Raw genomic sequence first — 53,018 nt, 5'->3', positions numbered from 1 at the left:
TCAAGGGGCTTCGCAATTAGATGCACAAGCGCGGCTTCCCAGAGTTCTTCAACCCCCTGAGGTTCGCTCCAGTCATTCGTATAGGCTGGCACCCGCGTTGGCTCAAACCCCAATACTTCCCGCCAAACCCCACGTAAAAGACCTAGGCAGTCAGTGCCCGCGCCTTTTTGCGACGCTTGGTGGCGGTATGGTGTCCGAAGCCACGAACGCGCGGCTTGTACGATCAACTCGCTTTGCATCAGCCCACCTCAACCGTTTGTTGAGAAGAAACAAGTTGGCCCCCTTCGTTAACGTCTCCCGATGACGGATAGCTCATAAGCCAATCTTCCCCAGGAATGTCTGGAAACCCTTGGTAGTTTAGAAAATTCTGGAATTTCAACTGGCACGTTTTTACACGTTTGTCACATCCAGCTTCAAACCGAACAAGATCACCGGAGTCCAACGACAATCGAATGGCTTCCCAAAGTTCAATCGTGCGACCTTTGTCCGTGAGGCGGTCATTCTTGATAAAGCCAATAAGCCCTTTTGCATTCCCACTTAGAACTTTAAAACGACCGCGCTCAAACCACCGATCATCAAACCCTAGAAAGTCATCAAAAAACATCTCGCGCGCGTTTTTTATTGTCTCGACAGGACGCGTCGTAACATAGCCAGCAGTATCAAGATTAAAGCGGCAAGAATGATCTCCCAGTACAGCAGAGCAAGGTTTTTGGTAGGTCCGTCCTTGGGGTTGATTTAGCGCTTCTGTTAGACCGCGCAACTCAGCTTGAAACGCCCCATCTCCACGCGTCAATTCACCGATTGTACCGCGAAACTGGAGCGTTCTTTCGATTGGATTCTGCCAATTGACTAGCCACGCCAAAACCTGTGCCCCGTCATAGCGCCCGGCTGCGATATCTTCTTCGCGAATTGTGTCGCTGTTGAGCGCACCTAGGGCTTCAGTATTATCTACTGCAAGGCCCGTCGTTTGCTGTAGCGCACGCGCCGTAAGCCCCGTATTGGCGAGAAAATCAACGCCATCGAAGGCAATGTTTTCGTCGTGATCCGTAAAACCGAGGGAAATACCATCGGTTCGCGTAACCGCCCAACAGCGGCTAACACTCGTGATACCCGACTTAAGATGCGTTTTCAGTTCTGGAGAAAGTGTCATTATACACGCACCTCAACAATCGGCACATTTGGCACATCACCCGCTTGAAAGCTTGCAACGGACGTGTGGATTCTATCGGCATCGAAACGGACAGGGACGTCAAACTCAAAACCAGCCGTGATCGCGACGCCTACATCTGGTGGGTGCGAGAATGCGACGAGGCCCGTCGAAAAGTCGATGTCAAAATCGATACTTTCCTGTAGAATATCCCCCTGGATCCCAAGACGAACAGTCCCTTCAACGGGTTTTTTAATAGGCCGTGTATAGGTGTAGCTCCCAGACTCGTAAGTCTTATTGAGTTGCCACACGGCCTGCAATCCGTCCCCATGCGCGATGACTTGATCCTCAAACGTTGGCTCCATTGAGGGGCGTCCAGATTTAAAATCCGACCAGTCTTTCCACCGGAAGCCATGAAGTTGCCCGCGCCGCGCCTCAAAAAACGAAATCAACAACTCAATGTCATCAAGGGAGCGCATTCCAACACCCGCGTCATAGCGGCGCCGAGAATGCGCCCACGGCGTGTTGCGCTCTTCAAAACCATTGGCGAGCGTGACAACATCTGTCTTGCGTTCTGGTCCGCCAACAGACCCGAAACTCAAGGATGCTGGAAACCTTACCTCATGAAAACCCATCGTAATTCCTCCCTACGCGTTGCGCTGACCACGTCCCATGGCACGACTTAACTGCGCCGCGATTTGTCCCTGACTGCGCTGGAAACCCTGCGCATCTGGGGTACTAATGTTCATGGTAATATTCACGGGACGGCCTCCCCCTTGGGTTTTCACCCCGAGACTGCCATCTGCCCCTCGCGCCAAAGGCATGATCGCTTCCGGACCTGCCTCCCCCATCAAGCCCATGCCGCCACGCATCGGAAAGTTCATCGGGCCGGAAATCACGCCCCCCTTCGCAAACGGCATGACTTTGCCTTGAGTAAACGCTCCACCCTTTTGAAAGGGGATCGCACCGGAGACCGCATTGCTAACCGAGGTCGCAATGATTCCACCGAGTTGGTTGGTCACTGGCTTGATTGCTGCAGCATAAGCGGTATCGATCATGGACTTCGCTACCGTATTGAGAGCATCCGAAAGCTTCATGCCGTCAAACGCAAGCCCGTCAAATGCTCGCCGCAGCCCGCGTCCAATTCCTTTCGAGAGCGTATCAACTTCGTTGCCCGTTGCACTCAAAGTTTCGCGCATCTTGATCAATTCTGCATCAAATGCGGCCGCCATTGCCACCGCACCACTCATGCTGTTTTCAAGGGAGTCGACCCTCTCATCAAATTGGCCAATACCATCTACATCTTGGATCATGATCGCGCTCCTGATTTTTTATGTGTTCAAAACGTCGGGATACAGGCGCGACAAATCCTCAAGCCGGCTGCGGCTCAAGGGCATTTGTTGTTCCTCGCTGCCCAACATCATCATCAATTCCGCCGGGGTGAGCCGCCAAAACTCTTCTGGTTGAAGGCCCAATCCGCGAAGCCCCGCACGCATAAGCGCAGGCCAGTCCATGCCGTATCCTTCTCCAATCGCCACTAAAGCGCTCCGGCTTCAGAGGTTCCGGGGATGGTGAACGCAAGGGCCAACAATTGTGCCGCAATACGGGCTGCTTCAATCGGTCCGCCCGCAATATCGGCCTGCAATAAGTCCTCACTGCGCCCTTGCCACCCACCGCCGCGAAGCCCAGCTACAATGAGTGCCAGAACATCGCGCGTGGAGTATTTGCCCGATTCAAAACGCTCAACCAAGTCAATGAGCGTTCCCGTTGCCAGCGTACTTTCGAGCTCAGCGAGTGACCCAAGCGTTAGCTTGAGAGCGCGACGTTCCCCATCCAGAGTAAGCTCAACCTCTCCTGCCCACGGATTCGCCATTACAGCGCTGTGAACTGAAGCGCGCCCGCAGACGCCATCGACAAGTCGTAGGTTGCCTCGCCATTGTGGCTTCCCGAGTATTCAATCGAGTTCACTTGAAACGGCCCTTCGACAACGCCGAAATCGGGTATAATCACCTGAAAATTCGGAATTTCTCCGTCGAAGAAAATTTGGCGCGCACGCTCATCGGTTCCCTCATCTTTGAAAATCCCCGAACCACTAATCGAGGCTGTTTTTACCCCCGCACCGCCGAGCAATTCGCGCCAACCGCCTTGGCTCTCAAGGCTCGTGACATCCACGCTCTCTGCATTAAAACTGATCCGCGTGGCCCGAAGCCCAGCGATAGTCTCAAACAACCCGCCACCGGTCATGTCGAGCTTGATAAGTAGGTCTTTGCCGTTTTGGGCTACCATGGTCATTACTCCAAAATTTGGGATTATTAGTCTTCCACGCGAGCGCGAAATCTCAGATCGATCCGGCGCATTTCGCTGTTTCCGACACGCCGAGCTATGGCGCGTTCAAAATTCAAATAAATCAGTTTTCCGCGGCTCAACCGTAGGTCTGCATCAACCAATCGGTCCGATATCACGGCCGCAATTGTCTTGGCTGTTTGAAAGCCAGCAGCATCCGTCACCACACTGATCGTAAAGGTATGCAACGCCCCGTGGCCCTGACCATCCGAGCGGTCACGCACGTCTTCTGGCCCCAAACTCACATAGGTTTCGGGCAGAGTTCCGGAGGGCGGATTGTCATAAACCGCATCCCCTACGAGCGACACCAACGCTGAACTCGATGTCAGGCGTTGGTAAATCGCCGCCTGAAGTGCGGCTGAAACACCATAGCTCATGACACCACCTCTTCTTGACAGATGCAGACCAAATACTGACCACTCTCATAGGCATCGGTCACCGCTTGAATGCGATAAATCCGTGCCCCTTCAATAAAGCGTTGATCGGCTTTGGGTCGACTAGGCGCACCATACGGTGCCGCACGGACTGTGATCTTGAGGCTCGTCGACGAGATCGTCAAAAAGTCGCCCGCTTTCTCGCGGGCAGCGCCGGGATCAATGGCGGCCCAATGGGTACCAAGGGCGGCCCATTTCTCAACGAACCCGCCAGAGTTATCCGCCACCCGTTCAGGTGCCTCAAGCACAAGCTGCCGATTTAATTTCGGAACGCTCATGCCACCCCCCCACCTAGAATTCGAACTGTCCGGAAAGGCTCAATCAGCGATGACACACCAAATGGCATAGACCCGCGATTGCCTTCCCCTTCGGTCCGATGCTCGTAGAAATGCGCCGCAAGCAAGAACATCGCTTGCCCCAAATCCGCCGGCATCCCTTCCCAAGCACCACTAAATCCAGCCGTAAAAATAACCTCGACAAGACCGCCAAGCGGAACGGTGGGTAGACACGCGCCAGTGGCCTGAATTTTTGGCCGCTGATTATCGCGCTGCAACACATAGCGAGTAGGATCAACAAGCGTCGCATCCCCCAAACGATCCTTCACCGTGAGACTGTTGATGGCGGACACGGGTGCCACTGGTAGCGCCTGCTCCGAAAGGCCGCGCCAACCCGTAAGCTCCCACTGAAACGCGCGTTCAATCATCATTTTACCGGTTCGGGCTTCAATCGCGGCCATCGCGGCCCGTAGGCAAGTATTCAAAACATCGTCCTGAAAACCGTCATCGGCAAACCCGGTGCCCAACCGCAGGTGGTCTTTAAATCCCTGAATCGGCAATGCCGAAGTGGGAACTGTGGTCTGCTCGATTAACATCATGGAAACTCTCCGAAATATCGATTTTCATGTACCGTTTGAGGTGCAAAATGGCGCTCCCCTCAGCCCGTTTCAAAGGGCGCGCACCTACCGTGTCGCTCGGACGGAGGGGAGCAGCTAGACAACACGGCCCATAAGATGCGCGCCCCAGCATCCCTCCCTAAAAAAGGGAGGGATCATTCACCACAAGCCTTAGCTCACGGAGAATTTCAGAACCTTGATCGCCGCAAAGTCGCTCACGTCGCCGCCCACACGTTTCGTCGCATAGAACAGAACGTTTGGTTTGGCAGAGAACGGATCGCGCAACACGCGCAAATCGGGGCGTTCGGCGATGGTATAGCCATTGGAGAAGTCGCCAAATGCAATCGCATTCGCTCCCAAAGCAATGTCAGGCATGTCTTCGGCAATCATCACAGGATACCCCATAAGACGCGCAGGTTCGCCGGCTTGAAGGCCATCGCTCCAAAGGAAACGGCCATCGGCGTCCTTCATTTTGCGCACCGCACCTGCCGTCTTGGAATTCATCACGAAGGTCGCATTGGCGCGATATTCGGCCCCAAGCGCATAGACCAAATCAACGATGGAATCCGAAGCATTTACGGAAGCAAAATCACCATCCTGGCCCGTGGCAACATAGCCAAGCTTGCCCCACGTCCATGACGCATTTGCAACGTCGGTTTTGGTCAAGAAACCCGTAGGCTTGTCAACACCATCGCCATTGATAAACGCCGCCGCCTCAGCACGGGCAAACTTGTCCGCAATCCGGCCCGCAAGCCAGCTCTCGATATCAAAGGCCGCGTCATCCAAAAGGCGTTGCGAGGCTTTTGGCAGGGCTGACAACTCATGAAGCGGAATAGCAATCCGGTCAAACGTCGGAGAAGACGTTTCAGACATCGGACCAACTTCATTCGCCCAACCCGTGCCGACTTCTGTGTGGTCCACAATCACGTCATAGGACGTCGCTTCGACCTCAACAACCGATGCAATCGAACGGATCGACGCCGTGGTATACAGCACGCCTTTGATGGTCTCGGAGGTTTTGGGATCCACAAGGTAGCCACCTTCGGCAGACACTGCCGTATTCATGGATTTCCCTTCAAGGACCAACCCGCGAAGCGCATCATCATCCCCAACGCGCAAATAGGCGTCGAAGGCTTTTTGATGGGGCGCAGATGTATCGGCATGAGCCGACAAAGCAGGGCGTTGGGCAGTCATATATTTACGTTCCAGCATGGTAAGTCGCTCTTCCTGTAATTTAACTTGTGATTTGGTTTCGTTATTTAACTCTTTGATATCGCTCACGAAGCCGGTCAGCGCGGTCTTTACCTCCGCGGTCGGCGACAGACCGTCAGACACAGCTGTCCCGGCCCGAGCCCTTGTCTCGTTTTTGCTCATTAAACAATCCTGTTTGAGAGGTTAGATCGCTGGCTCAGCTATCGTTGGCCAGCATGTAGCGAGCGTCATTTAGCACTCCCGCCAAATCCCGCATGAGGTCGCTTTCAAAGGGGGTTGCCCCTTTTGCGCCGACCCGCGCGTCTGGAAGCATGGGGAATGTCACAAGGGACACCTCCCATAATTCCAATTCCGTTAAGAGCCGCTGGCCCTTGTCATCTTTTGCCGCTTTCTTGGTACGGTACCCAATGGAAAGCCCGTCGATCGCGCCCGCTTTAATCAGCGCGGCCGCTTCGCGTCCCTTTTCCACTTCTTCAAGCAACCGGCCCTTCACATAGAGGCCTTTTGCGTCTTCACGCACCTCGTCCCAAAGGCCAATTGGCTGGGCGGGATCGTGTTGCCAGAGCATTTTCACACTCCGCCCTTTTGCCGCAAGATGCGCAAGCGAGCGTTCATAAGCTCCTTTTGCAACCACGTCGCCGCTCTGATCGCTTTTGCCAAAAAGACTCGCATAGCCTTCGATCTTAATGCCATCCGTAATCGTCACCCCGTCCTCGAAACGACATAATTTTCGCTCAAGGCCCGTTTCTAATTCCTGTGAAGTCATGTCATTTTTCCTCATTTCGGTGCCATTTCCATCAGGGAAATAATCCCTTGGGCAAGGATCACCCCGACCACACCGTAAACCGCCAACCAAAGGCGTCGTTCCAACCGTTCAAGCGCCTGTTCAATGCGACTAAGCCGTTGATCTAAAGCTTGAAACTGCAACTTTGTTACCCGCTCATTCGCGTCTATTCGTGCCGCCGCGGCATCAAACCCTTCATAAAGGTACCGCGACCCACCAACATGATGTGGCTGTTCGCTCATTCGTCCTCCGAGAGTTTGGGCAGCCCAAGAATGGCGCGCTTTTCGGTATCCGTCAGGAAGCTTGCATCACTGACCCGCCGCCACTGGTTGTCGCGTTCCGACGACAGCGCCGAGACTTGATCCAGATCCGGTTTCAGCTCGACTTTCTCGCCGCTATAGCGGCTCAACCACTCCGCAATACTTGCCGCAACCCGTGTCGCCAGCGGCACAACCGTCAGCCGGTAAAACGCGCGATTGGCTTCTTGGTAATTCGCATAGGTCGCGTCGCCCGGAATACCCAACAACATCGGCGGCACCCCAAAGGCCACGGAAATCTCGCGCGCAGCGGCCTCTTTGGTCTTTTGGAACTCCATGTCCGACGGTGAGAAGCCCATCGGTTTCCAGTCCAAACCACCCTCAAGCAACATCGGTCGACCCGCGTTCGCGGCCCCCTGATGATAGCTCGACATTTCGTCCTGCAAGCGCTCGTATTGGTCGTTCGACATGCTCGCGCCATCGGGACCCTTGTAGATAATCGCCCCCGACGGACGCGCCGCATTGTCCAGCAAACCCTTGCTCCAACGACTCGCAGCATTGTGCACATCAATCGCGCTTGCGGCCGCTTGCATCGGGCTCAAACCATAGTGATCGTCATGCGGATGAAAGCTTTTTACGTGGCAAATCGGGCTAACATGACCAGAAACATCAAACCGATGCTTGCGCCCCCCCACGGCATATTCATACGCAATCGGCCAGCCATCCGCCCCCGGAACAAGGCTCATCCGGTCGCTGCGCAAAACATGAAGCTCCAAAGGAAGCCCCTCCTCCGCCGCAACAGCCTCAAGATACCCATTCCCCGTCAGCAACAACTGCCCATACAGGTTTTCAAACAATTCCGCCCGTCCCTGCGCCCCGTTTGGCGATGCAATCAACGAAAGAATCGGGTGATCCTCATACCGACGTTCCCGATCCTGAAGCACCAGTGGCAATGCCGCCGCCGCCTCCGCGATCATCTTGACCGACCGAAACCCCACAGGATTATTCGAAAACCCCGTTTTGGTGAGGGAAACAACGTCGCGCGGGCTCCATGCCACACGCCCGGAACCATGATACGCAACCACTGGCCCCGTGGCGGAAGCTTTGGTGGCAGTTGGGCCAGTTGCCGCAACCGTCTCGCCGCGTTTTAGGAAATCAAATACCATCTGAAGAAGCTCCTGTTTCTTCGCCTAAAAGAACACCCACCGGGCGGGCCATCAGAATTCCCAATCGGGCAACCTATTGACACATATGAATAAGAAGGGATGTTTTCGGTTCCATTCTCGTTGAAACCACTCTCTCACAAGTCCCTAAAGAACGCTTAAAGGGTGCGTACGCGGGGGCGTTGCGCCATCTTGTTTGGGGTGATCAAAAGATTGGTAATCGCCCAAACAAGCGCGTCCACACGGTCGGGGCTGCCCTTGCCCTCATACCCTTGCTGCGTCATGCGACACATCTGATCCTCAAGCGCTGTGAACGCCCCCAAATGGTGCACGCGACCTTGGGCATATAACGCAGCCACAGGCTCGGCCCGCGCCGCTTTCCCCTTGCTCGCCCGCACCGCTTTGTAACTCACCATCGGGTCCAACTGTCGGATCACCGATTCCACCAAATCACCGCCCTGATTGACCTCGGCCACCAAACAATCGGCCCCGTGGCGCTCCATCGCATCTAGTGCGGCTTGCGCCCAAACGCTGGGCGCGGCCCCGCTGATCGTCGCGTCTTCCAACACAACGGCGTACCAGTCCTTCGGCTCGCCCACAGTGCGCGCGCCCACCACCAAAATCCCACATTCGTCGGACCCTTTATGGCCCGTCACAGGCGGATCAACCGCTACAACGATGCGTGTTAAATTGTCGGCCTCATTGACCCGCGCCTGATCCAACGTCCCAAGCGTCCACATCGCACCCTGAGTGTCTTCCAGTAAAACACCGTCCAATTCCTGCCGCCCCAAACGGGTGCCCGCATACCGCGTACGCACCTCTTCAAGGAAACTCGCCGCCAAATAGGCGCGATTTGCTTCGGTTGGCGCTTGTGTCACAACCGTCGACTTATTCCCTAAAATGCCTTTTAAAATCGGTATATTACGCGGGGTTGTTGTCACGCATTGCCGTGGCATATCTCCAAGGCGCAGCCCGAATTGCAGCATATCCCACGCCTCTTCGGCGCGCTTCCATTTCGCCAGCTCGTCCACCCAAGCCGCATCAAACTGCGGCCCGCGCAGGCTCTCTGGATCATGGGCAGAGAATATCTGTGCAATCGCCCCATTCGGCCAAACCAAACGCTTCCGGCTGGCTTGCCACTCGGGTCGACGATCTGGCGGAGAACACGCCAAAATGCCGCTCTCGCCAAAAACCATAACTTCGCGCACTTGATCAATCGTTTCCCCAACGAGCGCCACACGACGCGAGCGACCCGGATCGAGGGGGCGCGCCCCCTCTACCTCCGACCGTATCCACTCGGCTCCAGCACGGGTTTTACCCGCACCACGCCCTCCCATAATCACCCAGGTGCGCCAATCGCCTTCTGGCGGGAGTTGGTGCGGTAGGGCCCAAAATTCAAACAACCAAGGCAGAGCCAAAAGCGACTCGTCCCCTAATTCATTCAGAAACGTCTCCTGTATTGTTTGCTCTGCGCAAGCGAGCCAAGCGGCTCCCGATTTCAAGGCGTGCTCGGTCAAAGTCGAGCGCGAAGTCATGGACAATTCCGGACTTTTGTTTGCGAAGTTTTTCAACGCGCGACCTTTCCTCAAATAGAGTTTGCAAGGCTTTGGACAAATCCTTCGAAAGCGCAACGGCCTCCTTCGTGTCCAAATCTTGGCTTGTTTCATTTGTTTGCAAGACGCCTTCGACGGCACCGATCAAACGTTGAACCTGTTTTTCGGCCACCAAAAGCAAGCTTTCGGCACTGCCAATATCCTCAATGGGTGTAATAAGTGTCATATTCTTATTGTCCGCCTCTCATGCTTTGCCCGCACGAGAGAAATGTGGCTCAATCTAGCGCTCTAAAATGGCGCTTTTAACGGGGTCACATCCCTTCTAGCTCGACCTGTAAATTGACACATCAGAGTGAAAAAATCAATGATTTCGAGGCGTTGCGCGGCAACACCCACCGAACGCACCCCCACGTAACTCCCGAAGAACAAAGGGAAACCTGTCGCAAACGCGCACAAAAAAGGCGCCCGAAGCGGACGCCTTTTCCTTCATTTCCTGCCGCTGAAACCCCTAGTTTTCGGGTGTCTCAGCTTCGATTTTGCGCCAAATGGCCACGTTGTCATTGTGCTCCTTAAGCGTCGTGGCAAAGGCATGTCCGCCCGTCCCGTCCGCCACAAAGAATACGTACTTCGTGCTGTCTGGGTTGACCGCAGCTTGGAGTGCCGCCTTCCCTGGATTGGCAATGGGTGTCGGTGGTAGGCCCGCGTGAACATAGGTGTTCCACGGCGTATCTCCGCGCAACTCACTCTGCCGCAACCCGCGTCCCAACGCGCCTTTACCTTCCGTCACGCCATAAACGACTGTCGGGTCCGTTTGCAAAAGCATCCCTTGGTTCAAGCGGTTCACAAAAACGCTGGCAACCTGCCCACGTTCTTCCGCAATCCCCGTTTCTTTCTCAATTATCGACGCGAGAACAAGCGCTTCCTCCATTGTCTCAATCGGAAGATCTGCGGCGCGGTTGGACCACGCTTCCTGCAAATCCGCGGCCTGCCGATCTTTCATCTCCGCCAGTAATTCTGCGCGCGTCTCGCCGGACGCCACTTCGTAACTCCCCGGTGCCAGCCATCCTTCTGCTGGAATTTCATCAACATCACCCGTCAAGAAATCCGCCGCCTTCAGCGCCTCAACAACCTGCCAACTTGTGGCCCCTTCAGCAAGGGCAACTCGGTACCGCAAATCTGCATTCTGCCGCGCCTCCTCAAACCCTTCTGGCACCGCGTCCGCGACCGGATCAAAAGCGAATTTTTCTTCAAATCGATTGGTCGCAGGGTCAAGCTCCCTTAGTTGAACTTCGCTGCGTAACACACCGATTCTATAGACAATTTCCGACCCACAAGTAGAGCGACCATTGCCCGTTACGATATCAACAATGCCTTCCATCGAGGTTCCAGCGGGCACCAAAAAGCTCCCCGCCTTAAGAGCGGCAGCCTTGTCGGAATAATTAACGCCAACACGGAAAATATACCCGTTGGTGATTGCCGCCTCTTTTTCCAAAATATCGGCCACGGTCCCCATTTTAAATCCCGAATCCACCTTCAAGCAGATCGCGGTTTCAAGCGGGCCTTGGGCTTCATATTGCTTGGTCGCCCACATCGCGACGCCGCCGAAGCAAAACAAAATAAGCACCAGGAAAGTCAGGGCGCTTGAGGCCAGATTTTTCCACATTAGTCTTTTACCTTACCAAAGATAACGCTCGCATTTGTGCCACCAAACCCAAAGGAGTTGGACAGCGCGACGTCAATTTTACGTTTCACCGCTTTGAGCGGCGCCAGATCAAGGCGCGGCGTCACATCAGGGTTCTCAAGGTTGAGCGTTGGCGGCGCAACTTGGTCACGGATCGCCAGAATACAGAAGATCGCCTCAATCGCCCCCGCAGCGCCCAAAAGGTGCCCCGTTGCCGATTTTGTCGAGGACATCGTCGCCGTATCCGCCGCATCGCCCATCAGGCGTTCAACCGCACCCAATTCAATCGTATCCGCCATCGTGGAGGTGCCATGCGCGTTGATATAATCAATATCCTCAGGCGTAATCCCCGCCCGCCTAATAGCTGCCGCCATCGAACGATAACCGCCATCCCCGTCACTCGCAGGGGCCGTAATGTGATACGCATCCCCCGACAGGCCATAGCCGAGAACCTCGCCGTAAATCTTCGCACCACGCGCCTTTGCATGTTCATATTCTTCTAGAACCACAACGCCTGCGCCCTCACCCATAACGAAACCATCGCGATCACGGTCATAGGGACGGCTCGCCGTTTTGGGATCGTCCCCACGCGAAGTCGACAACGCCTTACAGGCATTAAAGCCCGCGATGCCAATCTCGGAAATTGGGCTCTCTGCCCCCCCCGCGACCATCACATCCGCATCGTCCAACATGATCAAACGCGCCGCGTCGCCAATGGCATGCGCGCCCGTCGAGCACGCCGTCACAACCGCGTGGTTGGGGCCTTTAAAGCCGTATCTTATACTCACTTGGCCCGACGCAAGATTGATCAATGCACCCGGAATAAAGAACGGCGACACACGGCGCGGGCCTTTTTCCGCCAAAACAAGCGCGGTTTCCGCAATCGACGACAACCCGCCAATGCCCGAGCCAATCATCACACCCGTGCGGCATTTGCTTTCTTCGTCTTCCGGAATCCAGCCTGAATCTTCAACCGCTTGGGTCGCAGCCGCCATCGCATAAAGGATGAAATCATCGACTTTACGGCGGTCTTTGGGCTCCATGTATTTATCGGGGTTAAACGTGCCATTGCTACCGTCCCCTAAGGGGATTTCGCAGGCATATTTGGTGGCAACACGTTCGGGATTAAACCGCGTGATCGTCCCTGCCCCAGATTCTCCGGCGATCAGACGGCTCCATGTTTCTTCAACACCGTCGGCCAATGGTGTGACCATTCCCAAACCTGTGACAACTACTCGACGCATAGCGTTTCTCCCGCCTTAAACTTTTGTTCCTTGCTTGATATCGTGCTCTCCCCCTAAGGAGCAAGGTAAAGAAACAACCCTAGGGGATAAAATCCCCCCGCTTTCGTCCTCCAAACCGGCTTACCCCCTATTTTCGCGTCAATATTTATTCCGGCAAAGCGCCAATCGCGTCCGTCAGGTTTCGCGTAATCTTGACCAAAACCTCGCGCTCCTCTTCGCTCAGCGCCCCAACCAACTTGGCCTGACGCGCCACATGATCCTCCACCACGCGATCAATCAGCGCGTGCCCCGCCGCCGTCAGGCAAATCAAAAACCCACGCTTATCCTTTGGATTGCCCCGTCGCTCCACCAACCCCGCCGTCACCAGCCGATCAATCCGATTGGTCATCGTGCCAGACGTCACCATCGTGCTGCCAATCAAAGCCCCCGGCGAGAGCGAAAACGGCGCACCCGAGCGGCGCAACGTGGCGAGTACATCAAAGCTCGCAGCCGTTAAATCATGACGTTCAAAAATCCGCTCCATCTCTTGGTTCAACACATTGGCCAAACGCACAATGCGGCCAATAACCTCCATCGGTCCGACATCAAGCTCGGGCCGTTCCTGCGTCCACTGCGCAACAATTTTGTCAACATGATCCATACACACAGGATGCTGTTTTTTATCTTCACGTCAAGAATAAAGGAAATACATCTTGCAATACGTGGTCAACCATTTATCTTGACGTCAAGACGAAAGGACAAACCCCATGTCTTCCAAATCGACCCTCTATCTCGCCGCCCTTGCGCCCATCCTTTGGGGCACGACCTATATTGTGCTCAAAGACTTTCTACCGCCCGACCATCCGATGGGTATGGCGGCGTGGCGGGCCCTGCCTGCGGGCCTTGTGCTATGGCTCTTTTCGCGCGAAATCCCCCACGGCATCTGGTGGCTGCGCGCGACCATTCTAGGTGCGCTAAACTTCGCCATTTTCTGGACGTTTTTATTCTATGCCGCCTATGCCCTCCCCGGTGGCGTCGCGGCAACATTAGGTGCGCTTCAGCCTCTTATGGTCGTCTTCCTCGTCAGAATCGTCCTGCATCGCCGCATTCGTCCACGCTCGTTTTTTGCCGCCAGCCTTGGCGCGCTCGGCATTGCGGTCTTGGTTCTCACCCCCTCCGCAACGCTTGATCCCCTCGGCATTCTGGCGGGGATCGTGGCCGCCGCCTCCATGGCTCTGGGTAATGTCCTCACCCGCCGCTGGACGCCGCCAGTCTCACTTGTGGGGTTCGTCAGTTGGCAACTTATTGCCGGAGGCCTCATGATCGCGGGGCTCGCTGCCATTTTCGAGCCGCCAATGCCCAGCTTTACCGCGCAAAACTGGCTCGCCCTCGCCTATCTGGCCGGATTCGGCACGGCTGGCGCGGTCTTCCTTTGGTTTCGCGGGCTTGCAACACAGGACACGGAAATCATCTCGGCCCTCGGCCTGCTCAGTCCAATCACTGCGGTACTTGTTGGCTGGACCTTTGCGGGCGAGACGCTCTCCCCCCTCCAAATCGGCGGCGCGATTATAACCCTCTGGGCCGTCTGGCTGGCCCAAACCAAGGCTAAAAGCCCCCAACCGACCGTTGAGCAAACACAATAACGAAAAACGGCGCCCCAATGAGGAGCGCCGTTAAAGCTTAAAATTCTGTAAGAGGCTTAGGAAGCTTCTGTGATGAACTTCGTCGCGTCGCCGAAAGTTTGAATAGTCTCAGCAGCGTCGTCAGGGATCTCGATGCCGAACTCTTCTTCAAACGCCATAACCAATTCAACTGTATCAAGGCTGTCTGCGCCCAAATCGTCGATGAAGGAAGCGTTTTCAACGACTTTCTCTTCTTCTACACCAAGGTGCTCTACGACGATCTTTTTAACGCGATTTGCGATGTCGCTCATATTATTTCCTCATTCTAGTGTAGGGTGCTACCACCCGTTTCTTTCCTGCCCAGAGTGGGCGACTTAAGCCCTGCTAACGCAGGAAACCCGGCAAACGCTTATTCCGCTGTCGGTTCTTCTGCGCTTCCTTTAGCATATCAATCCGCCAAGGCAAACGCTTTCCAGAAGATAGATATACATTCTTAAGGATCAAGAGCGCAAATTATTTTCTCACTCAGACCCTATTCTAAAAATAGTTGCGGGGCATCCCCTAAATTAAGGCATGCCCCCACTTTTAAGCCCTAGAGCATCGCCATGCCGCCATTCACATGTAACGTTGTTCCCGTCACATATGCGGCCTCTGGACTGGCCAGATATACAACCGCTGCGGCGATTTCGGCGGCTGTTCCCATCCGACCGGCGGGAATCTGCACGTTGATCTTATCTTTCTGATCATCCGTGAGCTTGTCCGTCATCGGCGTCGCAATAAATCCGGGAGCCACAGCATTGGCCGTGATTCCGCGCGACGCAACTTCATAGGCAATCGATTTGGTCATCCCGACCATCCCCGCCTTGGACGCTGCATAATTGGCTTGGCCCGGATTGCCCGTGGCCCCAACGATGCTTGATATATTAATAATCCGCCCCCAACGCGCCTTCATCATCGGGCGCATCACGCCACGACACAGGCGCATTGTGGAGGTCAGGTTCACGTCAATCACCGAGGACCATTCCTCATCCGACATCCGCATGAACAACTGATCGCGGGTGATCCCCGCGTTGTTCACCAAAATATCAACGGTGCCCATAGCGGCAATCGCCTCTTTCGGCAGCGCATCTACGGCGGCGGCGTCGCTTAGGTTACAGGGCAAAACATGCGTCCGCTCGCCCAATTCTGCCGCCAGTGCCTCAAGCGGCTCAACCCGTGTGCCCGAAAGGGCCACCGTGGCGCCCGCGCCATGCAAGGCCCGCGCAATTTCGCCGCCAATACCACCAGACGCACCCGTAATCAGCGCGCATTTTCCTGTTAGATCATACATTTGCATTCCTTATTTCGTGCTTTCAACTGCCGCAAGAACGTCCTCGGGCGTGCCCACAGCGCGACAAACCACGTCTTTGTTAATTCGGCGGATCATCCCCGCGAGGGCTTTTCCTGCGCCAATTTCCCAGACCTCAGTCACGCCTTGGCCTGCCATATACTCCACAGATTCGCGCCACCGCACCGATCCTGTCACCTGTTTAACCAGCAAGTCCCGAATGACATCCGGCGAAGTCGTCGCTTCGGCCTGCACATTGGACACCAGCGCCACCAAAGGCGCGTTAATCGTAACATCCGCCAAAGCCTGCGCCATGATTTGCGCGGCAGGCTCCATCAACGCGCAATGAAACGGCGCACTCACAGGCAGCAAAATCGCACGTTTTGCGCCACGGGCTTTCGCAATCTCAATCGCGCGTTCAACGGCCTCTTTGTTGCCTGAAACCACAACTTGCGAAGGATCATTATCATTGGCCGCCTGACAAATCTGCCCCTGTGCAGCCTCCTCGGCCACCTCTTTGGCGGTGGCAAAATCAAGCCCCAACAAGGCCGCCATCGCGCCAATACCCACCGGAACCGCCTTTTGCATGGCCGCACCACGGATACGCAAAAGGCGCGCAGTGTCCGCGAGTGACAACGCACCCACCGCCGTCAGTGCTGAATATTCGCCAAGGCTGTGCCCCGCCACAAATGCCGCATCCGTCACCGAAACTCCTTCGGCCTCAAGCGCGCGCAACGCGGCAATAGAGGTGGCCATCAACGCGGGTTGTGCGTTTTGCGTCAAGGTCAGATCGGCAATATCGCCGTCCCAAATCATCCCGCTCAAATTCTCGCCAAGCGCCTCGTTGACCTCGTCAAATACTGCTTTGGACGCAGGATAAGCTTCTGCAAGAGCCTTCCCCATGCCAATTGTTTGGGCGCCCTGCCCCGGAAATACAAATGCGCGCATGATACCGCTTCCTTTTTATAGTTTTCTTTTCAAATACAACGATGCGCAGCTTTTCGCAATGTTCGCCTTTGCAACCGCGCGCAATACTTGTGTGTACCTGCACGTATTCACGCCTTTGCTTGCCACCCCCGCGCACCTATAGTTTGCGCAACCAATTTCGGAGCAAAACATGGCCCTCACCAATTCGCCCGCCCTTTATGGCAGCGTTACCAAAACCTTTCACTGGCTCACCGCCCTTCTTATTTTCACCGCGTTCCCCCTTGGCATGATCGCAAACGACTTCCCAATGGCAACGAGCGACGAGGTCGCGCAAAAAGCGTGGCTCTTTAGTCTGCATAAAACCGTCGGCGTCACCCTGTTTTTTGTGGCTGTCCTGCGCATTCTTTGGGCAACGACCCAACCCAAACCCGGCCTACTGAACGCCGACAATCCCGCCGAGGCCACCGCCGCCGAGGCCGTGCATTGGCTGCTTTATTTCTCCCTCGTTCTTGTGCCCCTGTCGGGCTGGCTTCACCACTCAACCGCGGCCTTTAGCGCGCCGATCCTGTGGCCCTTTAGCGCGATCCTCCCCGAACTCCCCAAATCTGAATTGTTCTCGCATATTACGTCTGGCTGGCACGGCGTGTTCACTAAGCTACTTCTCGCCTCCCTTATTTTGCATATCGCAGGGGCCCTGAAACACGCCTTTATTGATCGCGACTCCACGCTCAAACGCATGCTTCCCGGAAAAATGAGCACCCCGACCCTGCCACAGCAACGCCACAGCAAAACCCCGCTGGTGATTGCTGTGGCTCTCTATGGTGTCGCCATGGGGGTGGGCACATTTTTGGGTCTGCAAACCCCTGCCGCCGCGCAAACCAACCTCGCAGACGTGCAAAGCGACTGGACTGTGGAAAGCGGCAACATGGCCGTCACCGTGCAACAATTGGGCAGCGCCGTCACTGGCAGTTTCGCCGATTGGACTGCCGATATTGCCTTCGATCCCACTTTGGAGGGCGACAAGAAGGGCCGCGTCGAAGTAACCGTCGCCATCGCCTCCTTCACCCTTGGCTCCGTCACAGATCAAGCCATGGGGTCAGACTTCTTTGATGCAACGACCTTCCCGACCGCCGTTTACGCCGCCGATATATTCGCAACGGGCGACACGTATGAGGCGCGCGGGACCCTCACTCTTAAAGGCACAACCTTGCCATTAACCCTGCCGTTCACCCTCAGCATCGAGGATGATGTTGCGACAATGGCGGGTGCGGCCTCGCTGGCGCGTCTGGATTATAGCATCGGAGCGGCCATGCCCGACGAAAGCAGCCTCGGCTTTGACGTCGACCTCAAGGTAGATTTGGTCGCCTTCAAGTAGCGACAACAAAAGCAACAACAAAAAAGGGGCCTCGCATCGCTGCGAGGCCCCTTTTTTGTGAGGTGTAGAAAACTTATTCGGCTTGCATCGCCTCAACAGAGATCGCGATTTCAACTTCGTCGCCCACGAAGGGAACAAAGGCGCCAAGTCCGAATTCGCTGCGCAGAACCGTTGCTGTCGCATCAAATCCAGCCCAAGGCGTTTTAGCCATAGGGTGCTCTTCCATTGCCGCGTTCAAAACCGCATCCAAAACGACGGGTTTGGTAATGCCATTGATCGTCAAGTCACCCGAAATTTTCGCGTTGGTGTCGTCTGTAACTTCAATGTTTGTGGACACAAACTTCACATCCGAATTTTCCGACGCGTTGAACATTTCTGGTGACATGAAGTGGTCATAGCGCGCTTCCCAGCCTGTCAACAAAGTCGTTACAGGGAAGGAGACCTCAACCGAACTTGCTGCGGGGTCTTCTTGGTCGAACTGGATGTTTCCGTCAAAACCCGAGAACATGGCCGTGGTGGTAGAAAGGCCGAGATGGTTGATCTTGAAAACGATCTGGCTGTGGCTAGGATCGAATTTATAAGCAACAGGTGCGGCGACTGCAGCGGAGGAAATTCCGGCCAAAGTAAGGGCAACGGCGGCGGACTTCAGGGTAGTGGTAAACATTATTAAAGCTCCAAAAGATTGAATGTCTGATCGAGCTTAGATGTTCATTGATGGCATATTTCTCAACCCACGTTCCCTCCACAGGGTCTGTGCACTTGCGCACAGTTTTGCGGCGGAAAACCGATTGCACAGAGTTTGACGCGCCCCTATTGTGCTGGGATCGGCATTTCGCGTTCATGACGCACTATCGCACCACGTCGCGGCGTAACGACCGATGCTTTCGACATTTCAGCCTCGCCCATGAGGATATCGCGCGCCAAAACCTCGCGCAGCGCTTCAAGGCGGTCGTCCTTATCTGTCACCAGATCAATGCAATGCCCCTGCGTTTTGTGGCGCAACATAAGGCGCGCATAACCGGGCAAATTGCGCTGTGGATCGCGCGACAGGATCACGCTGCGAATATCGTTAAAAGGCATCCGTCGCAAAACGAGGTTTTGCCCCTTTTTGTTGCGCAAAACTTCGCGCAACTCGCGCTTCACACTGTCCACCTGTAACTCATATGTGGTGCCCTGTGCCGCAAACCAAAGCGCCAACAGACCCGTCAGCACAAGTACCCCAGAGAGCGCCGCTTTAAACAACGCGATATCGGCCCCCATTTCGGACCCCGGCATAACCCACATTCCAACAGCGATTCCGATGGAAACAAGGGCGACGCCCCCCGCCAATGCCTGCGCAAATCGCGCCCAAAATCCGGTATTGCCCGGCATCCGCACGGCATATCCCCACGAGGTCGCTTGGATCGCAAATTTCTTGGACCGCGCCGCAGCGGCAATTAACTTGCTCTTGTCTGACATGTGATTGATCATTGTACATTCCTGTCTTGTATTAAGGCTTGCTTAATAATCTTGAATCCAAACACGGCAGAACTGTGTCAGCAGTTGGTTAATACCGCGATAGTTGTATAGCGCTCCTCTTTACCCTGCAGGCTTGCATCCCCTCATTACCCTGCTATAAGGCCACCTTCTTCTGCGGCATTTTTAACAGCGCAACCTCTCGTGATCGGGTGCAGAAGGAATGACCGATCTTTGAAGTGCGCCCCATATGAACGGAGATCGCATGCCACTATACGAGCATGTCTTTATTGCGCGTCAGGACTTGTCCAACACGCAGGCCGAAGGCCTTATCGAACATTTCAGCACCATCCTCTCGGACAACGGCGGCAAAGTCGTTGAGCACGAGTATTGGGGTGTTAAAACCATGGCATACAAAGTGAACAAGAACCGCAAAGGCCACTATGCCTTTTTGCGCTCTGATGCCCCTTCCCCAGCCGTCCAAGAGATGGAACGTCTGATGCGTCTACACGAAGATGTAATGCGCGTTTTGACTATCAAAGTCGACGAGCACGCCGAAGGTCCTTCGGTTCAAATGCAAAAACGTGAAGAGCGCAGCGACCGTCGTCGCGAGCGCACGTAAGGAAGGCTAAACCATGGCTACTAAACCATTTTTCCGCCGCCGCAAAGTTTGCCCATTCTCTGGCGACGATGCTCCGAAGATCGATTACAAAGACACACGTCTTCTGCAGCGCTACATCTCTGAGCGTGGCAAAATCGTTCCTTCCCGTATCACCGCAGTTTCGGCTAAGAAACAGCGTGAGTTGGCCCGTGCAATCAAACGCGCACGCTTTCTCGCTCTGCTTCCTTACGCTGTTAAGTAAGGAGCGCACATCATGAAAGTTATCCTTCTTGAACGCATTACAAAACTCGGCCAAATGGGCGATGTTGTAGATGTAAAATCCGGTTATGCGCGCAACTATTTGTTGCCACAGCACAAAGCACTGTCCGCTTCCAAAGCGAACATCGAGTCCTTTGAAGCGCGCAAAATCCAGCTCGAAGCCACAAACCTTGAGACCAAAACTGAAGCAGAAGCGCTCGGCGCCAAGCTTGACGGTCAACAGTTCGTTGTGATTCGTTCCGCGTCCGACTCCGGTTCGCTCTACGGTTCCGTTACACCACGTGACGCTTCCGAAGTTGCTTCCGCTGGTGGATTCGAAATCGACCGTAAGCAAATTTCTGTGGTCTCCCCGATCAAAGAACTCGGCTTGCACAACATGTCTGTTAAACTTCACCCTGAAGTTATTGTGACGATCGAATTGAACGTTGCACGCTCCAACGAAGAAGCTGAACTACAGGCCTCTGGTAAATCCATCCAAGAGCTCGCAGCGCAAGCTGAAGCTGAAGCAGAATTCGAAATCGCCGAGCTCTTCGACGAAATCGGCGCTGCTGCGGATGAATTTGGCGACGACGACTATACACCCGCTGCTAAAGAAGAAGCAGTTGCGGACGAAGACGAAGCTTAAGCTTCCCTTCCCGAGCAATTTGAAGGCCGCGCAGTTCATTCTGGGCGGCCTTTTTTTCATGCGCCAAGTTTAAATTATTTTTTCCTTGAAAATAAACGCCCCCCCCCCCCAGACTTCCCCTAGATCACATTGAAAACGCGCAATTTTCTAGGAGCCCTTATGAGACATAAATTTACGGCCATCGCCCTTTTCGCCGCCCTCGTATCAAGCCAAACAGCTTGGGCGGGTGAGGCATTTGAAGAAAGAGTAGATTGCCCAATTGGCGGCATTAAGACCGAAATCGTCAGCACATTTTCTTGTTCCTATGAGCAAGAGTTTACGATGAGTTTGTCTCAATTATCGACATGCGATTTCATCACCCATCTGCCTGTTTGCAAAACTGCTGACTTCCCGATCTATAAAGATTTTCTTCTGTCGGAAATACCGAAGCTCAAGGCAATGGTTAAAACCGATTGGTACAAAAAATCGTAAAAGGACTCTCGGTATTTACGGGCCTACCTTGTGGAAAAGGAGCTTGGCACTCTATCCGAAGCAGAAATGTTCGCGCTCCTTCAGCAAGGTCACATGTATGATTCCGCCCGTTCCTACGGCAATGCCAAATATTACGCCGCATATCGCGAAGCCGCCAACGCCTTCCGAAATGTCGCAACGAATGAGGAAAAACGGTACATCTATTTGACCGCTGCTTTCGCACGCATTCGCAGCGGGGAGCCCGAGACAGCACAAGAGTTGCTTGATGCGGCGGCAAAATACAAAACACCCGGTGATCCACGCCTCACCAAATATGCAACTCTGGTAGAGGCCTGTATCAAGAAGCCTAACGCAAAAAAATGCCAACCAAATTATACGTTCGATTTGGACTAAAATAGGAGGGGGACGCGCTTACCTGCTCCGTCAAAAGAGCCAAGCCCGCCCCCTTTTCCATGCCCCAAACATGCAGCGGCTTGAGCCGTAGGTCTCGACATTTTCAACCTCGTTTTTCCACCCGTTTTGCTCTATAATGCTTACACCTAAGCACTGTTCAGAAATTATTGGGAGTTATGACAATGTCTAATACCTCATCCAATTTCGTCGGGGATATTCCAAGCTACTATGACAGCGGTCTTGGCCCCAATATCTTTTTTGACTATGCCGATTTGCTCGCAACGCGTTGCGCCAGCTTACCGGCCACCAATGTCGTCGAACTTGCAGCAGGGACCGGTATTCTAAGTCGCCGCCTACGCGACCGCTTGTCCCCAGAAACGCGCCTTGAGGTTACGGATCTAAACCTTCCCATGCTTCAGGTGGCCAAAAACAAGTTTACAAACAAAGACGTAGTCGATTTTACCGTCGCCAACGCCATGGATTTACCCTTTGAGGATTCCGAGTTCGACATGATGGTTTGTCAATTTGGGGTGATGTTTTTTCCTGACAAGCCCGCGTCCTATCGGGAAGCTGCGCGGGTTCTCAAAAAAAACGGGTACTATCTTTTCAATGTGTGGAGCGCGATGTCCAAGAACCCGTTCGCGCAAATCGCCTATGACGCCGCCGCAAAATTCTTTCCCAACGATCCTCCCGCGTTTTATAGGGTCCCCTTCCACTATGGTGATCCCGTCCAAGTACGCGCCGACCTTGCCCAAGCGGGCTGGCACGATGTTGAGCACGAGACCATTCAACTGCAAAAGACCATTACAAATCTAGAAGCTTTTGCAACGGCGTTGGTTTTCGGCAATCCGATTATCGACGAAATCCGGCAACGCGGCGAGGTGGAACCGACTGTGGTTGCGGAAGCAATCTTGGAGGCCTTCCACAGCGCTTTCGGCCCAAGTCCCATTACGATCCCCCTTGAAACGACCACTTTTGTATGTCGCGCTCCTTAAGAGAATATCTATGGATTGAGGCTTATAGCGCCGACAACCTCAAGGCCTTGCAGGATGGAATCAATCGCGATTGTCGCAAGAATGATGCCCATTACACGGCTGATCACACTCGCCCCTGTCGTGCCAATAACCCGATGAATTTTCTGCGCCATGAGGAGAAAAACAAGCGTCACAGCGAGGACAGCCAGCAAAAGCACTGCGGTAACCGATTGTTCAGCAACGGAAAAGCGATGATTATCCGTCAAGATAACCACCCCTAACATCGCCCCTGGGGAGGCAATCGACGGCATCGCCAGTGGAAAAACCGCGCCCGACAGATAGTCTTTTTCCGCTTCGTGAATTTCTGCTTCGGGTTTAGATTCCCCAAAAATCATCGTCAGGGCAAAGAGGAAAAGGATAATCCCCCCAGCGACCTGAAAGGCACCCAGCCGAACACCAAGGCCTTCCAAAACGAATTGACCTCCGACCAAAAATCCAAACAACACCAACGTTGCAATCAGAACCGCTCGAAGCGCAAATCGTTTGTGCAAATGGGGGGGCACTTTGGCCGTCGCAAAGAGGAAAACGGGAACCGACCCAATCGGATCGATGACAGCAAATATCGTTAAGAAATCTCTAAGGACGACTGACCAATCCATATTTCAAACTCCTCGACGCTGATCTATCAATTTTAATAACAAAAAAAGGGCCGCCGCTGGTTTATCCCCCGCGACGGCCCTCGATCTTTAAAGCGGGTTAGGCCTTACATTTCTTCGAGAGCTTCCACAGCTTTCTCAAGGTCTTCTTTGGTGACTGTTTTTTCGCTGACCGTGGCCAATTCAAAAACATAGTCTACAACTTTATCTTCGAACAATGGAGCGCGAAGTTGCTGTTGCATTTGTTGGTTTTGTTGAACAAATTCAAAGAACTGACGCTCTTGACCTGGATACTGGCGCGCTTGCGTCATGATCGCTTGGGTCATTTCAGCATCGGAAACTTCGAGTTTCGCTTTCTGACCGATATCTGCCAACAACAGACCCAAACGCACGCGGCGTTCCGCAAGCTTCTTGTGCTCGTCTGTTGTTTCGATTTCGGGGTGATCATGGCCTTCAACATCTGGGTTGTCTTCGTGCCATAGTTGATGCGCGATTTGACCAGCTTCGGCTTCAAGCAACGATGGGGGAAGCTCGAAGCTTACCAAACCGTCAAGCGCATCAAGCAATGCGCGTTTTTGAACCGCACGAGCAGCGCCCGCATATTCAGCTTCAAGACGTTCAGCGATTTGACCTTTAAGACCAGCAAGATCCTCGGCGCCAAATTTTTTCGCCAATTCATCGTCAACCACAGCGGCGATTTCCGATTTTACAGCTTTCACTGTGCAATCAAAAATAGCTTCTTTGCCCGCAAGGTTTGCCGCTTGATATTCCGCAGGGAACGTCACTGTAACGGCAACATCGTCGCCAACTTTAGCACCAATCAATTGGTCTTCAAAACCGGGGATGAACGAACCGGAACCGAGAACCAATGGGAAATCTTCGGCTGTGCCGCCATCAAACAATTCGCCATCAACTTTGCCTGCGAAATCGATGGTGATTTGATCGTCTTTTTTGGCTTTGCTGCCAGCTTTACGATCTTCGTAATTTTTGACGGTTCCAGCAAGGTTGGTCAAAGCTTCGTCCACAGAAGCGTCATCCGCTTTTGCGATGAGTTTTTCAAGTGCCAGAGCTTTTAGGTCAACTTCTGGGATCTCGGGAAGAGCTTCATAAGCGACGGTAACTTCAACGTCATCGCCCTCTTTCCAGTCTTGGTTGGTCATTTGAATGTCTGGCTGCAACGCAGGGCGGTCGCCGGAATCTTCAAAATGCTTGCCAAGGCCGCCATCGATGGTCTCTTGAATGGCTTCGCCTATAACTTTCTGGCCGAATTGCTTTTTGAGCAACGCCATAGGCACTTTGCCTTTACGGAAGCCCTTCATTTCAACATCTGGCTGCGCTTCTTTAAGCTTTTCGTTAACTTTTGCGTCCAAATCGGCAGCGGGAATAACAAGCGTGTAACCGCGTTTTAGGCCTTCGTTCAGGGTCTCAGTAACCTGCATGGGGGGTCCTTATAGCAAAATGGCCGCGCGGACGCGGCAATGAGTTAAATCTCGGTTCTTCTATGGGGATGAGCGCCATGATGCAAGGAGAAAGGCCGCAATCGCACCGTCATCGGCACACAAAGGCCACGAGCGGCAATATCCAGCTTCTTTTTGAGGAAAACCGCCCGCGAAGATCGCCCTTCCCCGAGGATTGTTGTGCGACTTGCGCCCCAAATCATGCTATAAAACGAGAGGTTCACAAAAAATCGAGGAAGGCACGATGATGGAAAATGCCCAAGGCGGATGCCTGTGCGGAAACCTTCGCTACGCTGTGGAAAATCAACCCAGCCGCGTGACGATATGCCATTGCAAGTTTTGCCAACGCGCCACGGGCGGCGCCTATATGGTCGAACCGATCTTTGACGCGCAGGATTTTCGCCTCCTCAAAGGAACACCGAAAAAATACGTGCATACGTCGGCGGGCAGCGGAAAAGAGGTTTTCGTTCATTTCTGCGACACATGCGGCACAAAGTTGTTCCTGACCTTTGAGCGTTTCGCCAACATTGTCGGGGTCTATGGCGGAACGTTTGATGATCCGAATTGGTTCGATCTGACACCGGAAAACTCAAAGCAAATTTTCCTAGGTGTGGCACAACGCGGCACGTGCATTCCGCCCCATGTGAACACCTTCATTGAACACGCGACCACGCAGGATGGGGCTCCCATAGAACCAACCGTGTTTGAAACGCACCAAATCATCGGAACCTAAACCGCGTTTGCGACGGACACGGATCAGGGCATCAGGGAAGACGTTTGAAGCGCATAAAGCACCGCTAAATGGCCAATGCCAGCGAGGCTGATGGATAGTCCCATCGGCATCATGCCACGGGCACGCATCGAAACCCAGCCGCGCAATTGCGGGAGGGCCAACGCACGGGTGGCGGTTACGGCGACAATTCCCAAAAGCATCGCCCCCGAGAAAACCAGCGCAAAGAGCGAGAGCGTTCCCGACGGAATAAAAAGCATGAGCACCGCAAGAATTTTCACATCCCCACCCGCAAAAATCCGCAGGAGAAACAGGGCAAACCCGATACAAAACACGATCAAGGCGGGGAGGATGCGCGAAATGGCCTCCTCAAGTCCAATCAATGGAATGGTGACCACAAACAAGCCAATCCCAAGGAGCGAGGCCGTATTTGGAATCCGCATCCACCGCAGATCGCTTTGCGCGACATAAAGCAGAACCGGCGTAAAAAGCAAAAGCGGCAAAAGCATCATTTCAGGGCCGTCAAGCCACAGATTGATGGGATATCGCCCTTCGCTCGATCGCTGTGACCAAGGGGGTTTCCTGCGCGGGGCTTGGCCCAACCAGAAGTAACCGACGTAATAAGTCGCTCAGATTTCGGCATTCGGCCTTGTCATAAATCTGTCTGAGGTGACTGCGCAGGGTGGAGGACGAAATTTTCAACTTCTTGGCCAAAACGTCGCGGTTTAACCCATGGCTCAACAGCAAACACACGCGAAATTCTGCGCGACTTAACCCCGCCGGATTAAGGTCCGACAAAAGCGGTGCTGCGAGGGTTACATTCAAGGTTTCTGGCTGACGATCCAAGAGGGATTCTGAAAACACCCCCGGCGAGCGGCACGACCACGTTTGACACAGCGTGTCGCACAGGGACGTCAGCATCGCGCCGGCCCCTGATGACAGGCGGTTGGCGAAATGCAGTTCCAGAAGGTAAACCCACTTCCCGTCCTGCCCCAAAACGATCACCACAGTTTCGGCCAGAGCGCGTTGATTTCTCAACTCCAACAATTCTGGCGCATCCCCATAGGCGGCCATGCTGGCGTACCAAACCGAGCCAACTTTGGCGTGCGCTATATAGGATCCTAAAATAAGGTCAGCAAACGAGCGATCCAACGCGCCGCACTGCGCCTCTCGCTGTAAGTCCACGGAAATAGATCGAATTTTCCCGTCTTGCGTTTTCGCGGCCTTCACCAGCGTCGCGGCTTTTGCCCCAAATCCCATTGAGATCGCCTTAAGGCCTTGCCGAAAGGACGCGACGCCCTGCACCGCTTGGCACCAGCCAGCAATGCCTTCGACCAGACTTACAACGCTCAAAGTATTCCCTAGGGTATTATCCCCATAATGTCCCTTAGTACCCACTTTATGCACCCCTTTAAATCATACTCGGGTGCCTCAAAAAATCTCAATGCTGGTTCTTCCAGCCTATGTCTTAATTTTAGGCCTGAATTCTTAATTCTGTCAACAAATTGCCACATTTGGCGGCTTTTTCACTGCATTTTCAATCCTAGCATGTATTTTTAGATGAATTGTGTCCAAATTAGGGCAAAAACCCTGCCCTCTTACTCGGCAAAAAACCGTGTATAGCGAATAACAACCGGGCCAATGGAAATTAAAATCAGCGCAGGAAGCATGAGGGACGCGAGCGCGACGGACATTTTCACGGGCAGTTTATTGGCCATTTCTTGGGCCTTAATTTCCCGGAACTCTCGCATCTCTTTGGCGTAGGCCGTCAGAGCCTCTGACATGGATGTCCCGAATTGAACCGATTGGCTGACCACAGCGGAAAACGAGCGGATGACATCCACATTTGTTCGCTGGGCCATGTCTTGCATTGCGGCGTCCCGATCACGACCGGCTTGAATTTGCCGCTGAACCGTGAGGAACTCATAGGCCATCTCGGGGGCAATTTCGGCCAATTCATTTCCAACCCGCGTCATCGCGGCGTCAAACCCAAGCCCCGCTTCAACAGAAATTTGCATGAGGTCCAAGGCGTTGGGAAAAGATTCCTCGATCCGCATCCGCCGTTCTTCAGCGCGATCATTGAGCCATTTGATCGGCACAAAATACCCCAGAAATATCAAGACTGAAAGCGTGCGCACAATGGTGCCATTTGACAACCCTGAGAGACGGCTGGAAATATCAAACGGCAATTGAATATCCGGCACGCGACTAATGAGCAAAACCGCCAACAGAACCCCGGGCAAGCCGAGGCCCAATACAACACGGACCAAGGTGAAATTTCGCAGGTTGTGGGGGCCGTTATATCCAGCTTGTGACAATTTGCGGGCAAGATCGCTGCGCTCTTTCATATCCCCCGGTAGAAACGCTTTCCAAATGCCTTTGGGGTCGTGATTGGGTGCTTGCAAAAGCCCGAAATCCCGCCGCTGTTCACGGCGTTTTGTGGAGCCAGCCGCGATGCGATCTGCGGCGGGGTTGCGCTCCCCGACCAAAACCGCGACGCCCCCAAGGATGGTCAACGCGCCCAATCCCATCCCAATGATAAGGACCATTTGCGGCGTGATATTCCACGCACTCGTCAGTGTTGTGAGTGTTTCAAACATGGTCGCAACCTTTCATATTCTAAATCTAACGAGTTTGGCGAGAATAACGGCGTTCACCACCGTGAACGTCACAACCGCGATGGCCATGGGAATGAAAAGCGGATCGTCATAGACATCCTGATAGTATCGCGGATTGAAAATTGACGTGGTAACGAAAATAAACACGGGGATCGCCGAGAGGAAATACGACGACAAACGGCCCTCCGCTGAAATCGCCTGAATCCGTCGCCGCATGGCGATCCGGTTTTTAACCACTTTGGACAAGACATCGAGCACCCGCGCCAAGTCGCCCCCCGTCCCGTGTTGAATGCCCAAACTGGCCGAGAGATAGTGGACGTCCTCAATGTCGATACGATCTGCAAATTCCGCAAAAGCGTCGACCAAATCGTCGCCAAAACTTACTTGGTCTGCGATCAGACCAAATTCGGAGCCAATCGGATCCGGCATTTGCTCCGCGACCGAGGCAATCGAGGTGTTCAACGGATGCCCCACACGCAAGCCGCGCGACATTAAATCCAGCGCCTCAGGCAAGAGTTTGGTTATCGCCTCAATGCGCGCCGCCCGACGGCGGCGAATAATCCCGATAGGCAGGAGAAAGCCAACCGTAACACCTATCGCAATGGCCATCCAAAGCGTCACCTTCATAGCTGCCATTGCAGAAATAACGGCCGAAATGCTCAGACAAATCAGGATGAGCAGCGTTGGCGAGCTGGTCATCCCAGCTTGCCGCATCGCCTTTGGAAGGTCGCCAACAAACGGCAGGCGCGTTATCCACCCCCCGCGTTCCACCGGTTTGAGGACAGCAAGTATTTCCGCCGCCGTCGCCCCGCCCGCGATCATTTTCATCCGACGATTGCGTGCTTCATGTTTGTTCTCGGAGCGGCGCAGAAGTTGCCAAACGCCAGAGAGAAGGAAAAACACGCCCACCGCCAAAAACGTATAGACAAAATACAAAGCATAGGGGTGGGACATAAGCTGTTTCATTGCGCTTTCTCCCGTATAAACATAGACGCATCGATGCTAATCCCCGCAGCAATCAGCGCCTCGGCGGCCTTGGGGCGGATGCCCGTCGGAATGAATTCCCCTAGAATATCGCCATTTTCGCTGCGACCCGTTTTGCGGAACACAAAGATGTCCTGCATCGTAATCACATCGCCCTCCATACCAGTAATTTCGGAAATCGACATCACGCGGCGGCGACCGTCGCTTAGGCGGGACAGTTGCAGCACGAATTGCAATCCGCTGGCGATTTGGCCACGGATGGCCGCCATCGGAAAATCAACGCCCATCATCGTCACCATTTGCTCCAACCGCGACAGCGCGTCGCGCGCGGTATTGGCGTGCACCGTGGTCATCGATCCGTCGTGGCCCGTGTTCATCGCCTGCAACATATCGAAGGTTTCAGCGCCACGCACCTCGCCCACGATGATCCGATCAGGCCGCATCCGAAGCGCGTTGCGCAACAGGTCCCGCTGCGCCACCGCGCCGCCCCCCGACGGGTTGGAGGGCCGTGTTTCAAGGCGCACAACATGGCCTTGCTGTAGTTGCAATTCGGCGGCATCTTCGATGGTCACAATCCGCTCTTTTTCAGAAATAAATGCCGACATAGCATTGAGCATGGTGGTCTTACCCGAGCCCGTGCCGCCGGAAATCAACACATTCATCCGCGCATCCACCAGCCCTTCCAGAAACTTCGCGGCTGGCCCCGTAAGGGCGCCACTCGCGACCAGTCGCGCCAGACTATAGGGTTGGCGCGAAAACTTACGGATCGAAATCGAAGGGCCATCGATGGCACAGGGCCGGATGATCGCATTCACGCGGCTGCCGTCCTCAAGGCGCGCATCCACCCAAGGCTGGCTTTCGTCCACACGGCGTCCAATCCGTGTGACGATCTTGTCGATCACCCGCAAAAGATGCTTCTCGTCGCGAAAGCGGGCGTTGGTGCGCTCCAGCACACCAAAGCGTTCCACGAACACGCTTTTATGGCCATTCACCAGAATGTCGTTGATGGTGGGATCGGCGAGGAGCGGCTCAAGCGGCCCTAATCCAAGCACCTCATCCATCAACTCGTCCACGATCTTCTTGAATTCTTCGCCGCGTAACGGCGTGCCTTCCTTGCTCAAGACTTCGCTCACCAAGGAGGTTACTTCCTTGCGCAGTGCTTCATCTTCCACCTTGTCGATCACCGAGAAATTCAACCGATCCAGCAAAGCGTCATGCAGGCGGCTTTTGAGTTCCAGCCGCTTAATCAACGTGTGTTCCGTGGCACTTTGTTGAGGATCGACGAGTTGCAACGGGGTCTTCAGCGCTTTAACAACCACCGCTCCGGGGAGGTCGATGCTTTTGGCTGAATTTTCTTTACCGTTTCGTGTAAAATTCTTGAACATTTTGGCTCTCCTTAGCTCGACTGAATTGATTTAAAAATGGCATCGGAACCCTGGGTGGCTTCGCGCTTCATCGGGTCTGTCTTTGCGGTCGTTTTCTCGCCAATGACCTCGACAGCAAGCTTCTTAATCGCTTTGGTCAACGCGGATCGGCTTGCCGCCACGGACAGCGGCACCCCGCGATCAAGGGCCTCGCGTGTGGCTTTTGGATCAAGGGGAAGCCAATGTCGCAACTCCCGCTCCAACAGCTTCGCAGCCTGCACATGGTGACGGCCCTTAAAAATCGGCTTGGCCTCAAAATTCACAATAATATCAATCGGTAGTCTCGGACTTTCTTCGGAATAGGCATCAATCAGACGTTTTGACTGGCGGATCGCAGGTACCGAACTATCGGTAATCAAATACAGCCGATCACTCATGTTCAGCACCGATTGCACCCACTGCACCAAGGTGCGCGGCAGGTCCACCACCACGTAATCAAATTGAAGCGTCAACTGCTCCAAAAGCGCTTCAACCTGCTCGCCAGTGAGCGACTCCATGGGCACAAATTCAGTTGGCGCTGTGATCACCGACAACCCGCCTTTGGTGGTCAACATGGCTTGCGACAAAAACGTAGCGTCGGGGATAATTTCGTCTTTGGCCATCCGACACAGCGAGTCGTTGGCCTCGATATCCAAAAAGCTTGCGATCCCGCCAAACTGCAAATCCAGATCGACCAAAGCAACCTTTTTGACGACATTTCGGCGCAGAAGTCCCGCCTCGCCGCGCAAGGCATCCGCTAGGTTGACGGCGACCGTGGTGCCGCCAATCCCGCCGCGCGCTTGGGCGACGGTGATGATTTTGCCACGCTGTAAAGCAAGCGGCGCAACGGCGGCAATCGGTGCCCTCAAGCGCTCCAAACACTCCGTCAGGTCCTTTTTGGTCACCGGCATCGGCAAGACATCTGCCACGCCAGCTTGCAAAAGTTTACGCGCCGCCGCCAATTGCAAGTCGGGGTCGCTGATGGCAACCACCCGCACATCCGGCCCTGCAGTGCGGCACAATTCCCGCACCGCCACCTCGTCCTGTTCGCTCTCCCCCGAGGTTCGAAACAGGATCATCTCGCCCGAGGCCGCCAGTGCATGCGCGGTGCCGTTGGCTTTTGAAAGGGTCATATCGCGGCGGTTCAACTTGACGTTGTCAAGCGTACAGACAACTGCGGAAATCGCGTCTGAGTCTGGGCCATTTGCGGCAAAAACCGTGATTTTCTGAACTGGCTCTGTCATTGACTTAACCTCCTAATGTTATCCATTCGTCCCACTCGCCAAGTCCTCTCCCGGAAGGGAGACACTCATTGAAGGAAAATTTATTGTTCCACCAAGGCCACTTGGGGCCGATCCCCCAGCAAGGCTGGCAAGCTGTCCGAGCGGGGAAATGAAGGTAAACGTGGCCCCCACAAGTTCCGCCGTGACCAAAGGAACATAGGGGCCCCCCAGAAACCCAAGATTGGGGTCGAACGTGTAGGAAATTTGCAAATCGTCGATCGCCACACCGGGCGGAAGGATCGCGTTGATACGCGCCCATATTTCACTGGCGGTCGCGTTCGTCGCTGACCCTGTGCAGACGAGCGCCGCTTGCGTGGCACAAATATTCGCCCCCGCGCCGCAACTGGTTCCAAACCGCGGCTTGGGCACAACGGATGTTGATCCGCGCGCGTTGATACTGGGCAAACCCGCACAGGCCGCAGGGCGCACCGCCGCCAAGCGGGCTGCAATATGCATCGCCTTTTCGGCGGCAATCCGGTGATAGGCAAGACGGCCAAAATCGATCATCCCAAACAACAACAATAGGAAAAGAGCCAAGGCGATTGCGAATTCCACAAGGGTTGCCCCGCGCTCATTGCGCCAGAATTCAACGATCCGCGCCAAATATGTGCGATGCGCCCTCATGACCCGAAAATCCGGCTTTGATCGGTGACGGTGGTCGTCACATCGTTGAGCGTATAGCCCGCGACGGCAAAGAAGCCCGAGAAAGGCATTGTGATCGTAATCTCTGCGGAAACTTGAGCAATCGGCGCGATGCCTTTGCGATAATCCCCCGCGATACAGCTATAGGTGGGGATCACCGAATTGACGGTAATGCCGTTGGGAAACAGCGTGGTGCCGCTGGAACTGTTGCGCACGATTCCGGTGAGTTGCGTGGTATAGCCCGCGACAGACCCCCCCGAGGTGCAAATATCGCGCGGCACAATCCGCGCCAGATACCGCGTCGCATCCCGCACCCCCGCCGCTGCCGACTGATAGGCCCACAGCATCCGTGATCCCTCAATAATCATGCCAAAAACCAGCAACGCAAACGGCAGCGAAATTGCCAGTTCAACGAGGGCCGTCCCGCGCTCGTCGCGGCGAAAACCACCAAAGGCGCGTTTGATCCAATGTTTCAACATGCCACCCCCCTCACCGGTACAACTGCACGACGTCGCGGAAAATTCCGGTCGCCCCCGCGCCGCTGCCTTGATCCGCAGGGCCAATCACTTCGCCCCAAATATCCACAGTGTTTGAGCTGACGGCCGCCACGGGCTCTGTCAGGAAAATTTCGACGAATTCGGCCACTGGTACGTTAACGGCGGAACCCTGAATATTGTTGGCGGCACAGTCGATCGCAGCCGCCACAATGACGCGGCGTTCAGGTCCAATTGAAGCACCGCCTGCGGTATTACATTGCGGCAATCCGCTTTCCGCCAGCCCATTCGGAAGGATACCCGCATTGCCGCTCGTCCCTTGTGGGTTGGCAATTTCGGCCTTGTAAAGATCATAGCGCGTGTCGAGCGCAGGATTGATGAAAAACGGGTCGGCACCGCCATAATTGGTCGCGATGTAATTGGCATAGCCCGCTGACCAGTCCCCATCGCCAAAGCGCCCCCCAGCACAGCCCCCCGCGTTAAAACAATCGTCGCGCGGCAAGCCCACTGTATCGGGGGATGGGTCGTAGTTGTTTGGACAGGCGTTGCCGTTTGAGGGCACCACCCCCTTTATAACGTTCGGTGCAGGCGCATAGTTCGGGTTATTTTTCTCGCTCTTTAGGATCGTCTGGAAAATGTCAAACCGCACGTTAAAAATTGCGTTTTCGATGCCGTTCTTTTGGCCGGGTTCCGTATCGACCCCATTGAGCGCGTAGCACTGTGTGATCGATCCCACCGCCGCAAGTAAACACGCATCCAGCTTTACGCCGTTTTCCCCCGCGCAAGGGCCTTCGGAATCGACCAGCGCCTTGGACGGGTCCAAAAACCCGAAATTCCCTGGTGCCCAAGCCGCGCCATTGCCACCGGAACGAAGGTTAACCATCGTCCCTTTGTTGGCCGCCGACGTCCACCCACTTGGCTGGCAAAACATCATCGGCGTCACGTCACAGGCGAATTGGGTCATGCCCGCAATCGACTGGGCTTGCACGTTAATATCCTGAAGGGTCTCGCCGCGCAGAACCATTAAGGCCCGATAAAACGCGACGGGCACCTCGGCTTCCGTGGCGGCCACGCGGACAAATCTGGCAAGGGCTGGGTTTGTCGTTATCGCCGTAGGGGCCGCCGTGTCACTGGCAGGCAACGTCGAGAAAAACGTCAGGGTAAAGTCATCCGCCCCCGATAGCGTATGGTCGCCGCTGCCAAACTTGCGACTGTCGACGATCAGATTTGCGGCCGCAGTTGTCGCACGCGTTATGGAATCTGGGCTCCCATCCAACTCTCCTGCTGCCGCGAGGGCCACATTGTCGGTGAAGCTCTGCATATCGGTCTGTGTGATCGAGACCTGCCCCAAATCAAACGACATCGCCACCAGTCCGAGCATCACAGCAAGGGCCATCCCCCAAAAAACAAGGATGGTGCCCTTCTGGTCCTGCCCAAAGGTGGCGATATGTGACCTGCGGTTTGACATGGTTTCTACAGACCTTCGTCGGCGATTACGACTCCACGCCGCACTGTAATTCTCGGGGTGGAAATCATTTCCGGAACGGGCGAAACATCCTGCATCAGGTCGCTAAGCTTAAGGGAATCGAGCGGTTGGTCCTCCGCGCCGACATTGTTGCGCAATGTTAGGCTCAGGATGCCCGCTTGCTGGGCGAGCGCAAGACGCTGCCCTTGATCTGGCGTCACTTCGACGGTCACGGTACGCGCCACTTCTGGCGAGTCATTGCCGATGTCGGAGTCCTGATCGACACCAATAACCTTGATATTTTGCAGGATCGTGACCGTGCGCAATCCGGAACTCCGTCCCTCGGTCAAAAGCACGTCAACGGAATCCCCAGGCGTCACAAAACCGCCCACGGCGGTCTCGGCGTTCACTTTGATGGCCATGGCGCGGTGGTTGGCCGAGAGCGACTGAACGATTGTCACTTTTTCGCCCCATCCCGAGACCCGATTGGCAAAAAACAACTCTCCCTGTGACATGGCTTTTCGCGCCCGACGTGGCTCGACGCCATCACTCGGAAGGAGGAATTCGCGGTCCGTCAAGACGCCCACGGGCAACGCATCGCGCGGCCAATAGATCGTGGTAATAAGTTGCGATTCAATGGCTTGGCCAAAGGCGATATCGCGGCCCGCGACCAATACCCCCACGGTCTCGCTTTCTTCTTGCGAGGCCTGTTTGCTCAGCATCTGTGCCGTCAAAACATCCTGTGCAAGATAGACAGACCCAGCAGCAACGCCAAGGCCCGTGACGACGAGAAGAAGGGATGACAATCGCATGTGATTAGGTCCTTTTACAGGACGACCCTTCCGCGGCCCAAGGGCCCCGATACGGTCGTTCATTGATTTTAGAAATCAGCTATTTGTCTTTGGCCATTTGGCCCATGGGCAAACTAAATAAGGAAGCAGCGCGTTTTGGAAAATTTGTGTCTCAATGCTTCACAAAGCGTATACTTCCGGCGACATTTGGGCCGCCGGAGAGTTCAATTATTAGTTACATCCAGCAGCGCTTAAACAGGTTTCAGCTGCACCCATTTTACCACCAACAGCCGTACCCAGAGTAGCGAGCGCGGCTCCACCAAGGGTCACAGCCAAAATCAGGGCAATGCCATACTCAACCAGCGTGACACCACGCTCGTCGGACTTAAAACGTGACCAAGTTTTTGCAAAAATTCTTTTCATAGTATTCTCTCCATTTTACGCACCCAAGGTGCCCAGATAAATAAACGGCCCGCCCTCTGGTGGCCATGTTCCATTCTAGCTTTTGCATGGGGGCGCGCGCTTCATCTCTGCGGCTGAATTATTCGCGCCGTGGTTGTGTTTTCTGTCGAATTCCGAGGAAACAGACGCATTTACCGGATTGCAACCCTTCGGAATTTCATCATGGAATCACTGTCTCCCGCCCTGAAATGACCCAATAGTCGCGGATAGGACGGTGGAAATTGCGGCCAAAACGAACGGACTGACTTCATTTAGCGTTTAAAAACAAGCAAGGTCCGCAACATCCGTGTGGCCTTGGGCATATATTTGAGCGCGGTTCAGCGTGCCCAAAACCGCCGCCCTCACCCCAGAATCCGAATTAACCCATCCCGCCACTATCATTCCGCTCCGCATAGCATTAGGGAGTTGGTATCTTAAGGAGATTGAATGATGGGAGCTTTACCAAGCGTACCTGAACTGGTTGCGACGGCGCAAACCAATGCCAAAACGTCCGAAAATCGCATTTCGGAGATTTTGAAACTTTTGGACGGCCAGAACGGGTCTGACGCCCAAGTCGAAGAACTGCGCGCGGCGACTGTGGCGCTCGAATTGACCTCGGTTGATATCTTCTCGGTTTTCGAAGCGCGGATGCAGAATACCTTTAAACGGGGTCCCTTTGCACGTAAATTAAAAACAATGCTGGTCGCGGCGGAGCAAGCGGATCTTGCCGAGCGGTTCCACCTGTATTATTTGGCTATCAACGTTCTGAAGCACGGCAAAGGCGCGAGTTATCGCGAGTTGCTCAACGACCCAAGCACGCTTATTGTCGTGCGGCCCGCCGAAGACACCGTCGCCGACGAAACACTCCCCGCTGTAGGCCTTATTGACGTCACTGTTCCGGGCTTTTTTGACGGGCTAAGTACGACTATTCTTGAAGCCTATCATTTCCTAGAAAACAGATAAGTTGCCGCGCCACTAAAGCACTAAGGCAAGGCGTCGATCCATTGAAGCGGCCTTTCGCCTCAAGGCTTCGCAAACTATCGCGGCCCGCATAGGTTCGCTTTTTCGGATCACTCAAAGGACAACCATATGCTGCGCTGGGGATTGCTTGGAACTGGGTTTATCACTCACAAAACTGCAAAGGCGATTGCCGCTTCAAACGGCTCGACCATCCGCACCATTGCAGGACGCAATTCCGACGCCGTGGACGCCTTTCAAAAGGAATACAGCATTCCTACGGTCTCTTACGGGTATGACGAAATTCTGGCGGACCCAGAGATTGACGTCGTTTATATCGGCTTGCCAAACCACGTCCATCACACGCTGACCATTGCCGCCGCCAAGGCTGGCAAGGCGGTTTTGTCCGAGAAATCGCTGACCACAACAATGGAGGAAGCGCAGGCTCTGGCTACTGCCGTCCGTACCCACGACACCTTTTTTGTCGAAGGGTTTATGTATCTTTCCCACCCGCTCTACGCTCGTTTGATGGAAATTCTTTCGGATGGTCGCTTGGGCCGTCTGCGCGCGATCACCGGCTTTTATTCGGCGGATATTTGGAACGTCACCAACCCTCTTGGGCGCGGCACGCTCTATAATCTGGGTTGCTACCCCGTGTCGCTGCTGCATTTGGTCGTCCAGACTCTCTGTGGCCAAGACATGTTTGCCACGGGTCAACTCGCGGGACTGGGGAATGTATCGGCGCATGACGGCACCATCTGCGACGCCGCCGTGACCGCGCAATTCGCCAATGGCGTGCTGGCAACGCTGCAATCAACCGACAGCTACGGCATGGAGCACGGGTTTACGATTGCGGGCGACAAGGGCACGCTAACGTTCGTAACAAACCCATGGCTCCCCGTGGCGGGCCGCAATCACCTTCGTTGGACCCCCTATGAGGGCGAAGTCGAAGATATCTACGTCGATGCAGACCATGATGCATTCTACACCCAAGTCAAAATGGTCGAGGCCTCCCTTGCCGCCGGACAAAAAGAGGCGCAGCGCCCCTCGCCCCGCCTCACGGACTCCCTCGAAATAATGGCATTTCTAACGGAATGGGAGCGGCAATGCCTAGCGGCTCAACAACCATAGACAACGCATTGAATGGCCGTGATAAACTCGTCGTTCCCTAAACCGACGATGCGTCGAGGGCTTTGCAACAAGCGTACATTTCTTAGCCACCCATCGCCCTATTTAATTTCGCGGCCAGCCCACCACAGACGATCTTCAATCATGAAAAAGCCGACAGTTTCATTTTTCGTTTGGCCATTGAAGGCGATTGCAAGGATCGCGGTGTTATTGTCTACCCAGTCTTGCGTGGAATCTCGGCATGCGTCCTTTGAACCATCCGTTTGCGCGCGGCACTCAAGAAATTTCTCTTGATACGTGTTGCGTAATAGTTCCTTATCTTTAGGTACATCGTGGCCGATGTCTGTGCCGCCAAACTCCATTCCTTCAACAATCATTTTCCGAAGAGCAAAGTCAACGCCGCCCGTTCTATCGTACAGAATGATGTAATCCCCATAGGCAAATGGCCCTTCTCCGTCGTCGGCAGGGGTTTCAATCAAAAAGCCACAGGCGCGTTTTTCGTGCCAAAGCACATAGCGATCTATGTTTGCTGAATTGGAGCGGGTTTCCCAAAGAGAAATATTTCCTTGCTGCGGACTGCCTTTAACATCCGCCAACCTAAGGCGCGGGTAGGCATCTCCACAGATCTTTTCGATGCCAAAGGGAAAATAGGGTTCCTCCTTGCTGCGTTCTATTTGTCCATAGGAAATTTGAGCTTCAGCCATGGCGGCCAACTCCTCGTCAGTTGAGGGGCGGTGGCCTGGCACACAGGCGCTCAACGTCACCAACACCACTGAAAACCAAACCCAAAACCCGCGCGCCCTAGACTTTTTCAATATTACGTCCCCCAACGGATTTAATTCCGATATGCGCTCACACCCAATTGCCGTCACGCATGATGTGCCACAATAAGGACCACAGCGCCTCCTTTTGGGCAAGTGTAACTTAGCCGCGCACAGCGTAGTTTTCGGAAGGGAACCGCAATCGCCACCTCCCACCAGCCCTTATGGCAGCAGATTTGGCGCTGTTAAGGACGCATTGGTTGGGGTAACAGGGGCCAGCAACGGGCCGATCCTGCGCCCGTGACTTAGAAAGTCTGCACAGCCTATGTCTGATCCGTGCCTGAAATTGGTATTAGTAACCCCTGAAATCCCCTACAATACCGGCGCGATTGGGCGGACCTGTGTGGCGCTAAATCTAGAGCTGATCCTGATCAAACCCTACGGGTTTTCCCTTGACGAGAAGGCCGTGCGACGCGCGGGAACCGATTACTGGAAACATGTTCATCTAAGCGAATATGACACGTGGCAAAGCTTTTTGGATCAACGAAACCCGCCGCGCGATAGCATGTATTTCTTTGAGGAACATGGCGAACAGAGCATTTATGCGCCTGACTATCAACAGGACGCTTATTTGGTTTTCGGATGTGAATCCAAAGGCTTGCCACCTGAAATCTTGGACGGCATGGGCGATCGCGTGCATAGTTTGCCGATGCTCAATCCGCTTGTTCGATCCCTTAACTTGGCAAATGTCGCAACTGCCGTTGTCTATCAAGCCATGCGCACGCAACTCGGCGGCTAGCGGTCCTTAGGACGGTTGCGCTTTGTCGGGCCATAGCCGACTTGCGCTCAAAGTGCCGCAGATGTTTGTTCCGCGCCCAGATTGATATTTTCAGTTGTTTCTCTAAGGGTGCGCTTTATTTCACAAGGAGCCCCCCCCGAACAAATGTCCGGAGTTGTTCTGAATGGTCATGGCGGCCCCGAAATGCTTGAGTGGCGCGATGATCTCCCCGTTCCCGTGCTGCGGGAAAGCGATGTCCTTGTACGGGTCAGTGCCGCAGGCGTAAACAACACGGATATCAACACGCGGACGGCTTGGTATTCCAAGGGCGAAGCAGAAGCAGACGATGCGTCATGGTCTGCTACACCGCTTACATTTCCACGCATTCAGGGCGCAGATGTTTGCGGCGAAATTGTTGCTGTCGGCGCGGCAATCGACACGGATCGAATTGGCCAACGTGTCCTGATCGAACCGTGTATCCGCGAGGCGAATGGGGACACACTCAAAACGCCATAGTATTTTGGGTCTGAGTGTGACGGTGGATTTGCCCAATACACGCGGGTTGCTGCACGCCACGCTCATGCAATCAATTGCGATTTGACAGATATAGAACTGGCGTCCTTTCCGTGCTCCTACTCTACAGCCGAAAATATGCTGACACGCGCCAATGTGCGCAAGGGCGAGACCATTTTGGTCACGGGTGCATCTGGTGGTGTCGGTTCGGCGACGGTTCAATTGGCGCAAGCGCGTGGGGCAAAGGTCATTGCTGTCACAAGCGCGTCAAAAGCCAAAGCTCTCTTAGAACTTGGTGCGATGAAAACACTTGATCGTGGCGATGATCTTGTTGCCGCGCTTGGTGCAAATAGCGTCGATGTCGTCATTGATTTAGTGGCTGGCTCGAAGTGGCCGTCATTGCTTGACGTGTTGCGCCCCGGGGGACGCTATGCAGTTGCCGGGGCCATCGGGGGACCCCTTGTCGAGCTTGATATCCGTACGCTCTATCTCAAAGACCTCAGCTTCTTTGGCTGCACGGTTCTTGAGCCGCAAGTTTTCAGCAATCTTGTTGGGCGGATCGAACGCAAAGAAATCGCACCTTTGGTGGCTGAAACCTATCCGCTTCGTGATATCGCAGCTCCACAAAGCGCTTTTGGCGAAAAGGGACATATCGGAAAAATCGTACTCGTATTGGACTGACAGAATTCGTTTGAGCATATCCGAGAGCTGATATGCTCACCTAAATCGCAAACATCTGCAAAGTCCGCTCAGCAGATTTTAGTGCCGATTTATACCAACAGCCACTTCCCACCCGTTTTGTTGAGAAACGCCGTGTTGCGAGCGCAGAATATAAACCGCTCTCGTCAGGACCCTCTGATACCGCTCGCCTCAATTAGTTTATCGTTTTTGTCGGGATTGACATTTCCTTGATTTATCCGATATTGGGGCCACGAAAACGAGGCGTAATCCATGATCATCTGTAGTTGCCAATCCATAAATGACAAAAGCATCCACGCCGCGATTGAGTGGATGCGCGCCGCCGACGATAAAGTCATAATAACCCCAGGTAAAATTTATCGCGCCCTCGGCAAAACTCCGCAATGTGGCGGCTGTATGAAACTTTTCATTGCAACCATGCGGACCAACACTAAGTTCGGCGTACCTGTGGAGTTGCAAGGACTGCGCAGCGACAGAAAAAGGAGAACGCGCCATGAAGGGTGATAAAAAAGTCATCGAGATCCTTAACAAGGCTCTGAGGATTGAGCTAACGGCGGTAAGCCAGTTTTGACTTCATTACCGTCTGCAAAAAGATTGGGGTTACGGCAAACTTGCCAAAAAAATGCGCGAGGAAAGCATCGAAGAGATGGAGCATGCGGATAAGCTGATTGACCGCATCCTGTTTCTTGAGGGCCATCCAAACCTCCAAACCCTCGATCCACTGCGCATCGGCGAGAATTTGCGCGAGACGCTGACATGCGATCTTGAAGCGGAGATGGAAGCCGTTAAATTTTACACCGAAGCGCGCAAAGTATGTTCTGACGCGTCGGATTACGCCTCCATGCATTTGTTTGAGCAACTGATCCTTGATGAACAAAACCACGTTGATTTCTTGGAAACGCAGATTGGGTTGCTGGATCAAATTGGGGTCCAAAACTATGGCCAGTTGAATGCAGATTCCGCGGATGTGGCGGAATAGCAGGCACTCCTCCGATGTCTCGGCAAATTAGGTTTACCGTTTTGCCGACGCTCTGATTGTGGGCAGTTCGGCTGATTCAAGCGCGCCCCCGCCGAGAAACAGCCTTAAACGCGCCGCTAAGTGATAAGGCGCGTTTAAGGTGTCCTCGCCAAACCTCGCATCCGTTATCACCGTTTTGGGTGGGACTTTTGGCAAGGACCATACTTTCGAGTTGATGTCCGATGTTGAGGCTTAAAACGGGCTTGTCCAAATACAGCCAAGACGCCCGTAAAGCGGCTCAGTTTATCATGATCAAACGCTAGTTTCTTGCTCTGACGTTGCTCAAGGGCGACAATTGTGGCGTTTGAGTGACTGGGTCCGCATAAACTTGCGCCTCGACCTCATAGGCATCGCGCAGGGTTTGCGGCGTGATGGTTTCTGACGGGGCGCCACTGTTGAGCACTTTTCCTGCCTTCATCACGACCAAATGATGCGCAAATCTCGCCGCTTGGCCGATATCATGCAGCACGACAACCACGGTGCGCCCCCCATTGGCGAGATCGGCAAGGACCTCCAATGTTTCGTATTGATAGCGAATATCAAGAAACGACGTCGGCTCATCAAACAGCATCACGGGGGTGTCCTGTGCCAGACACATCGCTAGAAACGCGCGCTGTCGCTGACCACCCGAAAGGTCGGAAAGCTTGCTTTGTCTGTGGGTATCAATGCCCGCTTTGACCATCGCCGACTCGATCGCTTCTTGATCACCTGCGCGGCGCTGCCCCAATAAATTTTGATAGGGCGCACGCCCATAGGCCACAAGTTGTTCAACGCGAATTGCGGGTGGCACGACGGGGCTTTGAGGGAGCAAGGCCACATGGCGCGAAATTTTGCGCGGCGATGTTTTGGTCACATCCAAACCGTCAATCAGAATCCGTCCCGATTTAACCGGGAGATTACCCGCCATCGCGCCGAACAGCGTGGATTTCCCACAGCCATTGGGCCCGATTAACGCGGTCAAACGCCCCTTGGGGAGGTCCTGATTGATGTCTTTCAACATGAAATCTCGATAGCCTGCACGTAAGTTTTGCAGATTAATGGTCATAGGCCCTCGCGTCGGCTTGTCAGAAGGATGAATACAAAAAACGGGGCACCAAAAAGCGCGGTCAGGATGCCCGCCGAGATTTCAATGGGGGGAGCCAGTGCGCGCCCTGCGGCATCGGACAACACAACAAGGGCCATGCCCACGAGCATCGATGCGGGCAACACCGCCCGATGATTTCCGCCCACCAATTGCCGCGCCATATGGGGGGCCATGAGGCCAACAAATCCCAAAGCGCCGACAGCCGCGACAGACACAGAAGCCAAAGCCGTCGCCAAGGCCAAGAGAAGGAAACGCTCGATCTTGACGTTCATCCCAAGACCCAGCGCATGTGCATCTCCAAGTCGGATCAAGTCGAGCCTAAATGCAAGGAGCAACGCCACGCCGATCAGGGGTAAAATCAGCGGAGCGGTCCGTGCCACATCTTCCCACCCCCTACTCCAGAGCGATCCCGTCAACCAAACGAGGGGCGCGGAAAACTCAAAGGTGGGCGCCGTCACGAGGATATAATCCACCCCCGCGTCGGCCAAGAACCCGACCGCAATGCCGATCAACGCCAGCCGCGCTGGACTTGCGCCGCGCCGGAGCGACCCGATCCAAACCAGAGACGCCGCAGCAAACCCGCCCACCGCAGCCAACACGGGCGACCAAAGGGGGCTCACGCCTGACAGGACACCCAGACAAACCGCGAGGGCCGCGCCCGAGTTGATCCCGATAACTTTTGGACTGGCCAATGGGTTGCGCAGGAGCGCCTGAATGATCGCTCCAGAGATCGCCAAAGCCGCTCCGGCAATTAGCGCCAAAACGGTGCGCGGGAGGCGCGATTGCAGGATGATAAAATCTTGGTGTGGTCCCTCAAGACCGAACAACGTGTTCACGATAACCGAAGCCGAGATTGGCACAGCCCCCGCCGAAATCGACCATATTACCGCCAGCACGACCACGCCCAACAAGCCGACTAGAACCCATACTCTACGACTCATTCTAGCGCCTCTGATGTCAGAGTGAGATAGAGAAACCACGGCGCGCCGATCAATGCCGCGACCAATCCGACAGGGATTTCACTCGGGGCCGCTATAAGTTTGGACAAAGTATCTGCGACAAGCATCAAGGCTGCGCCAAGGGCGGCGGCGGCAGGAACCGATACGCGATGATCGCCCCCGAACATCACACGCGCGAGGTGGGGCACGACCAAGCCCACAAAGGCAATCGGCCCTGCCACAGTCACACTTGCCCCTGCCAAAATGGCCGCGAGAACAGCGCCAAGAAACAACGTCCAGCGCGGATCAGCGCCCAAGCCGCGCGCCGAGGCATCCCCCAACGCCATCATATTCAAACGCTGCGCGAGGGCCACGCCCCCCAGCGTTCCAACAAGGGTAAACACTGCCAGTGGTGCCGCGTCGTGCCAGCGCATGTCGCCAATATCGCCGATGGTCCATCGGATCACCGCATGGGCCAGATCATCTTCAAGCGTATAGGCAAATCGCACCGCCGCGAAGGAAAATGCGCCAACGGCCACGCCCCCAAGAACAAGCCGTAGCGGGTCGATCCGCCCGCCAAATCGCCCCGCAATCGCGAAGGTCGCCGCCCCTGCCGCCAAGGCTCCGGCCACTGCCATGCTATTGAGCGCAAGCCCCGTCGCGCTAGGAAAAACGAGGGCGGCGACAAGGCCAAGGGCGGCCCCTTGATTGATGCCCAGAATTGCAGGAGACGCGAGCGGGTTGCGCGTAAGGGCCTGTAGAACCACACCCGCAAGCGCGAGATTCACCCCCACAAGCGCGGCCACAGCCGTACGCGGCATACGGATATCGCGCATCGTTGTCGCGGCAATATCCTCCGCCCCCGTTAAAAGCGTAAAAATATCGGTTACTCCAACGTCAGAGCGCCCCCCCGTAACCAGCGACCCAACAGTGGCCAGCAGGAGGACAACGGCAATTGCCGCTATCTTCCAAACGTGGCTACTCATTCTTAGGCTTGCCGGAATATCAGCTATCGCTGCCATCTGCGCCCACAATGGTCAAAAGGTCTTGGGCGGTTTGCTCGGCGGCCACCATGCCGCGCAAACGGGACCACGTGTTGGCCTCAACGTTGTAGACGCGCGCATCCTTCACGGCTTTCAGCGCGTTCCACAACGCGTCATTCTCCCAATTATCGGTGACGGAGGGATCGGCATATTCGCCAATGATAAGCACGTCAGGATTGATTTCCGATAGCTGCTCTAGGGTTGTCGTTACATAGTTGGATTCATACCCTTTGCCCTCGTTTGGGGTCATCGCTGGTGAAAATCCAAGGCGCGCCAACAGAGACCCGTTGTAGGAGGACGGCGCATGTAAAAAGAGCGCTTCGCCATTCGCGACGCCAAATTGTGCCCGCACGTTTTGGGCATAGGGCCGAATTTTTTCCGCGTAGTCGGCAATTTTCGCCCTATGGTCGGCCACACGCGCATTCATTGCATCCGCTTTGCCAATCGCCTCGCCAATCAGGAGCATCTGCTCGACAGAAGCTGTGTAATCGCCGCTCAAACTATCCATCACAACCGTCGGCGCGATTTGCGAAAGCGTGGCATAGGCGTCGGTGTGGCGGGTTTTATCTGCGAGGATCAAATCAGGTTGCAGCGACGCAATCACTTCAAGGCTCGGGGTTTTGCGTGTACCTACGGAAGTCCATGTATCGCCAATCACAGCGCCATAAACCGGCATGATGCGCTCGGGTTTATTGTCGTCGGCAATACCCACGGGCACCACACCCACCGAGACCAAGGCGTCAATATAGCTAAACTCCAAAACGACAATCCGCTGTGGGTTTTCAGGCACCATGGTCGTGCCAAGCTCGTGAGAGATTTCGCCCGCAAACACGGGAGTTGCGATGCCGACCGCAAGGACGGAAAGAAGAACGCGACGCGTCATTTTCATAAGAGATCCAAAGAATTTTAAATTTCTGGCTCTTATCAAAATGGCTTGATGATAATGGCTGACTATTTTACTTAGATATAATAAACAAGCTTGTCAAACCCCGCCGCGCAACTTTTCTCGCCGAAAGTCACACCTTTAAAAATGCCCCATTCGCCCCCCTCTCGACCGCCTAAATCCCCGATGACACAGCCGGATAATTTCTGTGCAACCTTCGGGCAGCTATCGGGCGAAGCCCTCGCAGGAACCGGCGCGCACCCCGAACGCATGGTATTGATCCGCTGGCCAAAATCGCGCTGGTCGTATGCGATGCGTGAAGCGGCGGACATGGGCGGCCCCCTGCGCGACGCCATCCAAACCCTTACTAAGGCGGGATGGCGGGTGAACCTCGTTGATCGCAAAAATGACGCAGGCCCAATTGGACGCGTGATTGTTGTGCCCAGACGGCAATCCTTTGACATCCCCCCTGATCATCTGGCGGATTTCCTTTTGGCCTTGGCCGCCGAACATTCCCTCACAGAATATCGATCCACGCATGCAACCGCAGAAGTGGTCTTATGTTGCACGCACGGCCAACATGATCGTTGCTGCGCGAAATTCGGTTTCGCCGCCTATCGCCTCTTGGTGGCTGCCGCGCAGGAATATGGCGACCGTTTTGACGTTTGGGAGAGCACGCATCTGGGCGGCTGCCGCTTCTCTGGCAACGCAGTATTCACGCGGTCGATGCGTAAATATGGCCGCATCGGGGCCACAGACGCCGCCGCAATACTCGCGGCGGAAAGCAATGGTCAGCTATGGCTTCCGAGTCTGCGCGGAACATCGCACCTGTCGCCCGAGGCGCAAGTGGCCGAGATCGCCGCGCTTCAAGCGATTGGCGGGCATACGCAATTCCCCGCGCTTGCGATTGATCTCCTACAGGCGACGGATAGTGCGCGCGATTTTCACGTCAAGACCCATGACGGAGTATATTTTGTGCGTTGTGAAGCGACCATTTCTAGAAGTCACGATTCATGTTCAGATTTAGGCGATGACCTCCCCCTTAAGGAACGGCAGACGTGGACCGCGGTACAGGTTCGTAAGGGAGTTACACCCCGCGCAAACGATCTAGCCGCAGCCGATGGCGCTGGTCGGTGACCCGCCACGCCAAGGCATAAGCGGCGGCCACGGCCCCTAACGCACTGGTTGCCGAAATCAGGAACATAATGACCATCTGGTATTTTGCGGCCGTTAAGGGATCGGCATTTGCGAGGATTTGCCCCGTCATCATCCCCGGTATTGAGACAACCCCGATGGACGCCATATTTGTAACCGTCGGCAATAGACCAGAGCGAATTGCGGTTCGCAGCGTCGGTCCGAGCGCCTGAAACTTGCTTTCTCCCATGGAAAGCCGCGCTTCGATAATCAACGCATCTCGGATCAACGCATGGCTTAAAACATGCAAAGTGAGCGCCACGCTCCCCATGGCGCTTCCGGCGATCATCCCAAACATCGGTAAGGCGACGCGCGGGGAAAACCACGGTTCGGCCTGCACAATCACAGCCAATGTCGGCAACGTAATGAGAAATCCGCAAGACAACATAACCGTCGTCCCCAAACTGGCCGTCCAAAGTCGCCCCGCAGGATGCGCTTGCCGAAGCAAGACCTCATACCCCGCAAAGCCCCCCATTACGATCATGGCCACAAGCGTGATTGCAATGCTATCGACCTCGAAAATCCAGCGCAACACGAAGGCCAGCAGAATGAGTTGCACCACCATTCGCACCCCAGCGATCAGGAGGCTGCGGCCAATCCCAAGCGAAAGAGCCAAGGATATCCCGCCATTAATCAGCAGAAACAAAGCAGCGATGAGGATTTTATCAAAACCGATATCTGGCGTCATGACTTTACTACCAATTCGATCATAGACTCGGACATGCGTTGTGCTTGCGCTTGATCATGTGTCACCAAAACTATCGCGCCACCCTGCGCCATAAATTCTCGCAACACCCCCTCAACACGATCAATGGAGACAGCATCAAGCGCTGATGTTGGCTCGTCTAGCAAGAGCACTTTCGGCTGATTGGACATGGCCCTCATTATGGCCCCCCGTTGCCGTTGCCCCGTCGAAAGCCGCTCGATTGGCGCGGTGAGGTCATGGGTGCTGAGGCCTAGTTTTTCGGCTTCGGAGGTCATGTCCTTGGCAAAGTGCCCCGCGAGTTGCGGCGTCCAAAACTGACTGACTGGCGGTAAGTAGCGCACAAGTTGCCGCCAGACGGTTGGTTGATATACCTCGCGCGCCCGCCCGTTCAAGACAACGCTACCCTCGGCCTGATCGAGGTCGGCAATCGCGCGCAACACAAGCGACTTCCCCGACCCAGAGGGACCAGTCAGCGCCACACATTGGCCCGCCGACACCCTAAATGAAACGCAGCTTCCGTTCAGCGTACGCAAATTCTGCACCTCAAGCGCCATCTGCTGCCCCTTCGCTATGAAACTGATTTGAGATAATTAACTCGCGCAGTCAACCCTTTGCCTGTTCTGAAAAGAACCGCAAGTTGTCGCAGTCCAAAAGCAGTCTCATCGGTAACGGCACCATTTCACCCACCGCGTAGTATAAAATTCTGTGGAGCAAAGCGTTTTGTTCACGCCTTTGAAAAATGGGGCTGTGGTATATCTAGAAAAGCGGTATTGGTTGGGCATTATGGGCATTGGTGCCCATCTGGGAAAGAAAATGAGTAGAGTTTGAAGCGGGTTGCAGCAGAGTTGCGCGTCGATTTTGTCAATGGTTCCGTGGCGCATCGGCTTCGGTTTGGTGGCGGACGTGGTCAAGACTTAGCGAAGGCTATGGGGCTGCGTGCGGGCAAAACGCCAATGATTATTGATGCGACGGCGGGATTGGGACGAGACTCATTTCTTTTAGCGTCTTTAGGTGCGCAAGTGACCATGATCGAGCGTTCAGAGAAAATGCATGCGTTGTTAACGGATGGCATGGAGCGCGCCGCGAGCGAGGGTGGGCAGCTTCGCGAGATTATTGGCCGCATGACCCTCTTGAAAGGGGACGCCAAGGATTTGATCCCTGAACTGTCTGGCGAAGCAATTTTGATCGATCCAATGCATCCCGAACGGAAAAATTCAGCGCTTGTAAAACAAGACCTGCGTCAAGTTCGCGAGATCGTCGGCACAGACGATGATGCTGCTGATCTGGTGCGACTGGCGATAAAACATGCGCGTAAGCGGGTGGTTCTTAAATGGCCAGCCAAGGCCGATCCGATTGAAGGCGTTCAGGCGTGTTCACATCAAATTCGCGGCAAAACAACACGATATGACGTCTTCATGATAGGGTAGCGAAAACCTCGCGCCAATCACGGATATCTCCAACGGGTAATGCCTTAAACGTCGGTAAAAACGGCACAGGTCTCCCCGTGCCGTTCTTGGTTATCTAAACAGTTCGAAAGCTGAATTTATTCTTCAACTTAAGATTTAAGCATCAGCCTCTGGGTCCATCAAAGTGCCGGCCTCGATTGCAGCAGCCATTTCGTCGTCATTGAGGAAGCCATCGCCATCTGTGTCGATTTCGTTGAACACAACATCGGTGAGATCAGGCTGTGACACTTGAAGCTCAACGAGAGATGCCATTCCATCGCCGTCGGTATCAACCTCAGCGTTCATTGCATTAGCAGAGAAAGCAAAAGAAGTCGCGAGAGCAGCTACGAGAATTACGTTTTTCATGTTATTTCCATTCAGAATTAAGCGCTCCATAATGGACCGCGTTTTGGGTGTTTTGGGAGATGATGTTACGCAAGGGCGTGCTTTGCGGCATCAAGTTCTTTGTTCGCTTTTGCGTCGTCCTTTGCTGTGTGCGCGGACTCAGCGGCGTAATAGTGCTTCATTGCGGAAGCCCTTTTTTCGCCAAAAGGTGCCTTGTCACAGCTGGCTTTGACGGATTTCATCTTCTCCGAAGTTTTGTTGGTGTTGAGGTTCATTGGAGTCCATTCCTAGACCTACCGAGAAATTAGAAACGCGAGATTGAGCTGTTTTAGGAGATATGCTTGTCTATCGCGTCTCTCTTTTACTCGTAAATATGGGGGCCGTAGAATTATCAGCAGTTACAATTCGCAAAGCTAAGGGCGCTAGACGCCTTTAGGTGCGGATGGCTTTCCGGTGGGCTTAGGAGATGCTGGTTTTGAAGAAGGTTTTGAAGTCGATTTCATGGGAGAACTCCTCGTAAGGACCGAATGATTCGATCCGTAGCTCTATTTCTCACGTCCGTTGAGATTTGAATAGTGAATTTAAAACAATGATGATATCGGATATTCAAATAGGTGAAACATGGATGTAGAACTCGCACGAACCTTTCTGGCCGTTGTCGAAACTGGCAGCTTTTTCAATGCTGCTGGCAAGGTAAATGTCACACAATCCACCGTCAGCATGCGCATCCGCTCGCTTGAGCAGCAGCTCGGACAACCGGTCTTTGAACGTAGCAAATCCGGTGCGACGATGACGGCTGCGGGACGCAATTTTCAAAGGCATGCCACAACACTTGTGCGGACGTGGACACAGGCCAAGCTCGACGCGGCACTCCCTGCGACACTGGAATCGGTCTTGGAAATTGGCGCGCCACCAAGCCTGTGGGACGGCTTCCTGATTGATGCCATCCCTACCCTTCAAGCCAAAATCCCCAACATGGCAATTAAGGCATCCTTGGCGACCTCAGACATCTTAGGACCGAAACTTAACGATGGCTCGCTCGACCTCGCCGTGATGTACAGGCCGCAAAACACGTCGGGGCTCGCGGTTGAACAGCTTTTCGAGGACGAGTTCGTTTTGGTCAGCAGCGATAGCGACTCGTCAACCGATCCCTTCGGCGAAAACTACGTGTTGATTGATTGGGGATTTGAATTTCGCACACATCACCTGCTGAACTTTCCACAGTTCACAACACCAAGCCTGCAACTTGGGATTGGGACTTTGGGCTTGCAGTATTTGCGGACCGTACCTGCATCTGGATATTTCCCCCGACGCTCAATCGAGCCAGAAATACAGGCTGGCTGGTTACATTTAATTGAGGACGCTCCGCGATTTGCCTACGCGGCCTATGCTGTTTTCAGCGAAAGCCAGAGCGATGGCATGGCAGGCAAAACCGCACGGATGCTGCGTAAATATGCGCACGAAAACTTGAATGTCAGGCGTCAAAAAGAAGGGCGCTAACGGCGTTGCCGCTAATCATTGGGCGATGCTTGCTCCGCGGAGCGAGCGGATTCCCGAGATCTAATCGGTTGGCGCGCACCTTGTGTTCTTTGGGCTGCTCTGTGAAAGACGGACATGGCTTCACAAAACTCCCCAGTTTTTGACCACGATCTTGACGGTTGGGGTCTATCGGACATCGATCTGTCAGGCGGCTGCAGTGCTGGGAACGTAGATTTGCACGAGATAAAACTCACTGACGCTCAACGCTTTAAAGGGGCCGTCATTTCCATGAGGCCCGCAGATGAACGGCTTGGTCAACTTGGTCGAAGCGTTCACTAGATGGTCGCCATAACACTTGAAGACGCATCGGCCCTGCGTCAGGTCACGGGTGAAATATTTCGCAACGATTGCCTTGATGACTTCTCAATATTCGAGACCGAATTCTACGACTGTGCGTTTGTGGATTGTACTTTTGATGGCGGAAAAATCGGGTTGTCGAAGTTTCAAAACTGTCGGTTCACCGATTGCTCTTTTCGCGACGTAAAGCTGCTTTCCTGCCAGTTCTACGACGCGGAAATCGAGCAACGATGCGTCTGGTCCCGATGCGACCTCTCCGACGCCAACCTCGTGGATTGTGACCTTTCCAGCAATCAACTGGTGGCGTGCAAGGGTTTCATGTTGCGGCTGGAAAATTGTACCCTGTCCGCCGCAGAAATTGACATTGACCTTCATCGCCGCGTCAACGCGCGCTTCAACATGGGCGGGATGTTATGCTCCCGTACCAGCTTTTTTGAAGCCCGCATGAAGGGGCAATATCTACAAGGAAGCACCTTTGAAATCTGCGACCTTCGCGGCGCAGACCTCGGCGGCTGCAACCTGTCTTCTGCAAATTTCGCCGGTTCAAACCTGAACAATACCCTCCTGAGGAATGCTTCGCTGACAAGCGCAAATTTGGCGCATGCGGATATTGACGAGTTGGACTTTTCTCAAGCCCGCAGTTTGGATGATCTGACCATCAGTGCCGACCAGAGCGAGACCTTGCTTAATTATTTCGGCGTTAAGGTACTGTCGCACTGACGGCATTAGGCGCGAGCCTGACGTTATCGGTGCACAGCCGTCAGGGCGGAAAAAGAAACCTGCCGGGCGGAGGCGTCCGCGCATTGAAAATACAACAAGGCTTGCCTTGCACATCCGGCCTTCGATGTGGTCCGCCTTCCCAAAATGAGAAACGCGTTTGGTTTGGCCCCACAAGCCAGAACGCAAATTCTAACGTTACCCGTTTCCATCATAGGATTGACGCATTACTGATTGAAAGCTGTTTCAGCCCTAAGGGGAAATTTGAATGAAATCCAGTATTTCTCCTGCGGGAAACTCGCATTCCAGTCGCACAGCCATGCTCAATTTTGTCGCCCACGACCTCAGTTTATCAGGCCCATTCGCGCCAAAAACTAAAAAAACTATCAGCATGGCCGCTATCTCGGCAGAACATTTGATGGGAACCCGCCCTACAGCGTTGAGGGGTTTTCATTCAGCTGGCCAAAAAAAGAGCCGCCCATTTTAGATGCTCTTTCAGGATACAAAAACAATATCATGTCCAATTTTTATCACTTAATCTCGGCGGAGGATTACATGCGGCCTATGCGGGGACACCCAGTGAAAAACCAGGTTTTCTATATGTGTCAGGCAAAGAACTAGGTTCGATTCTCTACCGATCAAAAAAGCTAACTCTATTTGGAAACGCAATATTTGTAGCCTGCTTCGCTGGCCCCCCTTCCCGCAAATCAGAAGACGAAGATGCATGCGAAATATCTGCTTTGTTTTCAGAAGCGGAAGGCATTGGAATTAGACTGAGAATTCGAACGGGAGTTTCTGTCGACAGCTATTGGCCTGATTTTGATATGGCCGACATAGAATGGGTTGCACCCGTGGCCGAGGTTGAAAAAGCCATACTCGAAATAATTGTTGCTGAATGAAAGCCTACTAGCGATATAACCGCTGGGATTGGCGATGGATTGAACAGTACCTTTAAACCAACCAAACCGAAGTTAACCTCTCTCCGACGAAGCGTCGCAAACCTCAGTCCAAACGCCGCGTTTCACCCCAATGCCCGCTTCGGGAAAACTGTATCGCAGAACCATATCTGGCCGCCAAAGTTTGCGAGGGGCCGTAAGTGTCTGTGGAAGGACGTGCGGAAAGGTGCCGTTTGCTTCACTTAGAACACGTTGCTCAGCGGAGAGGCTGTGTGGAAACCCGGCTGATCTTGGTGCCCTTAAGAGTTTTTGACGTTCGTGTCCATTTTGGCACGATATCGTTATTCCGCTACCCTGATGGATCATGGTGGCGCT

At 54.3% G+C, this 53,018-nt stretch carries 69 protein-coding genes and 1 pseudogene (1 of these 70 running past the window's edge); 22 read left to right on the top strand and 48 right to left on the bottom strand.

What is annotated here, in order from left to right; all coding sequences use genetic code 11:
- From AB9F27_RS14810 to AB9F27_RS14720, 19 genes are all read right to left on the bottom strand, one after another.
- Nucleotides 1-239: the 5' portion of an NlpC/P60 family protein gene (locus AB9F27_RS14810; RefSeq protein ID WP_335584251.1), read on the bottom strand. 202 nt of this gene lie to the left of the window's left edge; only the first 239 of its 441 coding nucleotides appear in the window; it begins with the start codon at nt 237-239; its stop codon lies beyond the left edge, outside the window.
- Complete coding sequence (locus AB9F27_RS14805; protein ID WP_335584252.1) at nt 239-1,150, bottom strand: DUF2163 domain-containing protein; 912 nt, start codon at nt 1,148-1,150, stop codon at nt 239-241. Before AB9F27_RS14805 ends, AB9F27_RS14810 begins: the two co-directional genes overlap by 1 nt.
- Nucleotides 1,150-1,782 (bottom strand): DUF2460 domain-containing protein, encoded by a 633-nt coding sequence (locus AB9F27_RS14800; RefSeq protein WP_335584253.1) that lies wholly within the window; start codon nt 1,780-1,782, stop codon nt 1,150-1,152. Before AB9F27_RS14800 ends, AB9F27_RS14805 begins: the two co-directional genes overlap by 1 nt.
- 12 nt (nt 1,783-1,794) lie before the next feature.
- Nucleotides 1,795-2,457, bottom strand: a complete 663-nt coding sequence (locus tag AB9F27_RS14795; RefSeq protein ID WP_369756107.1) for a phage tail tape measure protein — start codon at nt 2,455-2,457, stop codon at nt 1,795-1,797.
- A gap of 21 nt (nt 2,458-2,478) precedes the next feature.
- The gene (locus AB9F27_RS14790) at nt 2,479-2,685 is read right to left on the bottom strand and encodes a rcc01693 family protein (RefSeq protein WP_369757902.1); all 207 of its coding nucleotides are present in this window, start codon (nt 2,683-2,685) and stop codon (nt 2,479-2,481) included.
- Nucleotides 2,685-3,020 (bottom strand): gene transfer agent family protein, encoded by a 336-nt coding sequence (locus AB9F27_RS14785; protein ID WP_335584255.1) that lies wholly within the window; start codon nt 3,018-3,020, stop codon nt 2,685-2,687. The genes AB9F27_RS14790 and AB9F27_RS14785 overlap by 1 nt, the downstream gene beginning before the upstream one ends.
- The gene (locus AB9F27_RS14780) at nt 3,020-3,433 is read right to left on the bottom strand and encodes a phage major tail protein, TP901-1 family (RefSeq protein ID WP_335584256.1); all 414 of its coding nucleotides are present in this window, start codon (nt 3,431-3,433) and stop codon (nt 3,020-3,022) included. The genes AB9F27_RS14785 and AB9F27_RS14780 overlap by 1 nt, the downstream gene beginning before the upstream one ends.
- A gap of 26 nt (nt 3,434-3,459) precedes the next feature.
- Nucleotides 3,460-3,867 (bottom strand): DUF3168 domain-containing protein, encoded by a 408-nt coding sequence (locus AB9F27_RS14775; protein ID WP_335584257.1) that lies wholly within the window; start codon nt 3,865-3,867, stop codon nt 3,460-3,462.
- A complete protein-coding gene (locus tag AB9F27_RS14770) occupies nt 3,864-4,202 on the bottom strand; it encodes a phage head closure protein (RefSeq protein WP_335584258.1) in 339 nt (112 codons plus the stop codon). The genes AB9F27_RS14775 and AB9F27_RS14770 overlap by 4 nt, the downstream gene beginning before the upstream one ends.
- The gene (locus AB9F27_RS14765) at nt 4,199-4,798 is read right to left on the bottom strand and encodes a head-tail connector protein (RefSeq protein WP_335584259.1); all 600 of its coding nucleotides are present in this window, start codon (nt 4,796-4,798) and stop codon (nt 4,199-4,201) included. The genes AB9F27_RS14770 and AB9F27_RS14765 overlap by 4 nt, the downstream gene beginning before the upstream one ends.
- A gap of 189 nt (nt 4,799-4,987) precedes the next feature.
- Complete coding sequence (locus tag AB9F27_RS14760; protein WP_335584260.1) at nt 4,988-6,190, bottom strand: phage major capsid protein; 1,203 nt, start codon at nt 6,188-6,190, stop codon at nt 4,988-4,990.
- A 34-nt stretch (nt 6,191-6,224) separates the two neighbouring features.
- On the bottom strand, nt 6,225-6,794 hold the full coding sequence (locus AB9F27_RS14755) for an HK97 family phage prohead protease (RefSeq protein WP_335584261.1): 570 nt from the start codon (nt 6,792-6,794) through the stop codon (nt 6,225-6,227).
- 11 nt (nt 6,795-6,805) lie between these two features.
- The gene (locus AB9F27_RS14750) at nt 6,806-7,054 is read right to left on the bottom strand and encodes a hypothetical protein (RefSeq protein WP_335584262.1); all 249 of its coding nucleotides are present in this window, start codon (nt 7,052-7,054) and stop codon (nt 6,806-6,808) included.
- The gene (locus AB9F27_RS14745; protein WP_335584263.1) at nt 7,051-8,235 is read right to left on the bottom strand and encodes a phage portal protein; all 1,185 of its coding nucleotides are present in this window, start codon (nt 8,233-8,235) and stop codon (nt 7,051-7,053) included. The genes AB9F27_RS14750 and AB9F27_RS14745 overlap by 4 nt, the downstream gene beginning before the upstream one ends.
- Nucleotides 8,236-8,390: 155 nt before the next feature.
- Nucleotides 8,391-9,767: a terminase large subunit domain-containing protein gene (locus tag AB9F27_RS14740; RefSeq protein WP_335584264.1), complete on the bottom strand. Its 1,377-nt coding sequence runs from the start codon at nt 9,765-9,767 to the stop codon at nt 8,391-8,393.
- Entirely contained in the window at nt 9,670-10,011 is a 342-nt protein-coding gene (locus AB9F27_RS14735) for a hypothetical protein (protein WP_335584265.1), read from the bottom strand. The genes AB9F27_RS14740 and AB9F27_RS14735 overlap by 98 nt, the downstream gene beginning before the upstream one ends.
- Nucleotides 10,012-10,293: 282 nt before the next feature.
- A complete protein-coding gene (gene mltG / locus AB9F27_RS14730; protein WP_335584266.1) occupies nt 10,294-11,448 on the bottom strand; it encodes an endolytic transglycosylase MltG in 1,155 nt (384 codons plus the stop codon).
- Complete coding sequence (gene fabF, locus AB9F27_RS14725; RefSeq protein WP_335584267.1) at nt 11,448-12,710, bottom strand: beta-ketoacyl-ACP synthase II; 1,263 nt, start codon at nt 12,708-12,710, stop codon at nt 11,448-11,450. Before fabF ends, mltG begins: the two co-directional genes overlap by 1 nt.
- Before the next feature lie 145 nt (nt 12,711-12,855).
- Nucleotides 12,856-13,350, bottom strand: a complete 495-nt coding sequence (locus tag AB9F27_RS14720; protein ID WP_335584268.1) for a MarR family transcriptional regulator — start codon at nt 13,348-13,350, stop codon at nt 12,856-12,858.
- A 106-nt stretch (nt 13,351-13,456) separates the two neighbouring features.
- Between AB9F27_RS14720 and AB9F27_RS14715 the strand changes: the two genes are divergently transcribed.
- Nucleotides 13,457-14,332 (top strand): EamA family transporter, encoded by an 876-nt coding sequence (locus tag AB9F27_RS14715; protein WP_335584269.1) that lies wholly within the window; start codon nt 13,457-13,459, stop codon nt 14,330-14,332.
- A 56-nt stretch (nt 14,333-14,388) separates the two neighbouring features.
- Here AB9F27_RS14715 and AB9F27_RS14710 read toward each other — a convergent pair whose 3' ends face one another.
- The 3 genes from AB9F27_RS14710 to fabD form a co-directional block, all read right to left on the bottom strand.
- The gene (locus tag AB9F27_RS14710) at nt 14,389-14,622 is read right to left on the bottom strand and encodes an acyl carrier protein (RefSeq protein ID WP_039002057.1); all 234 of its coding nucleotides are present in this window, start codon (nt 14,620-14,622) and stop codon (nt 14,389-14,391) included.
- Between the two features lie 281 nt (nt 14,623-14,903).
- On the bottom strand, nt 14,904-15,641 hold the full coding sequence (fabG, locus tag AB9F27_RS14705) for a 3-oxoacyl-[acyl-carrier-protein] reductase (protein WP_369757901.1): 738 nt from the start codon (nt 15,639-15,641) through the stop codon (nt 14,904-14,906).
- 9 nt (nt 15,642-15,650) lie between these two features.
- Complete coding sequence (gene fabD, locus AB9F27_RS14700; RefSeq protein ID WP_369757900.1) at nt 15,651-16,586, bottom strand: ACP S-malonyltransferase; 936 nt, start codon at nt 16,584-16,586, stop codon at nt 15,651-15,653.
- A gap of 169 nt (nt 16,587-16,755) precedes the next feature.
- Between fabD and AB9F27_RS14695 the strand changes: the two genes are divergently transcribed.
- Nucleotides 16,756-17,940, top strand: coding sequence for a cytochrome b/b6 domain-containing protein (locus tag AB9F27_RS14695; RefSeq protein ID WP_369757899.1), 1,185 nt, complete (start codon nt 16,756-16,758; stop codon nt 17,938-17,940).
- A gap of 73 nt (nt 17,941-18,013) precedes the next feature.
- Here AB9F27_RS14695 and AB9F27_RS14690 read toward each other — a convergent pair whose 3' ends face one another.
- Both AB9F27_RS14690 and AB9F27_RS14685 read right to left on the bottom strand, forming a co-directional pair.
- Nucleotides 18,014-18,604 (bottom strand): YceI family protein, encoded by a 591-nt coding sequence (locus tag AB9F27_RS14690; RefSeq protein WP_369756074.1) that lies wholly within the window; start codon nt 18,602-18,604, stop codon nt 18,014-18,016.
- 146 nt (nt 18,605-18,750) lie between these two features.
- Entirely contained in the window at nt 18,751-19,410 is a 660-nt protein-coding gene (locus tag AB9F27_RS14685; RefSeq protein WP_335584272.1) for a hypothetical protein, read from the bottom strand.
- Between the two features lie 250 nt (nt 19,411-19,660).
- On the opposite strand from AB9F27_RS14685, the gene rpsF reads away from it, so the two are divergent.
- From rpsF to AB9F27_RS14655, 6 genes are all read left to right on the top strand, one after another.
- Nucleotides 19,661-20,017 (top strand): 30S ribosomal protein S6, encoded by a 357-nt coding sequence (gene rpsF / locus AB9F27_RS14680; protein WP_039002054.1) that lies wholly within the window; start codon nt 19,661-19,663, stop codon nt 20,015-20,017.
- Nucleotides 20,018-20,030: 13 nt separating this feature from the next.
- Nucleotides 20,031-20,258, top strand: a complete 228-nt coding sequence (gene rpsR / locus AB9F27_RS14675) for a 30S ribosomal protein S18 (protein ID WP_039002053.1) — start codon at nt 20,031-20,033, stop codon at nt 20,256-20,258.
- A gap of 12 nt (nt 20,259-20,270) precedes the next feature.
- Entirely contained in the window at nt 20,271-20,900 is a 630-nt protein-coding gene (gene rplI / locus AB9F27_RS14670) for a 50S ribosomal protein L9 (RefSeq protein ID WP_335584273.1), read from the top strand.
- A 159-nt stretch (nt 20,901-21,059) separates the two neighbouring features.
- A complete protein-coding gene (locus AB9F27_RS14665) occupies nt 21,060-21,371 on the top strand; it encodes a hypothetical protein (RefSeq protein WP_369757898.1) in 312 nt (103 codons plus the stop codon).
- Between the two features lie 93 nt (nt 21,372-21,464).
- The gene (locus AB9F27_RS14660) at nt 21,465-21,764 is read left to right on the top strand and encodes a hypothetical protein (protein WP_369757897.1); all 300 of its coding nucleotides are present in this window, start codon (nt 21,465-21,467) and stop codon (nt 21,762-21,764) included.
- 182 nt (nt 21,765-21,946) lie between these two features.
- On the top strand, nt 21,947-22,759 hold the full coding sequence (locus AB9F27_RS14655; protein WP_335584275.1) for a class I SAM-dependent methyltransferase: 813 nt from the start codon (nt 21,947-21,949) through the stop codon (nt 22,757-22,759).
- A gap of 8 nt (nt 22,760-22,767) precedes the next feature.
- Here the strand turns inward: AB9F27_RS14655 and AB9F27_RS14650 are convergent, their stop codons facing one another.
- Complete coding sequence (locus AB9F27_RS14650) at nt 22,768-23,397, bottom strand: MarC family protein (RefSeq protein WP_335584276.1); 630 nt, start codon at nt 23,395-23,397, stop codon at nt 22,768-22,770.
- A gap of 104 nt (nt 23,398-23,501) precedes the next feature.
- Nucleotides 23,502-24,833: a trigger factor gene (gene tig, locus AB9F27_RS14645; protein WP_335584277.1), complete on the bottom strand. Its 1,332-nt coding sequence runs from the start codon at nt 24,831-24,833 to the stop codon at nt 23,502-23,504.
- Nucleotides 24,834-25,095: 262 nt separating this feature from the next.
- On the opposite strand from tig, the gene AB9F27_RS14640 reads away from it, so the two are divergent.
- Entirely contained in the window at nt 25,096-25,584 is a 489-nt protein-coding gene (locus AB9F27_RS14640) for a GFA family protein (protein WP_369757896.1), read from the top strand.
- A 23-nt stretch (nt 25,585-25,607) separates the two neighbouring features.
- Here AB9F27_RS14640 and AB9F27_RS14635 read toward each other — a convergent pair whose 3' ends face one another.
- From AB9F27_RS14635 to AB9F27_RS14585, 11 genes are all read right to left on the bottom strand, one after another.
- Nucleotides 25,608-26,093 carry a prepilin peptidase gene (locus tag AB9F27_RS14635; RefSeq protein ID WP_335584279.1) on the bottom strand — a complete coding sequence of 162 codons (486 nt, stop codon included), beginning with the start codon at nt 26,091-26,093 and terminating at the stop codon, nt 25,608-25,610.
- 10 nt (nt 26,094-26,103) lie between these two features.
- A complete protein-coding gene (locus tag AB9F27_RS14630; protein WP_369757895.1) occupies nt 26,104-26,934 on the bottom strand; it encodes a helix-turn-helix transcriptional regulator in 831 nt (276 codons plus the stop codon).
- Nucleotides 26,935-27,179: 245 nt separating this feature from the next.
- The gene (locus AB9F27_RS14625) at nt 27,180-28,181 is read right to left on the bottom strand and encodes a type II secretion system F family protein (RefSeq protein ID WP_335584281.1); all 1,002 of its coding nucleotides are present in this window, start codon (nt 28,179-28,181) and stop codon (nt 27,180-27,182) included.
- Nucleotides 28,182-28,193: 12 nt separating this feature from the next.
- The gene (locus AB9F27_RS14620; protein WP_335584282.1) at nt 28,194-29,165 is read right to left on the bottom strand and encodes a type II secretion system F family protein; all 972 of its coding nucleotides are present in this window, start codon (nt 29,163-29,165) and stop codon (nt 28,194-28,196) included.
- Nucleotides 29,162-30,568, bottom strand: a complete 1,407-nt coding sequence (locus AB9F27_RS14615) for a CpaF family protein (RefSeq protein ID WP_335584283.1) — start codon at nt 30,566-30,568, stop codon at nt 29,162-29,164. Before AB9F27_RS14615 ends, AB9F27_RS14620 begins: the two co-directional genes overlap by 4 nt.
- A gap of 11 nt (nt 30,569-30,579) precedes the next feature.
- Entirely contained in the window at nt 30,580-31,830 is a 1,251-nt protein-coding gene (locus tag AB9F27_RS14610; RefSeq protein WP_335584284.1) for an AAA family ATPase, read from the bottom strand.
- Nucleotides 31,831-31,848: 18 nt separating this feature from the next.
- The gene (locus tag AB9F27_RS14605) at nt 31,849-32,493 is read right to left on the bottom strand and encodes a TadE/TadG family type IV pilus assembly protein (RefSeq protein WP_335584285.1); all 645 of its coding nucleotides are present in this window, start codon (nt 32,491-32,493) and stop codon (nt 31,849-31,851) included.
- Entirely contained in the window at nt 32,490-32,990 is a 501-nt protein-coding gene (locus AB9F27_RS14600; RefSeq protein ID WP_335584286.1) for a TadE/TadG family type IV pilus assembly protein, read from the bottom strand. The genes AB9F27_RS14605 and AB9F27_RS14600 overlap by 4 nt, the downstream gene beginning before the upstream one ends.
- A gap of 10 nt (nt 32,991-33,000) precedes the next feature.
- Complete coding sequence (locus tag AB9F27_RS14595) at nt 33,001-34,473, bottom strand: pilus assembly protein TadG-related protein (RefSeq protein WP_369757894.1); 1,473 nt, start codon at nt 34,471-34,473, stop codon at nt 33,001-33,003.
- 5 nt (nt 34,474-34,478) lie between these two features.
- A complete protein-coding gene (gene cpaB, locus AB9F27_RS14590) occupies nt 34,479-35,282 on the bottom strand; it encodes a Flp pilus assembly protein CpaB (RefSeq protein ID WP_335584288.1) in 804 nt (267 codons plus the stop codon).
- Nucleotides 35,283-35,492: 210 nt separating this feature from the next.
- Nucleotides 35,493-35,684 carry a hypothetical protein gene (locus AB9F27_RS14585; RefSeq protein WP_335584289.1) on the bottom strand — a complete coding sequence of 64 codons (192 nt, stop codon included), beginning with the start codon at nt 35,682-35,684 and terminating at the stop codon, nt 35,493-35,495.
- A 465-nt stretch (nt 35,685-36,149) separates the two neighbouring features.
- Between AB9F27_RS14585 and AB9F27_RS14580 the strand changes: the two genes are divergently transcribed.
- Both AB9F27_RS14580 and AB9F27_RS14575 read left to right on the top strand, forming a co-directional pair.
- Nucleotides 36,150-36,665, top strand: coding sequence for a hypothetical protein (locus AB9F27_RS14580; protein ID WP_335584290.1), 516 nt, complete (start codon nt 36,150-36,152; stop codon nt 36,663-36,665).
- Nucleotides 36,666-36,791: 126 nt separating this feature from the next.
- Complete coding sequence (locus AB9F27_RS14575; RefSeq protein ID WP_335584291.1) at nt 36,792-37,790, top strand: Gfo/Idh/MocA family oxidoreductase; 999 nt, start codon at nt 36,792-36,794, stop codon at nt 37,788-37,790.
- A gap of 98 nt (nt 37,791-37,888) precedes the next feature.
- Here the strand turns inward: AB9F27_RS14575 and AB9F27_RS14570 are convergent, their stop codons facing one another.
- Nucleotides 37,889-38,491, bottom strand: coding sequence for a hypothetical protein (locus AB9F27_RS14570; RefSeq protein ID WP_369757893.1), 603 nt, complete (start codon nt 38,489-38,491; stop codon nt 37,889-37,891).
- Between AB9F27_RS14570 and AB9F27_RS14565 the strand changes: the two genes are divergently transcribed.
- From AB9F27_RS14565 to AB9F27_RS14550, 4 genes are all read left to right on the top strand, one after another.
- Nucleotides 38,490-38,678 carry a hypothetical protein gene (locus tag AB9F27_RS14565; protein WP_335584293.1) on the top strand — a complete coding sequence of 63 codons (189 nt, stop codon included), beginning with the start codon at nt 38,490-38,492 and terminating at the stop codon, nt 38,676-38,678. The genes AB9F27_RS14570 and AB9F27_RS14565 overlap by 2 nt on opposite strands.
- Before the next feature lie 195 nt (nt 38,679-38,873).
- A complete protein-coding gene (locus AB9F27_RS14560; RefSeq protein WP_335584294.1) occupies nt 38,874-39,347 on the top strand; it encodes a tRNA (cytidine(34)-2'-O)-methyltransferase in 474 nt (157 codons plus the stop codon).
- 144 nt (nt 39,348-39,491) lie between these two features.
- Nucleotides 39,492-39,842, top strand: coding sequence for an alcohol dehydrogenase catalytic domain-containing protein (locus AB9F27_RS14555; protein WP_335584295.1), 351 nt, complete (start codon nt 39,492-39,494; stop codon nt 39,840-39,842).
- 135 nt (nt 39,843-39,977) lie between these two features.
- Nucleotides 39,978-40,520, top strand: a complete 543-nt coding sequence (locus AB9F27_RS14550) for a zinc-binding dehydrogenase (protein ID WP_335584296.1) — start codon at nt 39,978-39,980, stop codon at nt 40,518-40,520.
- A 198-nt stretch (nt 40,521-40,718) separates the two neighbouring features.
- On the opposite strand, the gene AB9F27_RS14545 is transcribed toward AB9F27_RS14550, so the two are convergent.
- Complete coding sequence (locus AB9F27_RS14545) at nt 40,719-41,054, bottom strand: hypothetical protein (protein WP_335584316.1); 336 nt, start codon at nt 41,052-41,054, stop codon at nt 40,719-40,721.
- On the opposite strand from AB9F27_RS14545, the pseudogene bfr reads away from it, so the two are divergent.
- A pseudogene (bfr, locus tag AB9F27_RS14540) lies at nt 41,032-41,517 on the top strand (bacterioferritin). The gene AB9F27_RS14545 and the pseudogene bfr overlap by 23 nt on opposite strands.
- A gap of 298 nt (nt 41,518-41,815) precedes the next feature.
- Here bfr and AB9F27_RS14535 read toward each other — a convergent pair.
- Genes AB9F27_RS14535 through AB9F27_RS14520 form a run of 4 tightly spaced genes read right to left on the bottom strand, consistent with a single transcriptional unit; the run spans nt 41,816 to nt 45,510 of the window.
- Nucleotides 41,816-42,601, bottom strand: coding sequence for an ATP-binding cassette domain-containing protein (locus AB9F27_RS14535; protein WP_335584297.1), 786 nt, complete (start codon nt 42,599-42,601; stop codon nt 41,816-41,818).
- Nucleotides 42,598-43,581, bottom strand: coding sequence for an iron ABC transporter permease (locus AB9F27_RS14530; RefSeq protein ID WP_335584298.1), 984 nt, complete (start codon nt 43,579-43,581; stop codon nt 42,598-42,600). The genes AB9F27_RS14535 and AB9F27_RS14530 overlap by 4 nt, the downstream gene beginning before the upstream one ends.
- Nucleotides 43,578-44,564, bottom strand: coding sequence for an iron ABC transporter permease (locus AB9F27_RS14525; protein ID WP_335584299.1), 987 nt, complete (start codon nt 44,562-44,564; stop codon nt 43,578-43,580). The genes AB9F27_RS14530 and AB9F27_RS14525 overlap by 4 nt, the downstream gene beginning before the upstream one ends.
- Before the next feature lie 19 nt (nt 44,565-44,583).
- Nucleotides 44,584-45,510 (bottom strand): Fe(3+) dicitrate ABC transporter substrate-binding protein, encoded by a 927-nt coding sequence (locus AB9F27_RS14520; protein WP_335584300.1) that lies wholly within the window; start codon nt 45,508-45,510, stop codon nt 44,584-44,586.
- Between the two features lie 180 nt (nt 45,511-45,690).
- Between AB9F27_RS14520 and AB9F27_RS14515 the strand changes: the two genes are divergently transcribed.
- A complete protein-coding gene (locus tag AB9F27_RS14515; RefSeq protein ID WP_335584301.1) occupies nt 45,691-46,641 on the top strand; it encodes a sucrase ferredoxin in 951 nt (316 codons plus the stop codon).
- Here AB9F27_RS14515 and AB9F27_RS14510 read toward each other — a convergent pair.
- Complete coding sequence (locus AB9F27_RS14510; protein WP_335584302.1) at nt 46,592-47,386, bottom strand: ABC transporter permease; 795 nt, start codon at nt 47,384-47,386, stop codon at nt 46,592-46,594. The two genes, AB9F27_RS14515 and AB9F27_RS14510, sit on opposite strands and share 50 nt — an antisense overlap.
- Nucleotides 47,383-47,958: an ATP-binding cassette domain-containing protein gene (locus AB9F27_RS14505; protein ID WP_335584303.1), complete on the bottom strand. Its 576-nt coding sequence runs from the start codon at nt 47,956-47,958 to the stop codon at nt 47,383-47,385. Before AB9F27_RS14505 ends, AB9F27_RS14510 begins: the two co-directional genes overlap by 4 nt.
- A 270-nt stretch (nt 47,959-48,228) precedes the next feature.
- On the opposite strand from AB9F27_RS14505, the gene AB9F27_RS14500 reads away from it, so the two are divergent.
- Nucleotides 48,229-48,831, top strand: coding sequence for a class I SAM-dependent methyltransferase (locus AB9F27_RS14500; RefSeq protein WP_335584304.1), 603 nt, complete (start codon nt 48,229-48,231; stop codon nt 48,829-48,831).
- 135 nt (nt 48,832-48,966) lie between these two features.
- Here AB9F27_RS14500 and AB9F27_RS14495 read toward each other — a convergent pair whose 3' ends face one another.
- Together AB9F27_RS14495 and AB9F27_RS14490 are read right to left on the bottom strand one after the other, a co-directional pair.
- Nucleotides 48,967-49,215, bottom strand: a complete 249-nt coding sequence (locus AB9F27_RS14495; protein WP_038999863.1) for a hypothetical protein — start codon at nt 49,213-49,215, stop codon at nt 48,967-48,969.
- Nucleotides 49,216-49,280: 65 nt separating this feature from the next.
- Nucleotides 49,281-49,469, bottom strand: coding sequence for a hypothetical protein (locus AB9F27_RS14490; RefSeq protein WP_038999862.1), 189 nt, complete (start codon nt 49,467-49,469; stop codon nt 49,281-49,283).
- A gap of 346 nt (nt 49,470-49,815) precedes the next feature.
- Between AB9F27_RS14490 and AB9F27_RS14485 the strand changes: the two genes are divergently transcribed.
- The 4 genes from AB9F27_RS14485 (at nt 49,816) to AB9F27_RS14470 (ending at nt 52,234) form a co-directional block, all read left to right on the top strand.
- Nucleotides 49,816-50,694: a LysR family transcriptional regulator gene (locus AB9F27_RS14485; RefSeq protein WP_335584305.1), complete on the top strand. Its 879-nt coding sequence runs from the start codon at nt 49,816-49,818 to the stop codon at nt 50,692-50,694.
- A gap of 114 nt (nt 50,695-50,808) precedes the next feature.
- Nucleotides 50,809-51,012 (top strand): hypothetical protein, encoded by a 204-nt coding sequence (locus tag AB9F27_RS14480; RefSeq protein WP_335584306.1) that lies wholly within the window; start codon nt 50,809-50,811, stop codon nt 51,010-51,012.
- A complete protein-coding gene (locus AB9F27_RS14475) occupies nt 51,013-51,750 on the top strand; it encodes a pentapeptide repeat-containing protein (RefSeq protein WP_369757892.1) in 738 nt (245 codons plus the stop codon).
- A gap of 265 nt (nt 51,751-52,015) precedes the next feature.
- Nucleotides 52,016-52,234, top strand: a complete 219-nt coding sequence (locus AB9F27_RS14470) for a hypothetical protein (protein ID WP_369757891.1) — start codon at nt 52,016-52,018, stop codon at nt 52,232-52,234.
- Between the two features lie 484 nt (nt 52,235-52,718).
- Here the strand turns inward: AB9F27_RS14470 and AB9F27_RS14465 are convergent.
- Nucleotides 52,719-53,018, bottom strand: a 300-nt coding sequence (locus tag AB9F27_RS14465) for a hypothetical protein (RefSeq protein WP_369757890.1), incomplete at its 5' end; no start/stop codon positions are given.

The sequence above is a fragment of the Falsihalocynthiibacter sp. CO-5D18 genome (genome assembly GCF_041205445.1).
GTDB classification, from domain to species: Bacteria; Pseudomonadota; Alphaproteobacteria; order Rhodobacterales; family Rhodobacteraceae; genus Falsihalocynthiibacter; species Falsihalocynthiibacter arcticus.
The sequence above is the reverse complement of the archived record's forward strand: the minus strand, read 5'-3'. Positions and strand labels throughout refer to the sequence as shown.

Excerpts from the sequence above, each read along its gene's own strand:
- AB9F27_RS14805 (WP_335584252.1), bottom strand. The coding sequence starts at position 1,150 with ATGACACTTTCTCCAGAACTGAAAACGCATCTTAAGTCGGGTATCACG.
- AB9F27_RS14800 (WP_335584253.1), bottom strand. The coding sequence starts at position 1,782 with ATGGGTTTTCATGAGGTAAGGTTTCCAGCATCCTTGAGTTTCGGGTCT.
- AB9F27_RS14785 (WP_335584255.1), bottom strand. The coding sequence starts at position 3,020 with ATGGCGAATCCGTGGGCAGGAGAGGTTGAGCTTACTCTGGATGGGGAA.
- AB9F27_RS14780 (WP_335584256.1), bottom strand. The coding sequence starts at position 3,433 with ATGGTAGCCCAAAACGGCAAAGACCTACTTATCAAGCTCGACATGACC.
- AB9F27_RS14775 (WP_335584257.1), bottom strand. The coding sequence starts at position 3,867 with ATGAGCTATGGTGTTTCAGCCGCACTTCAGGCGGCGATTTACCAACGC.
- AB9F27_RS14770 (WP_335584258.1), bottom strand. The coding sequence starts at position 4,202 with ATGAGCGTTCCGAAATTAAATCGGCAGCTTGTGCTTGAGGCACCTGAA.
- AB9F27_RS14765 (WP_335584259.1), bottom strand. The coding sequence starts at position 4,798 with ATGATGTTAATCGAGCAGACCACAGTTCCCACTTCGGCATTGCCGATT.
- AB9F27_RS14760 (WP_335584260.1), bottom strand. The coding sequence starts at position 6,190 with ATGAGCAAAAACGAGACAAGGGCTCGGGCCGGGACAGCTGTGTCTGAC.
- AB9F27_RS14755 (WP_335584261.1), bottom strand. The coding sequence starts at position 6,794 with ATGACTTCACAGGAATTAGAAACGGGCCTTGAGCGAAAATTATGTCGT.
- AB9F27_RS14750 (WP_335584262.1), bottom strand. The coding sequence starts at position 7,054 with ATGAGCGAACAGCCACATCATGTTGGTGGGTCGCGGTACCTTTATGAA.
- AB9F27_RS14745 (WP_335584263.1), bottom strand. The coding sequence starts at position 8,235 with ATGGTATTTGATTTCCTAAAACGCGGCGAGACGGTTGCGGCAACTGGC.
- AB9F27_RS14740 (WP_335584264.1), bottom strand. The coding sequence starts at position 9,767 with ATGACTTCGCGCTCGACTTTGACCGAGCACGCCTTGAAATCGGGAGCC.
- AB9F27_RS14735 (WP_335584265.1), bottom strand. The coding sequence starts at position 10,011 with ATGACACTTATTACACCCATTGAGGATATTGGCAGTGCCGAAAGCTTG.
- mltG (WP_335584266.1), bottom strand. The coding sequence starts at position 11,448 with ATGTGGAAAAATCTGGCCTCAAGCGCCCTGACTTTCCTGGTGCTTATT.
- fabF (WP_335584267.1), bottom strand. The coding sequence starts at position 12,710 with ATGCGTCGAGTAGTTGTCACAGGTTTGGGAATGGTCACACCATTGGCC.
- AB9F27_RS14720 (WP_335584268.1), bottom strand. The coding sequence starts at position 13,350 with ATGGATCATGTTGACAAAATTGTTGCGCAGTGGACGCAGGAACGGCCC.
- AB9F27_RS14715 (WP_335584269.1), top strand. The coding sequence starts at position 13,457 with ATGTCTTCCAAATCGACCCTCTATCTCGCCGCCCTTGCGCCCATCCTT.
- AB9F27_RS14710 (WP_039002057.1), bottom strand. The coding sequence starts at position 14,622 with ATGAGCGACATCGCAAATCGCGTTAAAAAGATCGTCGTAGAGCACCTT.
- fabG (WP_369757901.1), bottom strand. The coding sequence starts at position 15,641 with ATGTATGATCTAACAGGAAAATGCGCGCTGATTACGGGTGCGTCTGGT.
- fabD (WP_369757900.1), bottom strand. The coding sequence starts at position 16,586 with ATGCGCGCATTTGTATTTCCGGGGCAGGGCGCCCAAACAATTGGCATG.
- AB9F27_RS14695 (WP_369757899.1), top strand. The coding sequence starts at position 16,756 with ATGGCCCTCACCAATTCGCCCGCCCTTTATGGCAGCGTTACCAAAACC.
- AB9F27_RS14690 (WP_369756074.1), bottom strand. The coding sequence starts at position 18,604 with ATGTTTACCACTACCCTGAAGTCCGCCGCCGTTGCCCTTACTTTGGCC.
- AB9F27_RS14685 (WP_335584272.1), bottom strand. The coding sequence starts at position 19,410 with ATGATCAATCACATGTCAGACAAGAGCAAGTTAATTGCCGCTGCGGCG.
- rpsF (WP_039002054.1), top strand. The coding sequence starts at position 19,661 with ATGCCACTATACGAGCATGTCTTTATTGCGCGTCAGGACTTGTCCAAC.
- rpsR (WP_039002053.1), top strand. The coding sequence starts at position 20,031 with ATGGCTACTAAACCATTTTTCCGCCGCCGCAAAGTTTGCCCATTCTCT.
- rplI (WP_335584273.1), top strand. The coding sequence starts at position 20,271 with ATGAAAGTTATCCTTCTTGAACGCATTACAAAACTCGGCCAAATGGGC.
- AB9F27_RS14665 (WP_369757898.1), top strand. The coding sequence starts at position 21,060 with ATGAGACATAAATTTACGGCCATCGCCCTTTTCGCCGCCCTCGTATCA.
- AB9F27_RS14660 (WP_369757897.1), top strand. The coding sequence starts at position 21,465 with ATGTATGATTCCGCCCGTTCCTACGGCAATGCCAAATATTACGCCGCA.
- AB9F27_RS14655 (WP_335584275.1), top strand. The coding sequence starts at position 21,947 with ATGTCTAATACCTCATCCAATTTCGTCGGGGATATTCCAAGCTACTAT.
- AB9F27_RS14650 (WP_335584276.1), bottom strand. The coding sequence starts at position 23,397 with ATGGATTGGTCAGTCGTCCTTAGAGATTTCTTAACGATATTTGCTGTC.
- tig (WP_335584277.1), bottom strand. The coding sequence starts at position 24,833 with ATGCAGGTTACTGAGACCCTGAACGAAGGCCTAAAACGCGGTTACACG.
- AB9F27_RS14640 (WP_369757896.1), top strand. The coding sequence starts at position 25,096 with ATGATGGAAAATGCCCAAGGCGGATGCCTGTGCGGAAACCTTCGCTAC.
- AB9F27_RS14635 (WP_335584279.1), bottom strand. The coding sequence starts at position 26,093 with ATGATGCTTTTGCCGCTTTTGCTTTTTACGCCGGTTCTGCTTTATGTC.
- AB9F27_RS14625 (WP_335584281.1), bottom strand. The coding sequence starts at position 28,181 with ATGTTTGAAACACTCACAACACTGACGAGTGCGTGGAATATCACGCCG.
- AB9F27_RS14620 (WP_335584282.1), bottom strand. The coding sequence starts at position 29,165 with ATGAAACAGCTTATGTCCCACCCCTATGCTTTGTATTTTGTCTATACG.
- AB9F27_RS14615 (WP_335584283.1), bottom strand. The coding sequence starts at position 30,568 with ATGTTCAAGAATTTTACACGAAACGGTAAAGAAAATTCAGCCAAAAGC.
- AB9F27_RS14610 (WP_335584284.1), bottom strand. The coding sequence starts at position 31,830 with ATGACAGAGCCAGTTCAGAAAATCACGGTTTTTGCCGCAAATGGCCCA.
- AB9F27_RS14605 (WP_335584285.1), bottom strand. The coding sequence starts at position 32,493 with ATGAGGGCGCATCGCACATATTTGGCGCGGATCGTTGAATTCTGGCGC.
- AB9F27_RS14600 (WP_335584286.1), bottom strand. The coding sequence starts at position 32,990 with ATGTTGAAACATTGGATCAAACGCGCCTTTGGTGGTTTTCGCCGCGAC.
- AB9F27_RS14595 (WP_369757894.1), bottom strand. The coding sequence starts at position 34,473 with ATGTCAAACCGCAGGTCACATATCGCCACCTTTGGGCAGGACCAGAAG.
- cpaB (WP_335584288.1), bottom strand. The coding sequence starts at position 35,282 with ATGCGATTGTCATCCCTTCTTCTCGTCGTCACGGGCCTTGGCGTTGCT.
- AB9F27_RS14585 (WP_335584289.1), bottom strand. The coding sequence starts at position 35,684 with ATGAAAAGAATTTTTGCAAAAACTTGGTCACGTTTTAAGTCCGACGAG.
- AB9F27_RS14580 (WP_335584290.1), top strand. The coding sequence starts at position 36,150 with ATGATGGGAGCTTTACCAAGCGTACCTGAACTGGTTGCGACGGCGCAA.
- AB9F27_RS14575 (WP_335584291.1), top strand. The coding sequence starts at position 36,792 with ATGCTGCGCTGGGGATTGCTTGGAACTGGGTTTATCACTCACAAAACT.
- AB9F27_RS14565 (WP_335584293.1), top strand. The coding sequence starts at position 38,490 with ATGGCGGCCAACTCCTCGTCAGTTGAGGGGCGGTGGCCTGGCACACAG.
- AB9F27_RS14570 (WP_369757893.1), bottom strand. The coding sequence starts at position 38,491 with ATGGCTGAAGCTCAAATTTCCTATGGACAAATAGAACGCAGCAAGGAG.
- AB9F27_RS14560 (WP_335584294.1), top strand. The coding sequence starts at position 38,874 with ATGTCTGATCCGTGCCTGAAATTGGTATTAGTAACCCCTGAAATCCCC.
- AB9F27_RS14555 (WP_335584295.1), top strand. The coding sequence starts at position 39,492 with ATGTCCGGAGTTGTTCTGAATGGTCATGGCGGCCCCGAAATGCTTGAG.
- AB9F27_RS14550 (WP_335584296.1), top strand. The coding sequence starts at position 39,978 with ATGCTGACACGCGCCAATGTGCGCAAGGGCGAGACCATTTTGGTCACG.
- AB9F27_RS14545 (WP_335584316.1), bottom strand. The coding sequence starts at position 41,054 with ATGACTTTTTTATCACCCTTCATGGCGCGTTCTCCTTTTTCTGTCGCT.
- AB9F27_RS14535 (WP_335584297.1), bottom strand. The coding sequence starts at position 42,601 with ATGACCATTAATCTGCAAAACTTACGTGCAGGCTATCGAGATTTCATG.
- AB9F27_RS14530 (WP_335584298.1), bottom strand. The coding sequence starts at position 43,581 with ATGAGTCGTAGAGTATGGGTTCTAGTCGGCTTGTTGGGCGTGGTCGTG.
- AB9F27_RS14525 (WP_335584299.1), bottom strand. The coding sequence starts at position 44,564 with ATGAGTAGCCACGTTTGGAAGATAGCGGCAATTGCCGTTGTCCTCCTG.
- AB9F27_RS14520 (WP_335584300.1), bottom strand. The coding sequence starts at position 45,510 with ATGAAAATGACGCGTCGCGTTCTTCTTTCCGTCCTTGCGGTCGGCATC.
- AB9F27_RS14515 (WP_335584301.1), top strand. The coding sequence starts at position 45,691 with ATGACACAGCCGGATAATTTCTGTGCAACCTTCGGGCAGCTATCGGGC.
- AB9F27_RS14510 (WP_335584302.1), bottom strand. The coding sequence starts at position 47,386 with ATGACGCCAGATATCGGTTTTGATAAAATCCTCATCGCTGCTTTGTTT.
- AB9F27_RS14505 (WP_335584303.1), bottom strand. The coding sequence starts at position 47,958 with ATGGCGCTTGAGGTGCAGAATTTGCGTACGCTGAACGGAAGCTGCGTT.
- AB9F27_RS14495 (WP_038999863.1), bottom strand. The coding sequence starts at position 49,215 with ATGAAAAACGTAATTCTCGTAGCTGCTCTCGCGACTTCTTTTGCTTTC.
- AB9F27_RS14490 (WP_038999862.1), bottom strand. The coding sequence starts at position 49,469 with ATGAACCTCAACACCAACAAAACTTCGGAGAAGATGAAATCCGTCAAA.
- AB9F27_RS14485 (WP_335584305.1), top strand. The coding sequence starts at position 49,816 with ATGGATGTAGAACTCGCACGAACCTTTCTGGCCGTTGTCGAAACTGGC.
- AB9F27_RS14480 (WP_335584306.1), top strand. The coding sequence starts at position 50,809 with ATGGCTTCACAAAACTCCCCAGTTTTTGACCACGATCTTGACGGTTGG.
- AB9F27_RS14475 (WP_369757892.1), top strand. The coding sequence starts at position 51,013 with ATGGTCGCCATAACACTTGAAGACGCATCGGCCCTGCGTCAGGTCACG.
- AB9F27_RS14470 (WP_369757891.1), top strand. The coding sequence starts at position 52,016 with ATGAAATCCAGTATTTCTCCTGCGGGAAACTCGCATTCCAGTCGCACA.